This is a genomic window from Stenotrophomonas sp. SMYL11 (genome assembly GCF_036320005.1).
GTDB classification, from domain to species: domain Bacteria; phylum Pseudomonadota; class Gammaproteobacteria; order Xanthomonadales; family Xanthomonadaceae; genus Stenotrophomonas; species Stenotrophomonas maltophilia_A.
Genome location: NZ_JAWIRS010000002.1, coordinates 402,375 through 458,890 on the forward strand (window position 1 = coordinate 402,375; position 56,516 = coordinate 458,890).

General features: G+C 66.9%; 53 protein-coding genes (1 of these 53 only partly in view). 27 read left to right on the top strand and 26 right to left on the bottom strand.

Annotated features, from left to right (window positions below; translation table 11 throughout):
- Positions 1–114 precede the first annotated feature (114 nt).
- From V3B46_RS05790 to V3B46_RS05800, 3 genes are all read right to left on the bottom strand, one after another.
- Positions 115–1,359 carry a DUF819 family protein gene (locus V3B46_RS05790; RefSeq protein WP_329891353.1) on the bottom strand — a complete coding sequence of 415 codons (1,245 nt, stop codon included), beginning with the start codon at positions 1,357–1,359 and terminating at the stop codon, positions 115–117.
- A 141-nt stretch (positions 1,360–1,500) separates the two neighbouring features.
- Positions 1,501–3,579 (bottom strand): S9 family peptidase, encoded by a 2,079-nt coding sequence (locus V3B46_RS05795; protein ID WP_329891354.1) that lies wholly within the window; start codon positions 3,577–3,579, stop codon positions 1,501–1,503.
- Between the two features lie 219 nt (positions 3,580–3,798).
- Positions 3,799–5,763: an OPT family oligopeptide transporter gene (locus tag V3B46_RS05800; RefSeq protein ID WP_329891355.1), complete on the bottom strand. Its 1,965-nt coding sequence runs from the start codon at positions 5,761–5,763 to the stop codon at positions 3,799–3,801.
- Positions 5,764–5,962: 199 nt separating this feature from the next.
- Here V3B46_RS05800 and V3B46_RS05805 point away from each other — a divergent pair, with 199 nt between their 5' ends.
- On the top strand, positions 5,963–7,111 hold the full coding sequence (locus V3B46_RS05805) for an acetyltransferase domain-containing protein (protein ID WP_329891356.1): 1,149 nt from the start codon (positions 5,963–5,965) through the stop codon (positions 7,109–7,111).
- Between the two features lie 123 nt (positions 7,112–7,234).
- The gene (locus V3B46_RS05810) at positions 7,235–8,989 is read left to right on the top strand and encodes a peptide MFS transporter (RefSeq protein ID WP_329891357.1); all 1,755 of its coding nucleotides are present in this window, start codon (positions 7,235–7,237) and stop codon (positions 8,987–8,989) included.
- A 58-nt stretch (positions 8,990–9,047) separates the two neighbouring features.
- Here V3B46_RS05810 and V3B46_RS05815 read toward each other — a convergent pair whose 3' ends face one another.
- Complete coding sequence (locus V3B46_RS05815; RefSeq protein ID WP_329891359.1) at positions 9,048–11,030, bottom strand: alpha/beta hydrolase family protein; 1,983 nt, start codon at positions 11,028–11,030, stop codon at positions 9,048–9,050.
- A 167-nt stretch (positions 11,031–11,197) separates the two neighbouring features.
- Positions 11,198–11,833, bottom strand: coding sequence for a LysE/ArgO family amino acid transporter (locus tag V3B46_RS05820; RefSeq protein ID WP_005408523.1), 636 nt, complete (start codon positions 11,831–11,833; stop codon positions 11,198–11,200).
- Positions 11,834–11,971: 138 nt separating this feature from the next.
- On the opposite strand from V3B46_RS05820, the gene V3B46_RS05825 reads away from it, so the two are divergent.
- The 13 genes from V3B46_RS05825 (at position 11,972) to V3B46_RS05885 (ending at position 26,405) form a co-directional block, all read left to right on the top strand.
- Positions 11,972–12,877, top strand: a complete 906-nt coding sequence (locus tag V3B46_RS05825) for a LysR family transcriptional regulator ArgP (RefSeq protein ID WP_329891360.1) — start codon at positions 11,972–11,974, stop codon at positions 12,875–12,877.
- Between the two features lie 170 nt (positions 12,878–13,047).
- On the top strand, positions 13,048–13,494 hold the full coding sequence (locus V3B46_RS05830) for a GNAT family N-acetyltransferase (protein ID WP_329891361.1): 447 nt from the start codon (positions 13,048–13,050) through the stop codon (positions 13,492–13,494).
- A 183-nt stretch (positions 13,495–13,677) separates the two neighbouring features.
- A complete protein-coding gene (gene mqo / locus V3B46_RS05835; protein WP_154262741.1) occupies positions 13,678–15,378 on the top strand; it encodes a malate dehydrogenase (quinone) in 1,701 nt (566 codons plus the stop codon).
- 268 nt (positions 15,379–15,646) lie between these two features.
- Positions 15,647–17,839, top strand: a complete 2,193-nt coding sequence (locus V3B46_RS05840) for a TonB-dependent siderophore receptor (protein WP_329891362.1) — start codon at positions 15,647–15,649, stop codon at positions 17,837–17,839.
- Between the two features lie 190 nt (positions 17,840–18,029).
- Entirely contained in the window at positions 18,030–19,673 is a 1,644-nt protein-coding gene (gene mdcA / locus V3B46_RS05845) for a malonate decarboxylase subunit alpha (RefSeq protein WP_329891363.1), read from the top strand.
- Between the two features lie 10 nt (positions 19,674–19,683).
- On the top strand, positions 19,684–20,001 hold the full coding sequence (mdcC, locus tag V3B46_RS05850; protein WP_154262737.1) for a malonate decarboxylase acyl carrier protein: 318 nt from the start codon (positions 19,684–19,686) through the stop codon (positions 19,999–20,001).
- A complete protein-coding gene (locus V3B46_RS05855; RefSeq protein ID WP_329891364.1) occupies positions 20,001–20,909 on the top strand; it encodes a biotin-independent malonate decarboxylase subunit beta in 909 nt (302 codons plus the stop codon). The genes mdcC and V3B46_RS05855 overlap by 1 nt, the downstream gene beginning before the upstream one ends.
- A 2-nt stretch (positions 20,910–20,911) precedes the next feature.
- Positions 20,912–21,616 carry a biotin-independent malonate decarboxylase subunit gamma gene (mdcE, locus tag V3B46_RS05860; protein ID WP_329891485.1) on the top strand — a complete coding sequence of 235 codons (705 nt, stop codon included), beginning with the start codon at positions 20,912–20,914 and terminating at the stop codon, positions 21,614–21,616.
- Positions 21,609–22,250: a malonate decarboxylase holo-[acyl-carrier-protein] synthase gene (mdcG, locus tag V3B46_RS05865; protein ID WP_329891365.1), complete on the top strand. Its 642-nt coding sequence runs from the start codon at positions 21,609–21,611 to the stop codon at positions 22,248–22,250. Before mdcE ends, mdcG begins: the two co-directional genes overlap by 8 nt.
- On the top strand, positions 22,247–23,104 hold the full coding sequence (gene mdcB, locus V3B46_RS05870; protein WP_329891366.1) for a triphosphoribosyl-dephospho-CoA synthase MdcB: 858 nt from the start codon (positions 22,247–22,249) through the stop codon (positions 23,102–23,104). Before mdcG ends, mdcB begins: the two co-directional genes overlap by 4 nt.
- Entirely contained in the window at positions 23,101–24,021 is a 921-nt protein-coding gene (gene mdcH / locus V3B46_RS05875) for a malonate decarboxylase subunit epsilon (RefSeq protein ID WP_329891367.1), read from the top strand. The genes mdcB and mdcH overlap by 4 nt, the downstream gene beginning before the upstream one ends.
- A gap of 104 nt (positions 24,022–24,125) precedes the next feature.
- A complete protein-coding gene (locus tag V3B46_RS05880; RefSeq protein WP_329891368.1) occupies positions 24,126–25,493 on the top strand; it encodes an SLC13 family permease in 1,368 nt (455 codons plus the stop codon).
- Positions 25,494–25,685: 192 nt separating this feature from the next.
- Positions 25,686–26,405 (top strand): GntR family transcriptional regulator, encoded by a 720-nt coding sequence (locus tag V3B46_RS05885; protein WP_012510388.1) that lies wholly within the window; start codon positions 25,686–25,688, stop codon positions 26,403–26,405.
- A gap of 71 nt (positions 26,406–26,476) precedes the next feature.
- Here V3B46_RS05885 and V3B46_RS05890 read toward each other — a convergent pair whose 3' ends face one another.
- Complete coding sequence (locus V3B46_RS05890; protein ID WP_329891369.1) at positions 26,477–26,809, bottom strand: hypothetical protein; 333 nt, start codon at positions 26,807–26,809, stop codon at positions 26,477–26,479.
- 153 nt (positions 26,810–26,962) lie between these two features.
- On the opposite strand from V3B46_RS05890, the gene V3B46_RS05895 reads away from it, so the two are divergent.
- Positions 26,963–27,910, top strand: coding sequence for a nucleoside hydrolase (locus V3B46_RS05895; protein ID WP_154262727.1), 948 nt, complete (start codon positions 26,963–26,965; stop codon positions 27,908–27,910).
- A 4-nt stretch (positions 27,911–27,914) separates the two neighbouring features.
- On the opposite strand, the gene V3B46_RS05900 is transcribed toward V3B46_RS05895, so the two are convergent.
- From V3B46_RS05900 to V3B46_RS05920, 5 genes are all read right to left on the bottom strand, one after another.
- Positions 27,915–29,174, bottom strand: coding sequence for an MFS transporter (locus tag V3B46_RS05900; RefSeq protein WP_154264923.1), 1,260 nt, complete (start codon positions 29,172–29,174; stop codon positions 27,915–27,917).
- Positions 29,175–29,344: 170 nt separating this feature from the next.
- A complete protein-coding gene (locus V3B46_RS05905) occupies positions 29,345–30,658 on the bottom strand; it encodes an ATP-binding protein (RefSeq protein WP_329891370.1) in 1,314 nt (437 codons plus the stop codon).
- On the bottom strand, positions 30,655–31,395 hold the full coding sequence (locus V3B46_RS05910) for a response regulator (RefSeq protein WP_049443785.1): 741 nt from the start codon (positions 31,393–31,395) through the stop codon (positions 30,655–30,657). Before V3B46_RS05910 ends, V3B46_RS05905 begins: the two co-directional genes overlap by 4 nt.
- Before the next feature lie 57 nt (positions 31,396–31,452).
- Positions 31,453–31,998 carry a redoxin family protein gene (locus V3B46_RS05915; protein ID WP_329891371.1) on the bottom strand — a complete coding sequence of 182 codons (546 nt, stop codon included), beginning with the start codon at positions 31,996–31,998 and terminating at the stop codon, positions 31,453–31,455.
- A gap of 3 nt (positions 31,999–32,001) precedes the next feature.
- Positions 32,002–32,802, bottom strand: coding sequence for an alpha/beta fold hydrolase (locus tag V3B46_RS05920; RefSeq protein ID WP_329891372.1), 801 nt, complete (start codon positions 32,800–32,802; stop codon positions 32,002–32,004).
- A gap of 342 nt (positions 32,803–33,144) precedes the next feature.
- Between V3B46_RS05920 and V3B46_RS05925 the strand changes: the two genes are divergently transcribed.
- From V3B46_RS05925 to V3B46_RS05945, 5 genes are all read left to right on the top strand, one after another.
- Positions 33,145–33,789 (top strand): HvfX family Cu-binding RiPP maturation protein, encoded by a 645-nt coding sequence (locus V3B46_RS05925; protein ID WP_329891373.1) that lies wholly within the window; start codon positions 33,145–33,147, stop codon positions 33,787–33,789.
- Positions 33,790–33,882: 93 nt separating this feature from the next.
- On the top strand, positions 33,883–34,359 hold the full coding sequence (locus V3B46_RS05930; protein ID WP_329891374.1) for an HvfA family oxazolone/thioamide-modified RiPP metallophore: 477 nt from the start codon (positions 33,883–33,885) through the stop codon (positions 34,357–34,359).
- A 56-nt stretch (positions 34,360–34,415) separates the two neighbouring features.
- On the top strand, positions 34,416–35,261 hold the full coding sequence (locus tag V3B46_RS05935; protein WP_329891375.1) for an HvfB family MNIO-type RiPP peptide maturase: 846 nt from the start codon (positions 34,416–34,418) through the stop codon (positions 35,259–35,261).
- Complete coding sequence (locus V3B46_RS05940) at positions 35,254–35,988, top strand: HvfC family RiPP maturation protein (protein WP_329891376.1); 735 nt, start codon at positions 35,254–35,256, stop codon at positions 35,986–35,988. The genes V3B46_RS05935 and V3B46_RS05940 overlap by 8 nt, the downstream gene beginning before the upstream one ends.
- A gap of 84 nt (positions 35,989–36,072) precedes the next feature.
- Entirely contained in the window at positions 36,073–36,711 is a 639-nt protein-coding gene (locus tag V3B46_RS05945; protein ID WP_329891377.1) for a ferric reductase-like transmembrane domain-containing protein, read from the top strand.
- An 18-nt stretch (positions 36,712–36,729) separates the two neighbouring features.
- Here the strand turns inward: V3B46_RS05945 and V3B46_RS05950 are convergent, their stop codons facing one another.
- From V3B46_RS05950 to V3B46_RS05995, 10 genes are all read right to left on the bottom strand, one after another.
- Positions 36,730–37,113, bottom strand: coding sequence for a hypothetical protein (locus tag V3B46_RS05950; protein ID WP_329891378.1), 384 nt, complete (start codon positions 37,111–37,113; stop codon positions 36,730–36,732).
- Positions 37,114–37,207: 94 nt separating this feature from the next.
- Positions 37,208–38,344 carry a metallophosphoesterase gene (locus V3B46_RS05955; protein WP_329891379.1) on the bottom strand — a complete coding sequence of 379 codons (1,137 nt, stop codon included), beginning with the start codon at positions 38,342–38,344 and terminating at the stop codon, positions 37,208–37,210.
- A 132-nt stretch (positions 38,345–38,476) separates the two neighbouring features.
- Positions 38,477–40,015 carry a TerC family protein gene (locus V3B46_RS05960; protein WP_329891380.1) on the bottom strand — a complete coding sequence of 513 codons (1,539 nt, stop codon included), beginning with the start codon at positions 40,013–40,015 and terminating at the stop codon, positions 38,477–38,479.
- Between the two features lie 42 nt (positions 40,016–40,057).
- Complete coding sequence (locus V3B46_RS05965) at positions 40,058–40,282, bottom strand: helix-turn-helix domain-containing protein (protein ID WP_329891381.1); 225 nt, start codon at positions 40,280–40,282, stop codon at positions 40,058–40,060.
- A complete protein-coding gene (locus V3B46_RS05970; protein WP_329891486.1) occupies positions 40,282–40,749 on the bottom strand; it encodes a DUF2975 domain-containing protein in 468 nt (155 codons plus the stop codon). Before V3B46_RS05970 ends, V3B46_RS05965 begins: the two co-directional genes overlap by 1 nt.
- A gap of 183 nt (positions 40,750–40,932) precedes the next feature.
- The gene (locus V3B46_RS05975; protein ID WP_329891382.1) at positions 40,933–41,514 is read right to left on the bottom strand and encodes an NMCC_0638 family (lipo)protein; all 582 of its coding nucleotides are present in this window, start codon (positions 41,512–41,514) and stop codon (positions 40,933–40,935) included.
- Between the two features lie 95 nt (positions 41,515–41,609).
- Entirely contained in the window at positions 41,610–42,041 is a 432-nt protein-coding gene (locus V3B46_RS05980) for a pyridoxamine 5'-phosphate oxidase family protein (RefSeq protein ID WP_154262712.1), read from the bottom strand.
- Positions 42,042–42,278: 237 nt separating this feature from the next.
- Positions 42,279–44,021 carry a GGDEF domain-containing protein gene (locus V3B46_RS05985; protein ID WP_329891383.1) on the bottom strand — a complete coding sequence of 581 codons (1,743 nt, stop codon included), beginning with the start codon at positions 44,019–44,021 and terminating at the stop codon, positions 42,279–42,281.
- Between the two features lie 162 nt (positions 44,022–44,183).
- The gene (locus tag V3B46_RS05990) at positions 44,184–45,209 is read right to left on the bottom strand and encodes an AI-2E family transporter (RefSeq protein ID WP_106467348.1); all 1,026 of its coding nucleotides are present in this window, start codon (positions 45,207–45,209) and stop codon (positions 44,184–44,186) included.
- A gap of 135 nt (positions 45,210–45,344) precedes the next feature.
- Positions 45,345–46,193 carry an isocitrate lyase/PEP mutase family protein gene (locus V3B46_RS05995; protein WP_329891384.1) on the bottom strand — a complete coding sequence of 283 codons (849 nt, stop codon included), beginning with the start codon at positions 46,191–46,193 and terminating at the stop codon, positions 45,345–45,347.
- A 108-nt stretch (positions 46,194–46,301) separates the two neighbouring features.
- Between V3B46_RS05995 and V3B46_RS06000 the strand changes: the two genes are divergently transcribed.
- On the top strand, positions 46,302–47,198 hold the full coding sequence (locus V3B46_RS06000; protein ID WP_329891385.1) for a LysR family transcriptional regulator: 897 nt from the start codon (positions 46,302–46,304) through the stop codon (positions 47,196–47,198).
- On the opposite strand, the gene V3B46_RS06005 is transcribed toward V3B46_RS06000, so the two are convergent.
- Both V3B46_RS06005 and V3B46_RS06010 read right to left on the bottom strand, forming a co-directional pair.
- Entirely contained in the window at positions 47,186–48,238 is a 1,053-nt protein-coding gene (locus tag V3B46_RS06005) for a sensor domain-containing diguanylate cyclase (RefSeq protein WP_154262710.1), read from the bottom strand. The two genes, V3B46_RS06000 and V3B46_RS06005, sit on opposite strands and share 13 nt — an antisense overlap.
- 104 nt (positions 48,239–48,342) lie before the next feature.
- Positions 48,343–49,350, bottom strand: a complete 1,008-nt coding sequence (locus V3B46_RS06010; protein WP_049422751.1) for a LacI family DNA-binding transcriptional regulator — start codon at positions 49,348–49,350, stop codon at positions 48,343–48,345.
- Between the two features lie 95 nt (positions 49,351–49,445).
- On the opposite strand from V3B46_RS06010, the gene V3B46_RS06015 reads away from it, so the two are divergent.
- From V3B46_RS06015 to V3B46_RS06035, 5 genes are read left to right on the top strand one after another with little or no spacing between them, the layout of a single operon-like run.
- Complete coding sequence (locus V3B46_RS06015; RefSeq protein ID WP_329891386.1) at positions 49,446–50,498, top strand: sugar phosphate isomerase/epimerase family protein; 1,053 nt, start codon at positions 49,446–49,448, stop codon at positions 50,496–50,498.
- A gap of 27 nt (positions 50,499–50,525) precedes the next feature.
- On the top strand, positions 50,526–51,743 hold the full coding sequence (locus V3B46_RS06020) for a nucleoside permease (RefSeq protein ID WP_329891387.1): 1,218 nt from the start codon (positions 50,526–50,528) through the stop codon (positions 51,741–51,743).
- A gap of 12 nt (positions 51,744–51,755) precedes the next feature.
- Positions 51,756–52,880, top strand: a complete 1,125-nt coding sequence (locus V3B46_RS06025) for a Gfo/Idh/MocA family protein (RefSeq protein ID WP_154262704.1) — start codon at positions 51,756–51,758, stop codon at positions 52,878–52,880.
- Positions 52,881–52,899: 19 nt separating this feature from the next.
- Positions 52,900–53,763 carry a sugar phosphate isomerase/epimerase family protein gene (locus V3B46_RS06030; RefSeq protein WP_329891388.1) on the top strand — a complete coding sequence of 288 codons (864 nt, stop codon included), beginning with the start codon at positions 52,900–52,902 and terminating at the stop codon, positions 53,761–53,763.
- Between the two features lie 18 nt (positions 53,764–53,781).
- Complete coding sequence (locus tag V3B46_RS06035; protein WP_154262701.1) at positions 53,782–54,078, top strand: c-type cytochrome; 297 nt, start codon at positions 53,782–53,784, stop codon at positions 54,076–54,078.
- A gap of 30 nt (positions 54,079–54,108) precedes the next feature.
- Here the strand turns inward: V3B46_RS06035 and V3B46_RS06040 are convergent, their stop codons facing one another.
- The 3 genes in view from V3B46_RS06040 to V3B46_RS06050 are tightly spaced (at most 14 nt apart) and all read right to left on the bottom strand, a layout consistent with a single transcriptional unit that may run on beyond the window.
- Positions 54,109–54,852: a 3-keto-disaccharide hydrolase gene (locus tag V3B46_RS06040; protein WP_329891389.1), complete on the bottom strand. Its 744-nt coding sequence runs from the start codon at positions 54,850–54,852 to the stop codon at positions 54,109–54,111.
- Positions 54,853–54,866: 14 nt separating this feature from the next.
- A complete protein-coding gene (locus V3B46_RS06045) occupies positions 54,867–55,442 on the bottom strand; it encodes a gluconate 2-dehydrogenase subunit 3 family protein (RefSeq protein ID WP_329891390.1) in 576 nt (191 codons plus the stop codon).
- Positions 55,442–56,516, bottom strand: partial view of a GMC family oxidoreductase gene (locus V3B46_RS06050; protein ID WP_329891391.1) — the 3' portion only. It continues 611 nt past the right edge of the window; only the last 1,075 of its 1,686 coding nucleotides appear in the window; the start codon falls outside the window, past its right edge; the stop codon is at positions 55,442–55,444. Before V3B46_RS06050 ends, V3B46_RS06045 begins: the two co-directional genes overlap by 1 nt.

A 56,516-nucleotide genomic window follows, 5' to 3' on the forward strand; every position in this document is an offset into this window, starting at 1 on the left:
TCGCCCGGGGTTGTGGGGTGGGCTTACCGCATGGGTCGGGCCGCCCGCTGGCCGGCAACCCGATGATGCTTCACGGGTTCACGAGGCTGCCGGCCAGCGGCCGGCACTCCCCCGTCAGCCCTGCCCTGCCAGCGCGCGCAGGGTAATGCCGACGATGTAGGCCAGGTAGGTGCCGGTGGCGTAGCCCATCGTGCCCAGCAACACGCCCACCGGCGCCAGGGCCGGATGGAACGCTGCAGCCACCACCGGCGCCGAAGCCGGGCCACCGATGTTCGACTGCGAACCGATCGCGAAATAGAAGAACGGCACCTTCAGCAGCTTGCCCAGGCACCACAGCAGCACGATGTGCACGGCAATCCAGATCAGGCCGAGCAGGAACAGCCACGGGCGGTCCAGCAGCGCCAGCAGATCCATCTGCATGCCGATGCAGGCAATCAGGAAGTACAGCAGCAGCGAACCCAGCCGCGAGGCGCCCGCACCTTCCAGCGTGCGTGCACCGGTGAAGCTCAGGCTCAGGCCCAGCGTGGTCGACAGCACCACCACCCACACGAACGGCGCATCCAGGCTGAACTGCGAGGCCCAGCTGACATTGGCCTTGAACCATGCCGCCAGCGGCGCACCGATTGCGTGTGACAGACCCACGCCGCCGAAGGCCACCGCCACGATCAGCATCAGGTCGGTGAGGCTGGGAACGCGCTCGTGCTCGGCCTGGAAGCGCGCGATGCGCTCCTTCAGCTCATCGATGGCCGACGTGTCGGCACCGCTGCGCGCGTCGATCTTCGCTGCGCGCCCGGCCAGGAAGATCAGCGCGGCCATCCACACGTAACCGACACCGACATCGACCACCGCGAACTGGCCGAACGTGGTGGCGTTGACGTCGAACACTTCGCGCATCGCCAACATGTTTGCCCCGCCACCGATCCAGCTGCCGGCCAGTGCGGCCATGCCGGCCCAGGTGTCACCGGCCACGGTTTCCGGATGCAGCGCGCGCATCACCAGGAAAGCCACCACCGCACCCAGCATGATGCTGGCGGACGCACCCAGGTACATCAGCACCAGCTTCGGGCCGAGCCGCAGGATGCCTTTGATGTCCACCGCCAGGGTCAGCAGGATCAACGCTGCCGGCAGCAGGATGTCGCGTGCGATCGGGTTGTAGAGCTTGGTGTTCTGGCCGTCGATCAGGCCGACGGTGTTGTAGATGCCGGGAATCAGGTAGCACAGCAGCAGTGCCGGCACGAAGGTGTAGAAGCGCTTCCACAGGCCCTGTTCGCGCGAGGCGGTCCAGAACACGGTGCCCAGGGTGGCGGCGATCAAACCGAAGACGACGATGTCGTTCTGGATCAGGGCGGTCGAGGGCATGCAGGCGCTCTGGGTAGAGCCGGCCGCTGGCCGGCTGCTGTTGGCGGCAGATCAGGAAGGTGTGCCGACCAACGGTCGGCACCCACCGGTAAAGCAGATGGTGAAACAAAAGCGCCGCCCCGAAGGGCGGCGCCGCAGTCATCAGTTGCCGATGTGCTGCTTCAGCCACGCATTGACGGTGTCATGCCACAGGATGCTGTTGTTCGGCTTCAGCACCCAGTGGTTTTCATCCGGGAAGTACAGGAACTTCGATTCGATGCCCTGGCGCTGGGCGGCGGTGAACGCGGCCAGTCCCTGCTCGACCGGGATGCGGAAGTCCTGCTGGCCATGGATGACCAGGATCGGCTTCTTCCAGTCCGCCACGTGGTTGACCGGGTTGAACTTCTCGTAGTTCGCGGCCTTCTGGTACGGCGTGCCGCCCTGCTCCCACTCGGTGAACCACAGTTCTTCGGTGGCGTAACCCATCATGCGCTGGTCGAACACGCCGTCATGGTTGACCAGGCACTTGAATGGGCCGTTCCAGTTGCCGGCGATCCAGTTGACCATGAAGCCGCCGTAGCTGGCGCCCAGCGCACAGGCCTTGTCACCGTTGAGGAAGGAATACTTCTTCAGCGCCGCATCCCAGCCCTTCTGCAGGTCTTCCAGCGGGCGGTCGCCCCAGTGCTGGCTGATCGCATCGGTGAAGGCCTGGCCATAGCCGGTGGAGCCGTGGAAGTCGATCATCACCACGGCGTAGCCCTGGCCCGCATAGGTCTGCGGATTCCAACGGTAGCTCCAGCCATTGCCGAAGCTGCCCTGCGGGCCGCCGTGGATCAGGAACGCGACCGGGTACGACTTGCCTTCCTGGTAGTTGTGCGGCTTGACCACATAGCCGTGCACGGTGTCGTTGTTCCAGCCCTTGAACTCGAACTGTTCGTAGTCACCGAAGCTGACGTCCTTCAGCACGTCGCCAGCGGCCGGGGTCAGCGCGCGCAGCTCGCCGATGGCTTCGCCGGCGGCCGGCAGCAGGCCGACCAGCACCTGGTCGTTGCTCTTCAGGCTGTTGCGGGTGATCGCCACGCTGTTGCCGGCCACGTCCACCGAGGTCACGCTGCCGTCGCCGATCAGCTTGGTGGCCTTGCCGCTGGCCACGTCGATCTGGAACAGCGGGTGCTCGCCGAGGTCATCGGCGGTGGTGTAGATGCTGGCGCCGTCGGCGGACAGGCTGATGCCGCCAGCCGAGCGATCCCACTGCGGCGCGATCTCACGGCTCTTGCCGCTGGCCAGGTCCATCGCCATCAGGCCGAAGCGGTCGGCTTCGAAGCCCGGGCGCTTCATCGCACGGTAGAACAGGGTCTTGCCGTCGGCACTGAACACCGGGCCGGCATCCCAGGCCGGATTGGAGGCGGTCAGGTTGACCGGCGCCTGCTTGCCCGCAGCGTCGAAGCGGTACAGGTCGAAGTTGGTCGACCACGGCTCCTGCTTGCCGGCCACGCGGATGCTGGCCACCACGCTGGCGCCATCCGGCGACCACGCGAAATCGTCATTGCCACCGAACGGCTTGGACGGTGCATCGCCGTCGATGATCGCGCTCAGCGCCGAGGCGCCCTTCACCGCGCCGGCCTTGGCTGCCGGCAGCGGTGCCACGAACAGGGTGTTGCGGCGGCCGTCGTTCCAGGTATCCCAGTGGCGCACGAACAGCGAATCCCACACCTGGCCGCTGGCCTTGGCGTCCTTCTTTTCCTTCAGCTTCTTCTCGGTGCATGCCAGGTCCGAGGCACAGGCCTGGAACACGCCGGCACTGAACAGCACGCGGTCGTCCTGCGGTGACACGTGGTAGCTGTCAACGTCCACCGGGAAGTCGGTCAGCTGACGCGGGGTGCCGCCGTTGATCGGCTGCGCGTAAAGCTGCTGGCTGCCGTTCCTGGCGCTGAGGAAGTAGACGGTCTGGCCATCGGCCGACAGCGAAGCGGAATTGACGTTCCAGCCGGCCGGGGTGATCTGCTTGGGCGGTGCCGCATCGCGGGTGCGCAGGTTGCGCGCGAACAGCGCGGTGGAGGCCTTCAGGTTGGCGTCCACGCTGCGCTTGGCGAACACCACAGTGCCACCGTCCGCGGCCAGTACCGGCGCGGAGACGCGGTCCATGGCCACCATGTCGCGGACTTCCAGGCCACGGGCAGCGGCAACGCTGGGCAGGGCGGCCAGCAGGCTCAGTGGCAGCAGGGCATGACGCAGTTTCATCGGGGTCTCCGCACGACGGCAAAAATCCGATGGTAGGCCCGCGCGGCCGGGGCTGCCAAGGCCATCGGTCATGGCTGCCCGCGGCGCGCAGCCCCGTCGCCAGAAAAAGCAAACCGCGCCGTAGCGCGGTTTGCGGTGCCGGCCGCCAACCGGCAACCGGCAGCCAGGGGTATCACGGGATTCCGGGATTGCCGGCCAGCGGCCGGCACTACCCGCCCCTTACGCCTTGGTGTATTTGCCGGTGCGGTAGATCAGCCAGCCCACCAGGAACAGCACGGCCAGGCCGATCCACTGCGCGCCCGGCAGGTGGAACGGCACGGCCAGCACGTCGGCGCGGCTGCTGGCCACGATCGGAATCGCGATGGCGATGCCCATCAGCGCTTCGCCGGTGATCAGGCCGGCGGCGAACAGCACGCCCGGCTTGTGCACGCGGTCGCGGCCTTCTTCGTCATCGGCGCGCACCTTGTGGAAGCGCTCGACCAGGTGAGCGATCAGGCCGCCGAGGAAGATCGGCACCATCAATTCCAGCGGCAGGTAGATGCCGATGGCGGCGGCCAGCACCGGCACGCGGAAACGCGAGTTGCGCGACTTCAGCCAGCTGTCGAAGGCGATGATGACCGCACCGACCACGGCACCGATGCCGATGAAGGTCCACGGCAGTTCGCCACCGAACAGGCCCTTGGCCACCGACGCCATCAGGTTCGCCTGCGGGGCGGCCAGCGCGTTCGGGTGCAGCTCGGACTTCACGCCGATGCCGTAGGCCGTGGCCAGCAGGTTCAGCACCGGGGCCATGATCAGCGCGCACGAGAACGCACCGATGCCGAGCATCAGCTGCTGCTTCCACGGGGTGGCACCGACGATGTAGCCGGCCTTCAGATCCTGCAGGTTGTCACCACCGACCGCCGCGGCGCAGCACACCACCGCACCGATCATGATCGCCGCCACCGCGCCCAGCGGCGCACCGCCGGCACCGACCGGCTTGAGGCCATCGGCGCCCAGCAGCACCACCAGCACGGCCGAGGCGAACAGGATGGTGGAGATGGTGATGCCCGACACCGGGTTGTTGGACGAACCGATCAAGCCGGCCAGGTAGGCCGAGACCGACACGAACAGGAAGCCGGCAACGATCATGATGATGGTCATCGGGATCGACACGTGCCACTGGCCGACGATGGCCTGGTACAGGGCCAGCAGCGGCAGCACGAAGACCACCAGGGCCACCAGCATCCACTTCATCGGCAGGTCGCGCTCGGTGTGCGCCAGCACCGGGCCACCGCTCTTGCGGGCAGCGGCAAAGCCGCTCTTGACGCCATTGAGCAGCGACTTGCGCAGCGAGATCAGGGTCCAGATGCCGCCGATCAGCATCGCGCCGACACCCAGGTAACGCATCTTCGCGCCCCAGATGGCGAACGCCGCTTCGGTGGACGAGGCGGTGGCGATCGAGGCGGCCAGCGCCGGATCGGTGTTCATGAAGAACGCCTGGTAGATCGGGATGGCGATGTGCCAGGTCAGGATCGAGCCGGACACGACCACGATCCCGACGTTGAGGCCGACGATGTAGCCCACGCCCAGCAGCGCCGGTGACAGGTTGGTGCCGATGAAGGCGGTGACCTTGGAACTGCCGACATAGGCCGAGGTGGCCCAGGCATCGGGAATCAGGCGCATGCCGCTTTCCGCGGCCAGCTTGACGAAGGCACCGATGACTGCCGACAGGCCGAGGATCTTCAGGCCCGGGCCCGGGTTCTCACCGGCCTTGAGCACTTCGGCCGCGGCCTTGCCTTCCGGGAACGGAAGCGGGTCTTCAACGATCATCGAACGGCGCAGCGGCACCGAGAACAGCACGCCCAGCAGGCCGCCCAGGCCCGCGATGCCCAGCACCCACCAGTACTTGAAGTCCGGCCAGTAGCCCATGATCACCAGCGCGGGGATGGTGAAGATCACACCGGCGGCGATGGACGAACCGGCCGAGGCGCCGGTCTGCACGATGTTGTTTTCGAGGATGGAACCACCTCCCAGCAGGCGCAGCACGCCCATGGAAATGACCGCGGCGGGAATGGCGGTGGCGATGGTCAGGCCTGCGAACAGACCGAGGTAGGCGTTGGCCGCTGACAGCACCACCGCCAGCACGATGGCCAGGGCCACTGCGCGGAAGGTGAGCTGCTTGGGCGCAGCGTCGTGGTTCATGGAAGCCCCTGCTGGCAAAAAATCCCTGCCACGCTAGCGTTCAGGGCAGATCAAGTCCAGCGTGCCAAAGGATGGGGCGTGTGCTGCAGCGCAATGGGCCAGTGCGTGGACCGGCAATCGACCGACCCGGCAAAGTCCGGCTGGGCGCACAGCAAATGATATGTTATATCTTAATACTACCTTGCTGTTACTGCATCGCATGCCCCCTTCCCCCTCCCCTCGCCTGGCCTCCATCGACCAGCTGCGCGGCACCGTGATGCTGTTGATGTTGCTGGACCACGTGCGCGAGACCTTCTTCCTGCAGCATCAGGTAAGCGACCCGATGGACGCATCGACGGTCTCCCCTGCGCTGTTTGCCTGCCGTCTGCTGGCCCACCTGTGCGCACCCGTGTTCGTCCTGTTGACCGGGCTTTCGGCCTGGCTGTACGGCCAGCGCCAGGCCGATCCGCGCCGGGCCACGGCCGCGTTCCTGCTCAAGCGCGGGCTGTTCCTGGTCGTGCTGGAACTGACCCTGGTGAATTTCGCCTGGACCTTCCAGCTGCCGCCGGAAACGCTGTACCTGCAGGTGATCTGGGCCATCGGGCTGAGCATGATCGCGCTGGCCGGCCTTCTGTGGCTGCCGCGCCCGGCCCTGCTGGTGCTGGCAGTCGCGGTGGTGGCCGGGCACAACCTGTTGGATGGCGTGCGAGTGGAAGGCCACGGCCTGCTGGCGATGCTTTGGAAAGTGCTGCACCAGCGCGACTGGATCGAGGCCGGCGCGCTGCGCCTGCGCACTTCCTACCCGGTGCTGCCGTGGATCGGCGTGATCGCGCTGGGCTACCTGATGGGGCCGTGGTTCACCCGCGGCCGCGACCCGGCGCAACGCCAGCGCTGGCTGCTGTGGGCAGGCGTCGGCGCGCTGGCCCTGTTCGCGCTGCTGCGGTTCGCCAATCAGTATGGGGATGCACCGTGGCAGTACCAGACCAGCGCGCTGCGAACCTGGATGAGCGTGTTCAACATCACCAAGTACCCGCCGTCGCTGCAGTTCCTGCTGTTGACCTTGGGCGTGGGACTGGTGCTGCTGCGCCTGTACGAGTGGCCGCCGGTGGCACGTGCGCTGCGGCCGTTGGCCGACATTGGTGCAGCACCGATGTTCTTCTACCTGCTGCACCTGTATGTGCTGAAGGGGCTGTACCTGGGCGCACTGGCGATCTGGGGGCCGACCCACGGCGGCCTGTATGCGCTGGATTCGGTCAGCGGCCTGCTGCTGGTGGCCTGCGCACTCGCAGTGGTGCTGTATCCGCCGACGCGGGCGTTCGCGCGGTTCAAGGCACGAAGGCGCGATCTGGCGTGGCTGCGGTACCTGTAGGCCATCAATCGGGCGGCCATCCACGCATGGCATGGATCTACTACTGGAAGCTGGCACGGCGCTACCGGGCGCGCCCGCCGCTGCAGGCCTATAATCGCGCCCTTTCCGCTGTCCCCGCCGTCGATGACCGTTGCCGCTCCTGCTTCCGACGATTTCCTGGGCCATCCCAAGGGCGTCTACGTCTGCTTCTTCACCGAAATGTGGGAGCGCTTCTCCTTCTATGGCATGAAGGCGCTGCTGCTGCTGTACCTGACCAAGTACCACCTGTTCGGCGACAAGGCCGGCCTGGACCTGCTCGGTGCCTATGGCGGCCTGGTGTACTGCATCCCGGTGTTCGGTGGCATGCTGGCCGACCGCTGGCTGGGCATGCGCCGGGCGGTGCTGTTCGGCGGCATCCTGCTGGTGCTCGGCCACCTCGGCATGGCCTTCGAAGGCCACGCCGCGTATCGGGTGAACGGCGAAGTGGTGCGCGACACCTCGGCACTGGCGGTGACCTACCTGTCGCTGGCGCTGATCATCATGGGCGTGGGCTTCCTGAAGCCGAACATCTCCACCATCGTCGGCAAGCTCTACCCGCAGGACGACCCGCGCCGCGATTCGGGTTTCTCGCTGTTCTACGCCGGCATCAACCTGGGTGCGCTGTTCTCGTCGCTGGTATGCGGCTTCCTCGGCGAGGCCTATGGCTGGAAGTACGGTTTCGGTGCGGCCGGCATCGGCATGCTGGCCGGCCTGGCGATGTTCCTGTGGGGCCAGAAGTACCTGCAGGGCCACGCCGAGCCGCCACAACCGGCCGCGCTGAAGCAGAAGGTGCTGGGCCTGCCCCGCGAATGGCTCATCTATCTGTGCGCGGTGCTCGGTGTGCTGCCGGTCGCATGGCTGATGTGGGCGGCCGGCAACGGCGCGTTCGCGCTGGGCGGTGAAATCAGCCTGGCACTGATGCTGATGCTGGTGGTGCTGGGCGGCGTGCTGGTCTGGTTCGCCTGGTTCACTGGCAGCAAGTGCACGCCGGTGCAGCGCCAGCAGATGATCGCGCTGATGGTGCTGATCTTCATGGCGCTGGTGTTCTTCACGATGTACGAGCAGTCGTATGGCTCCTGGGTGACCTTCACCGACCGCCTGCTGACCAAGGACATCGTGCCCTCGCTGGTGATCACCGGCGGTACGCCGCTGCCGTGGTCGATCATCTCGCTGCTGCTGGCACCGCTGGGCTTCGTGGTCAGCGCGCGGCTGTCCGAGCGCCGCCCGGGTTCGGCTGCGCCACGCACGTTCTTCGCCGCCATCGTCGTGCTGATGCTGGTGCTGCTGGTGCGCGACTGCCTGGTGATTCCGCAGACCGCCGGCTCGCTCACTTACCTGGGCGGGTTGTTCCTGGTGCTGCTGGCACCGGCCTTCGCCGCGCTGTGGACGTGGATGGACCGCCGCGGCTGGGAACCGGGCAAGCCGGTCAAATCGGCCTGGGGTCTGGTGATCGGCGCGCTGTCGTTCGTGCCGCTGGCATTGGCCGCACAGCAGGTAGGCGCCACCGGCGAGATGGCCAGCGTGTGGTGGCTGGTGCTGGCCTACTTCCTGCTGGCCAGCGGTGAGATGTGCCTGTCGCCGGTCGGCCTGTCGGCGGTGACCCAGCTCGCCGTGCCACGGGTGATGAGCCTGATGATGGGCACCTGGTTCCTGGCAACCGCATTCTCGGAGACGCTGGCCGCGCTGTTCGGCAAGCTGGCCGCGATCGAGGTGCCGGAAGGCGAATCGCTGGACATGGTGGCCGCGGCCGGTGCCTATGCGCACCTTTTCTGGCTGCTGATGTGGATCGGCCTGGGCTGTGCGCTGGCCGCCTTCATCGCCGCGCCGTTGCTGAAGAAGATGATGCACGGGGTCAAGTAAGCCCGATGCAGGCGAACTCCGGGGGCGGCGGATCGGTCATCCACCGCCCCCGGCTTGTTCAGGGCGCGCTGCTCTTCTCCGCAGGCGCGGCCTGCCCGGCCACCTGCCCCCCCAGGCTGCGCGAGAGGAAAGCCAGCAACCTGCTGTAGTACGCACGTTGGTTGGCAGGGGAATAGAAGCCATGCCCTTCATTCTTGACGTACAGGGTTTCCACCGGCGAGCCGGCCTTCTTCAACGCAGCTTCCATGCGTTCGCTGTGCACGATCGGCGCACGTTGATCCTGGCCACCCGCGGCCAGGAATACCGGCACCCGCACCTGCGCGGCCAGATTCACCGGGGAATGCTCTGCCAGATCCTTGGGCGATCCCAGCCAGTTACGCAGGTAGGCCAGGCCTGACTCATCGCTCTGGATGTCTCCGCGGGCGTACATCAACGGCAGGTCGTAGATGCCGACGTAGCCGGCCGCGCACTGGTAGAGACCCGGTTCGCGCACCGCCCCCATCATCGCCGCATAGGCACCGTAACTGGCTCCATAGATGCAGATGCGGTTCTTGTCGGCCACGCCCTGTTCGATCGCCCAGCGCGTGGCATCGGTGACGTCATCCTGCATCGACAGCCCCCATTGCTTTCGCGCGGCCTGCATGTGGGCCCGGCCATAGCCGGAAGAGCCGCGGAAATTCACCTGCAGTACCGCGTAACCTGCCGCCGCCAGCATCTGTGTCTCGGTGTCATAGGTGCCCTGGTCGGCAACACCGATCGGACCTCCGTGCGGCACCACCACCATCGGCAGCGCACGGGCCTCGCGGCCATGCGGAACGGTAAGGAAGCCATGCAGCGGACGCCCATCACGCGCCGTCAGGCTGATCGGACGCACCTCCGCCGCCAGCGCGGGGTCGATCCAGTCGCTGCGGCTGATCAGGTGCCGTGCACTCTTGCCAACCGTGTCATAGAGATAGAAATCGCCCGGATTGCTGCCTGACCAGGTTTCCACCAGCACCGTCTTGCCATCGCGCGTGCTGGAGGTGATGTAGACCGCTCCGCCCAGGCCGGCTTCGAGGCTGCGGTAAAGGCGAGCGTCGTCCGAGGCGTCATCGAAGAATGCCGTTCGCGGCGCACTGCCAAGGAACAGGGCCCCGACCGGCACGCGGCTGCCGGGGCGCCGGATGATGCGCGCCGGGTCGGCGCTCCCATCGCGCAGCACGGTGCGTCGTTCATTGCTCTGGGGGTCCCAGCTGACAATGGCATCAGGTCCGTCTGCCTGCTCGACCTGCAGGTACGCCAGGCGACCATCGGCCGAGAAGCCGAGCGGCGCCTCGATGCGCTTGCTCAGGGATTCATCATTGAGCAGGATCCAGTCGCTGTTGCTGCCCGTGCGGTAGTAGAGCTTCTGCGTGCCATCGGTAACGACAGCGCGTGCGAAACGCACCTCGCCCTGCTCATCGGTCGTGAAGTCCGCATCGGGAATGGGAGCGCGCGCCACGGCGTTGCGGCGACCGGTGATCACATCCATGCGCTCGACCTGAGCATGTGAACTGCCGACCAGCGGGATCACCGTCACCAGCGCGTTGCGGTCATCGTCCTTGAGCTCATCACTGAGGTAGGCGGCCACCAGGCCTGCCGGCTTGACCTTGATGTTGGTGCCCAGGCTCTGGTCGGCAACCCGGTACCCCACCAGCAGCTCGCCGCCCTTGCCGTTGGCATTGATACCGAACAGTTCGCCGGTCGGCGTCGGCCGGTCCAGCACGCCGAACTTCTGTGCCATGCCCACAAGCAGCCGCTCGTTGCTGACCCAGTCGAAGGTGTGGGCGTGATCGTTGCGGGGCGGGCGGAAGCTGCCGACCATCTTCATGTCGGCAATGCGGTAGATCGCCAATGCGGTTCCCGCCTCCAGCGGAACCGTCGCGGCGATGTACTCGCCCCCCGGTGAAATCTTGATGTCGGTAAACGACTCCTGCCGCAGATAGCGATCCAGGTCCAGCGCTGCGGCCGATGCCCCACCCACAACCGCGCCCAACAGTACAGCCAGCACAATCCTGCGCATCCTTCCCCCATGGAAAACCGGACACCCTGTCCGGATGCACGATTCTAGGCACGTGACCGTTTGCCGCGCCACATCGGCAGAAAAAACGACGGCACCGTTGCCGGTGCCGTCGTTACCACTACCTTGGAGAGAGAGTCAGGACGTGGGTTCGGGGGGCGTGCGCCGGGTCAATGGACCCCGCGCACCGCCAACGTGAGGGCCAGGATGCTGAGGATCACGGCAATGGTGCCGTCGAGCACGCGCCAGGTGCTGGGCTTGGTGAACAGCGGCGCCAGCAGGCGTGCGCCCAGGCCCTGCGCGGTCAGCCACAGGCAGCTGGCAGTCACCACACCGGCGGCGAAGGCCATGCGGGCGTTGCCGAAGTTCTCGGCGATCGAGCCGATCACCATCATGTCCAGCCAGAAGTGCGGGTTGATCAGCGAGAAGCCGACCGCAGCCATCAGCACCGCGCGGCGGCTGCCGTCGTCGCTGTCAGCTTCGCCCATCCCGCCGCCACCGGCGATCGCACGGCGTGCCGACTTCATGGCGTACCAGGCCAGGAACGCGACACCGGTCCACAGCACGGCGGTGGTCAGCCACGGCAGCGCCGAAGTGAGCGTGCGCAGGCCGGCCACGCTGGCAAAGATGAAGATCGCATCGATGGCCGCACAGGTGGCAACCACCGGCACGATGTGCTTGCGCAGGATGCCCTGGCGCAGAATGAAGGCGCTCTGGGCCCCAACCACGGCGAACAGGCCGATGCCGGTAGCTGCACCAGAGAACCAGGCACCGAGGCCGGTGCTGGCGGAGATGACCGAGAACATGGGATTCACTGCCTTTGCTTGCTTGGGGGGACGGTGCCTCGCGAAGGCGGACAGCACCGGAACGGGCGCCATTGTCGCGCCGCAACATGAAAAAGACGAGCTAAACTTCCTAAACCAACATTAGCGGAACTTAATTCGATGCGTATCGACCATGCCCAGCTGCGCGCCCTCGCCGCAGTCATCCGCGAGGGCAGCTTCGACCGCGCCGCGCAGTCGCTGAATGTCACGCCCTCGGCCATCTCGCAGCGGGTCAAGGCACTGGAGGATCGGGTAGGTCGCCTGCTGGTCAAGCGCGGCACCCCGGCCACCGCCACCGCCGAGGGCCAGGTGCTGGTGCAGCTGGCCGAGCAGACCGCCCTGCTCGAGCACGACGCGCTGCACCGGATGGGCCTGGCCGACGAGGACCTGCCGCAGGCCAGCATCCCGGTGGCGGTGAACCATGACAGCCTGGAAACCTGGTTCCCGCAGGCCGCCGCGCAGTTCGCGCAGAGCACCGGCACCACCCTGGACCTGCGCGTGGAGGACCAGGACCACACCGTCGAACTGCTGCGCCAGGGCACCGTGCTGGGCGCAGTGACCACACTGGACGAGCCGGTGCAGGGCTGCCAGATCCACGCGCTGGGCAGCATCCGCTACGCCGCCACCTGTACCCCCGAATTCCGCGAACGCCATTTTGCCAAGGGCGTGACCGCGCAGGCGCTGGCGCAGGCCCCGGTGCTGGTGTTCAACCGCAAGGACGAAATGCAGTCGCGCTTCGCCCGGCGCATGGCCGGCGACGACCTGCCCAGCACCGCGCCGACCTGGTGGATTCCCTCCACCCGCGCCTTCGTGCAGGCCAATCTGGGCGGCATGGGCTGGACCATGAACCCCCTGCCCCTGGTCAAACGGCATCTGGACGCCGGGCGACTGGTCTACGTTCGCCAGCGCGCGTGGGAGGACGTGCCGCTGTACTGGCAGCACTGGAAGGGCGACGTGCAGACCATGGCCCTGCTGACCCGCGCAGTGCTGGACGCCTCCTCCGCGCTGGTGCGGCGCAAGCGCTGAAAAAGGGGACGGAGGGGATTAAGTCGTATTTGCCCTGTATGACGTATGGGCCTTAAACGACTTAATCCCCTCCGTCCCCTTTTTGCTCCATCCAATCTCCACGAAGTCTCCACACCGGGTCCATGCGTGATGCGGATACTGGCCGGCCGATAACTGCAAGGATGCCCTGCATGCCTGTATTCGTCCGCGATGCGCGCCCCGAAGATGCCGCCGCCTGCATCGACCTGCGCGGGCGCACCCGCGAGAACGCCTTCAGTGCCGCGCAGTTGGCGGAGCTGGGCATCACGCCGGAAAGCTGGGCGGCCGGCATCGCCCAGGGCGATTCGATCGGCCGCGTCGCCTGGGAAGGGGAGCGCATGGCCGGCTACTGCTTCGCTGACCGCGACAGTGGGGAGGTGCTGGTGCTGGCCCTGCTGCCGGAGTACGAGGGCCATGGCATCGGCCGCCAGCTGCTGCAGGAAGTGGTCAGCCTGACCCGCGATGCCGGCCATACCCGGCTGTTCCTGGCCTGCTCGGCCGACCCGCGTTCGCGCTCGCATGGCTTCTACCGGCGCCTGGGCTGGCGCCCGACCGGCGAGATCGATGAGGCCGGTGACGAGATTCTTGAGCTGGTCTGAGCCGGGCGTGGCCCGGCGCTTCGCCTGGCGGGGCCGCGAAACGTCGGATGCTGCGTTGCATCAAAAACGGACCGGATCCGGTTAGAATCGCGGATGGATGGCGCAAGGCGTTGTTTCTTCACGCCCTTTCCCTGCCCCACGCGCATCCTGACCCCTTCCCCTCCGCCAACGATCCCGCCCCCCATGAAGAAATTTGGCAAGGCCCTGCTCGCCCTGCTCGTGCTGCTGTTGCTGGCCGCCGCGCTGTTCCTGTACTGGCCGCTGACCCAGCGCTCGGTGCCCGCCGCCAGCAACGACAAGCCCGTCGACGTTGTGCTGGTCGGCGCCGGCATCATGAGCATCACCCTGGCCACCTACCTGCAGGAACTGCAGCCGGACTGGAACATCCAGGTCTACGAACGCCTCGACGGCGTCGCCGGTGAAAGCTCCGACGGCTGGAACAACGCCGGCACGGGCCACTCGGCCTTCGCCGAACTGAACTACACCCCGGAACTGCCCGACGGCAGCATCGAGACCAAGCGCGCGGTCGGCATCGCCGAATCGTTCGAGGTCTCACGCCAGTTCTGGTCGCACCAGGTGAAGGAAGGCCGCCTGAGCCAACCCAGCGACTTCATCAACCCGACCCCGCACATGAGCTTCGTCTGGGGCGATGACAACATCGCCTACCTGCACAAGCGCCAGCAGGCCCTGGTGAAGAATCCGCTGTTCTACGGCATGCAGTACTCCGAAGATCCGGCACAGATCAAGCAGTGGGCACCGCTGCTGATGGAAGGCCGCGACCCGAAGCAGAAGGTCGCCGCGACCTGGATGCCGCTGGGCACCGACGTCAACTTCGGTGTGATCACCCGCCAGCTGACCACCGGCCTGCAGCGCAGCCCGAACTTCAGCCTGCACCTCAACCACGAAGTGAGCGCACTGCGGCAGAACGCTGACAAGAGCTGGAACGTGACGGTGAAGGACCTCAAGGCCGGAACCGAGTCCACCACCCACGCCCGCTTCGTGTTCATCGGTGCCGGTGGCGCCGCGCTGAAGCTGCTGCAGATGTCCGGCATTCCGGAATCGAAGGACTACGCCGGCTTCCCGGTCGGTGGTCAGTTCCTCGCCTTCCAGGGCCAGGACGTGACCTCGCGCCACGGTGTGAAGGCCTACGGCATGGCCGAAACCGGTTCGCCGCCGATGTCGGTGCCGCACCTGGACGCGCGCAAGCTGGACGGCAAGCCGGTGGTCCTGTTCGGGCCGTTCGCGCTGTACAGCACCAAGTTCCTCAAGCACGGCTCGTGGTGGGACCTGTACTCGTCGGTGAACCACAACAACGTCGGCCCGATGCTGGAAGTGGGCAAGGACAACCTGGACCTGGTGCAGTACCTGATGGGCCAGGCACGCTTGAACGATGCCGACCGCCAGGCCGAACTGGTCAAGTACTTCCCCAATGCCAAGCCGGGCGACTGGAAGCTGGTCACCGCCGGCCAGCGCGTGCAGATCATCAAGCGTGATCCGCTGAAGGGCCCGGTGCTGCAGTTCGGTACCGAGATCGTGACCGACAAGGACCACACCATCGCCGCCCTGCTAGGCGCCTCGCCGGGTGCATCGACCTCGCCGCCGATCATGCTGGACCTGATGGCCAAGGCGTTCCCGGACCAGATGAAGGCTGGCTGGGAAACCCGCCTGCGCGAGATCGTGCCGTCGTACGGGCGCAAGCTCAACGACAACGCCGCGCTGGTCAACGAGATCCGCACGCTGACCAGCCAGACCCTGCGCCTGCCGTACCTGGAGGTGCCGGTGGACGCCAATGCGGCGGCTCCGGCCCCGGCGGTAGTGCCGGCAGCAGTTCCGGCGCCGGCCAAGGAAAAGCGCAACGCCAACGAGGAACTGCAGGCGCTGTAAGCCTGGCAGATTCCCTGCAGCAGACACGGACGGCCACCTTAGGGTGGCCGTTCGCGTTTGGGCCGCTCCCTGCTGCAGAAAGCGATGCCCGGTGCCGGGAATCCCATGCACAATGACGCGAATTGTAATGTTGTTAAGAATTATTTACATTTGCGTCCTGCGCAGTGACCGCGCTCCTCCCAGACGGACCTGATGTGCCCGAAGCCGCCGCCCCGGGTGCTGGACGCCTGTTGCCGCCCCCTTCCCGTCTCCGAGCTTCGAACCCACCATGTCCCTGCCCCTCCGTAACCGCCTGCCCCGCCGTGCGCTGCTGCCGGCTGCCCTGCTTTCGTCGCTGTCCCTGCTGGCCGCATCCAGTGCGTTCGCTGCGGCCGATGGCGCCGCAGATGCCAAGACCCTGGACCGGGTCAGCGTGCGCGCCGAAAAATCCGCGCCACCGGCCAGCACCACCCGCCTGCCGATAACCCTGCAGGAAACCCCGCAGTCGGCCACTGCGATCAGCCTGAAGCGCCTGCAGGACGAATCGCTGTTCAGCATCAACGACGTGATGCGCAACGTCACCGGCGTCAGCGTGTCCTTCTATGACACCCAGCGCCCGCTGTACTACGCACGCGGCTTCGCCATCACTGACTTCCAGGTCGACGGCATCCCGACCTACAGCGGTTCGACCAACCAGGAATACGACACCGCCTTCTACGACCGCATCGAAGTGATCCGCGGTGCCAACGGCCTGCTCAGCGGCGCCGGCGTGCCGTCGGCCACGGTGAATCTGCTGCGCAAGCGCCCGGGCAAGGAGTTCGATGCCTCGTTCGCGGTCAGCGCCGGCAGCTGGGACTATCGGCGCATGGAGGCGGACGTGACCGCGCCGCTGACCGATGACGGCCGCTTCCGCAGCCGCGTGGTCGCCGCCTACACCGATCGTGGCCTGTATTACGACCGCTACGACGAGAACAAGATGGCCGGCATGGCGGTGCTGGAAGGCGACGTCACCGACAGCACGACGATCACCCTCGGTTACCAGAGCCAGGACAACAACCCCACCGGTTCGACCTGGGGCACCGTGCCGTTCTTCGACAACCAGGGCAATTTCGCGCACCTGCCGCGCTCGACCAACCTGTCGCCGAAGTGGAGCTACTGGAAGCGCGAGAGCAACACTGCCTTCGCCAACCTGGAGCAGCGCTTCGGCGACAACTGGCTGTTGAAGATCAACACCGCCTACACCCGCGGCAACGTGCAGAACGTGCGCCTGTACGGCACCGGCAACCCGGACCCGGTGACCGGCTCGGGCATCTTCCTGCGTGCGGCCGCCGGTGATTCGAAGGACACCCGGCGCAACGTCGATGCCTACCTGACCGGCAGCTTCGATCTGTTCGGCCGTGACCACGACGTGACCCTCGGCGCCCAGTGGTCGGACCTGGAAGGCACCACCAACACCCTGGCGCTGAACTTCCCGAACGATTGGGCACGCTGCGGCGGCGAACGCTGCTACTACATTCCCAACGTGTACAGCTGGAACGGCGACATCTCCGAGGTCACGTACCGCCGGACCGGCGCGCGCCGCGTGGCCAAGACCACGCAGAGTGGCGTCTACCTGGCCACCCGCCTGCGCCTGGCCGATCCGCTGTCGCTGATTGCCGGCGCGCGCCTGAGCCGCTGGGAAACCCTCAGCCGCTCCTACAACGCCGCAGGCGCCTATACCGGCACCAGCGGTGCATACAAGGTGAGTGATGAAGTCACCCCGTACGTGGGCCTGGTCTACGACATCACGCCGAACGTCTCGGCGTATGCCAGCTACACCGAGATCTTCAACCCGCAGAACTTCAAGGACCGCAACGAGAACCTGCTGGCGCCGGTACAGGGCTCGAACCTGGAAGCGGGCATCAAGACGCAGTGGTTCGATGGCCGCCTGACCGCCAATGCCGCCGTGTTCGAAGCCAAGCAGGACAACTACGCGGTGCGTGACATGGGCGTGCCGGAGGGGTCGCTGAGCGATGGCACCTCCGCCTACGTCGGCGTCAACGGCACCAAGGCGCGCGGCTGGGAAATGGACGTCAACGGCGAGATCCTGCCGGGCTGGACGGTCAATGCCGGCTACACCCACGTCAAGGTCACCCGCGCCGCCACCGATCTGCTGTACGCCAACCCGCCGAAGGATCTCTTGCAGCTCAACACCCAGCTGCAGCTGCGCGGTGCGCTGGAACGCCTGAGCGTTGGCGGTGGCGTGCAGTGGCAGAGCAAGGTGCAGGGCTACAACATCGCCTACCCGCTGGGCGGCACGGTGACGGTGAACCAGCCGGCCTACATGCTGGTGCAGTTCAACGCCAACTACCGCATCAGCGACAACTGGACGGCAACCCTGAGCGTGCGCAACGCACTGGACAAGACCTACTGGGCGAATCTGGACTACAACAACTACGGCGAACCGCGCTTCGTGTCGGCCAGCCTGCGCTGGAAGTTCTGAGGGGCCCGCGAACCGGTGGGTGCCCGGTGGGTGCCGACCGTTGGTCGGCACGCCCTCCGCCACGACCCACCGTCGTGGCCTACCTGAATGGGCCCGCCTCCGCGCGGGCCCTTCTTTTTGCTGCAGTGCGGGTTGCGTGCCTGCCTGTAATTATGCCGTAATTACATCGACACCAATCGGAAGCCGGTCGATGAACCCGAGCTGGGATACGTTGGAACGCAGCCGCCAGGCCCGCCTGGAACGTGCCGCGCCGTGGGCCCAGGGACGTGAGGTCGCCGCCACCGACGTGGGCGAGCTGCTGCACGCACTGCTGGAACCAGGCGACAAGGTCTGCCTGGAGGGCAACAACCAGAAGCAGGCCGATTTTCTCGCCCAGGCCCTGGCCGACCTTGACCCGGCCCGGGTGCACGACCTGCACATGGTGCAGTCGGTGCTGTCCCTGCCCTCGCACCTGGATGTGTTCGAGCGTGGCATCGCCTCGAAGCTCGACTTCTCGTTCTCCGGCCCGCAGTCCGTACGACTGGCCAACCTGGTGGCCGAAGGGCGCATCCAGATCGGTGCCATCCACACCTACCTGGAACTGTTCGGCCGCTACTTCATCGACCTTACGCCCCGCGTAGCGCTGGTCGCCGCGCAGGCAGCCGACCGCCACGGCAACCTCTATACCGGCCCCAACACCGAAGACACGCCGGTCATCGTCGAAGCGACCGCGTTCGGTGGCGGCATCGTCATCGCCCAGGTCAACGAGATCGTCGACACCCTCCCCCGCGTCGACATTCCGGCTGACTGGGTCAACTTCGTGGTGCAGGCGCCGAAGCCGAACCATATCGAACCGCTGTTCACCCGCGACCCGGCGCAGATCTCCGAGATCCAGGTGCTGATGGCGATGATGGCGATCAAGGGCATCTACGCCGAGTACGGCGTGAACCGCCTCAACCATGGCATCGGCTTCGACACCGCGGCCATCGAGCTGCTGCTGCCGACCTACGCCGAATCGCTCGGGCTGAAGGGAAAGATCTGCCAGCACTGGGCGCTCAATCCACACCCCGCACTGATTCCGGCGATTGAATCGGGCTTCGTCAAATCGGTGCATTCGTTCGGTTCCGAACTGGGCATGGAGAAGTACATCGCCGCACGCAGCGATGTCTTCTTCACCGGCGCCGATGGCTCGATGCGCTCCAACCGCGCGTTCTCGCAGACCGCGGGCCTGTATGCGTGTGACATGTTCATCGGCTCCACCCTGCAGATCGACCTGCAGGGCAACAGCTCCACTGCCACCCGCGACCGCATTGCCGGCTTTGGTGGCGCACCGAACATGGGTTCGGATGCACGCGGCCGCCGCCATGCCAGCGACGCCTGGATCAAGGCCGGCCGGCAGGCCGCGCGACCGGGCGAGATGCCGCGCGGGCGCAAGCTGGTGGTGCAGATGGTGGAAACCTTCCGCGAACACATGGCGCCGGCCTTCGTTGAACGTCTGGATGCCTGGGAACTGGCCGAGCGCGCTGGCATGCCGCTGCCTCCGGTGATGATCTACGGCGACGACGTCAGCCATGTGCTGACCGAGGAAGGCATCGCCAACCTGCTGCTGTGCCGCACCCCTGAAGAACGCGAACAGGCGATCCGAGGCGTGTCCGGCTATACCGCCGTGGGCATGGGGCGCGACCGCGCGATGGTGGAGAACCTGCGCGACCGCGGCGTGATCCGCCGTCCCGATGACCTCGGCATCTCCGTGCGCGATGCCAGCCGTGACCTGCTTGCGGCGCGTTCGGTGAAGGACCTGGTGCGCTGGTCCGGCGGCCTGTACGACCCGCCCAAGCGCTTCCGCAACTGGTAAGGGGCTGAGCATGGAAACCCTCGACTATCGATTCGAAGGACACACGGCGGTGCAGTTTCCGCGCGATGCAGTGCTGGTCGGCGTACTGGCCTCGGGCAACCTGGAAATCCTGCTGGAACCGGCGGCACTCGATGGCGCGATGACGGTGCGCATCATCACCGCCGCGCAGGGCTTTGGCCGCGTCTGGGAGGCGGTGATCGGTGATTTCGCCCGGCGCCATCCGCTGCGCGATGTACGCATCTCGATCAACGATGCCGGTGCGACCCCGGCGGTGGTCAGCCTGCGCCTGGACCAGGCCGTGGAAACCCTGCTTGCTGGAGATCCATGATGAACCGGACGCGGCGCCACAGTTACTACGAAGCCGATGCGCGCGAGCGCATCGCCGGCCTGGCCGACGCCGGCTCGTTCCGCGAATTCCTCGGCCCGGCGCGGCGGATGATGAGCCCGCACCTGGCACAGCTCGACCAGCCCGCGGCGTTCGACGACGGCATCGTTGTCGGCGAAGCCACACTGCGCGGCCGACGCGTGCTGCTGGCCGCACAACAGGGTGAATTCATGGGCGGCGGCGTGGGCGAAGTGCACGGTGCCAAACTGACCGGGCTGCTGCGCCGTGCAGCGGAAACCCGACCTGACGGTGTGCTGCTGCTGCTCGATACCGGCGGTGTGCGCCTGCACGAAGCCAATGCAGGCCTCATCGCCATTTCCGAGATCATGCGCGCCACCCTGGACGCGCGTGCAGCGGGGGTGCCGGTGATCGCGCTGATCGGCAGCGGCAATGGCGCCTTCGGCGGCATGGGCATCGTCGCCCGCTGCTGCAGCACCGTGGTCATGTCCGAGGAAGGCCGGCTGTCACTGTCCGGGCCGGAAGTAATCGAGACCGTGCGTGGTGTGGAAGAGTTCGATTCCCGCGATCGTGCGCTGGTCTGGCGCGTAACGGGAGGCAAGCACCGCTACCTGATCGACCAGGCACAGGTGCTGGTGCCTGATGCCATCGAGGCCTTCGCGCAGGCTGCCAGCAATGCGCTGCAGCCTGATACCAGCAGCACCGATCCAGATACTGCACTGGCCGCGCTGCAGGAACGCCACGCGGCACTGAAGGCGCGCGTGCAGGCCTGGGGCGATTGCCGCGATGGCCTGGAGATCTGGGCACGGCTGGGCATCACTGCCCCCGAGCGACTGCCGCTGCTCGACACCGATGAGTTCCTCATCGCCACCGCCGACCGGAGCCTGCCATGAGCATGCCGCTGCAGCCCCTGCTCGATGCCCTGTTCCCGCATGGGCATGCCATTGCCGTGAACGATTCGGTGCTGACCGGCAGCGCCACCACCGGGGATGGCGAGGTGACCGTGATCGGTACCGCCGACAAACTCGAAGTCGGCGTGGACCACGCATTGGCACTGGCCGAAACCGTGCTTGCCAGCACCGCCGCGCATCCCCAGCGACCGATCGTGATGCTGGTGGACACTGCCGGCCAGCGCCTGGCGCGGCGCGACGAACTGCTTGGCATCAACGGCTGTTTCGCGCATCTGGCACAGACGCTGGATCTCGCGCGTCGACGTGGCGCGCGGCTTGTCACGCTGGTCTATGGTGAATCCGTCAGTGGCGGCTTCCTCTCATTCGGCCTGATGGCCGACCACATCCACGCCCTGCCCGATGCGCAGGTGCGGGTGATGGACCTGCGCGCGATGGCACGGGTGACCAAGCAACCGCTGGAGAAACTGCAGGCACTCAGCCAGACCTCGCCGGTGTTCGCGCCGGGCGTGGAGAACTACGTGGCGATGGGCGCGGTGGAATCGCTGTGGGAGGGCGATCTTTCCCAGCACCTGCTGCAGGCGCTGCGCATGCCCGCCGAAGGCGACCTGCGTGCCGCACGCGGCGCACAGCGCGGCGGTCGTGCCCTGGCGGCAGGCGTTTCATCTGCGGTGGCCCACGGCGATGCCTGAGCGGCCCGCCCGCCACACGCTGGCCTGGCTGTCGGCCGATGCCGACTGGCGGGCTGACGTGACTGCACAGGAACCACGCCTGGCAGCGTGGTTCGCGCAGGGCCTGCCGGCCATGGTGGCGCGTTGCGCGGCGGACGACCCCGACCCGCGGCTGCGCCTGGGGGTACCGCTACCGCCAAGCGAAGGCAAGCAACGGCTGGCGCTGCGCGTGGCCCTGCAGGACGTCCAGCAGCTGCAGCTTCCGCCTGCCTTGGATGACGTTCTCGCCGGCGGCGTTCCGGCGGATTGGCAGGCGGCGTTGCAGGCAATGCTGCGGCTTGCACCGGCCCGCGTGTTCGGCGCCTTCGCATGGCAGCACCTCACCGGCCTGCCCTATGTGCACCCGCGCTCGGACATCGACCTGCTGTGGCAGGTAGATGACGCGCGCCAGGCCGACCTGCTGGTCGAACGCCTGCAGCACTGGGAAAGCGCCTACGGGCATCGCGTGGATGGTGAACTGGGCCTGGTGGATGGTGGCGCGGTGAACTGGCGCGAATACGCCGGTCGCAGCCGCGAAGTACTGGTCAAACGCATTGATGGTGCCGCTCTGGAACTGCGCGAGGCCTTGTTCAACACCACTGGAGTTGTCGCATGAACGCTGTCGTGCAGCGCGTCGCCCGGTCCACTTCGGCGGTGGACAGCGCGCGCCTGGGGCGCCTTGCCATCGCCAGCCTGCACGCCGAACTGGCCCTTGCCCCCAAGCCGGGACTGGTTACACCGTTCGATCGCGGCAGCCACCACGACATGGATGCCGGCACCTTCCTGCGCAGCCTGTTCGCGCTGCGCCACTATTTCATCGCCGTGGCCGACGCCGGTGCCAGCGCAGCGCCGTTCCAGACGCTGCGGCGGCATGGCATCGCCGCCGAGATATCGATGCTGCACGCCACTGCGGGCATCAACACCCATCGCGGTGCGATCTTCAGCCTTGGCCTGCTGGTGGCCGCGTCCGCTGCCTGCTGGGGCCGCGCGGGCCGTGTCGCCGCAGCCGAGCAGGTCTGCCAGGAAGTGCGCCGTTGGGCGGCCGAGCTCGCCGACGCACCTCTGGATGCGAACAGCCCTGGCCAGCGCGCGCGTGCACGGCACGGCGTGCAAGGTGTGCGCGAACAAGCGGCCGCCGGCTACCCGCTGCTGCGCGAAGTGGCACTGCCTGCCCTGCGCCACGCACTGGCCAGCGGCCTGCCACGCGAGGCCGCGATGTGCCAGACCCTGATGCAGCTGATCGCGTGCACGGATGACCTCAACCTGCTGCACCGTGGCGGCGCCGACGGCCTGCGCTGGGCCCAGCGGCAGGCACGCACCTTCCTGGACGCCGGCGGCACCTTCGCGCCGGACTGGCAGGCACATCTGCGCCGCATCGGTGACGGCTTCGTCATGCGCCGGCTGAGCCCGGGCGGCAGCGCAGACCTGTTGGCCTGCAGCGTGTTCCTGCTGCAGCAGGAGCAGGCATGAGCCTGGCCCTGCTCTGCCCTGGCCAAGGCGCGCAGCACGCGGCGATGTTCGATCGCGTGCGCGATCTTCCGGCCGCACGCCACACCCTCGATGTGGCCAGCACAGTGCTCGGCCGCGATGTATTCGCCGCTGCGGCGGCCGACGACCGCTTCGACAATGTGCAGGCGCAACCACTGCTGTGCGCAGCAAGCCTGGCGCACTGGCAGGGCCTGCGCGAGGTGTTGCCAACGCCGACGGTGATCGCGGGTTACAGCATCGGCGAGCTGGCCGCACATGCCATCGCCGGCGGCGTCGATGCGGCCGCCTGCCTTGCCCTGGCTGCGCAGCGCGCGCAGTTGATGGACAGCGCCAGCCCCGCCGATGCAGGCCTGCAGGCAGTGCTTGGCCTGGAACGCCATGTACTGCAACCGCTGTGTGATCAGCACGGAGCGCACGTGGCCATCGCCAACGGGCAGGACCATTTCATCGTGGGCGGCACGTACGCCTCATTGCAGCGGCTGGCCGATGCCGCGCGGCCGCAGGGTGCGGACATCCGTCCACTGCCGGTGCACGTGCCTGCACACACACCGTTGCTGGCGGCGGCGGTCGCGCCGTTCGCTGCCGCACTCGACGCCTCGCCACTGCAGGCGGCACGCCTGCCGCTGCTGGCCGGCATCGATGCGCGACCGGTGCGGGATCGCGCCACGGCGGTCCACACGCTGTCGGCGCAGCTCGCGCAGACCATCGAATGGGCGCAGGTGATGCGCCAGGCCTTCGAGCGTGGCGCGCGGGTGTTCCTGCAGCTGGGCCCGGGCAACGCATTGGCGCGCATGGTCGCGCCGGCCTATCCGTGTTGCGAAGTACGCGCGGTGGAGGAGTTCCAGAGCCTTGAAGGCGCCGCGGCGTGGGTCCGCAGCGCGCTGGAGCGGCTGCAGTAACGGGTTCGAGCAGTACGTATCACGCAACACGCAGTACGTCGCCTTACCCCGGGATGGCGGGTCTCCATCCGCGCTGTACGTGAGTCACGTGTCTGGGAGGGCGCATGAGTCCACAAATCGCAACGATCATCGGTCTGGTGATCATGTTCATCGTCGCCACCGCGATGCCGATCAACATGGGCGCCGTCGCCTTCGCGCTGGCCTTCATCATCGGCGGGCTGTGGGTCGACATGGGCGGCAAGGAGGTCCTGGCCGGCTTTCCCGGCGATCTGTTCCTGACCCTGGTCGGCATTACCTATCTGTTCGCCATCGCGCAGAAGAACGGCACCATCGACCTGCTGGTGCACTGGGCAGTGAAAGCCGTGCGCGGCCATATCGTGGCCATTCCGTGGGTGATGTTCGTCATCACCGCGGTCCTCACTGCGTTCGGTGCACTGGGCCCAGCGGCGGTCGCGATCATCGGCCCGGTCGCGCTGCGCTTTGCCAAGCAGTACAACATCAATCCACTGATGATGGGCCTGCTGGTCATCCATGGTGCGCAGGCGGGCGGCTTCTCACCCATCAGCGTGTACGGCAGCATCACCAATGGCGTGGTGCAGAAGGCCGGGCTGGAAGTGACCGAGATGGCGGTGTTCCTGACCAGTCTGGGCTTCAACTTCATGATGGCGACGATCTGCTTCTTCGCCTTTGGTGGCATCGCCCTGCTGCGTCGCGGTTCGATCACCGAGGCTGGAACGCTCGGCAATGCCGAGCTGGCGATGGCCGGTGGCCCGCAGGCGTCGTCGCGCCAGTTCGCGATCGAAGGCCATGGTGCGCTGGTCGCGGCCGGCGGTGGCACGCTCAGCAATGATCCGGCGGCACTGGATGCGGTGAGCCTGACCCGCGAGCGGTTGTTCACCCTGATCGGCCTGCTCGGCCTGGGCGTGGCCGCGCTGATCTACAACCTCAACGTCGGCCTGGTCTCGATCACCGTGGCTGTCGCGCTGGCACTGCTGTCGCCACAAAGCCAGAAGGGTGCGGTCGATGGCATCAGCTGGTCCACCGTGCTGCTGATCTGCGGCGTGGTGACCTACATCGGCGTGCTTGAACATGCCGGCGCGGTGGACTTCATCGGCCACGGCGTCTCCAGCATCGGCATCCCGCTGCTGGGCGCCCTGCTGGTCTGCTATGTCGGCGGCATCGTGTCTGCATTCGCCTCCTCGGCGGCGGTGCTGGGCGCGACGATTCCATTGGCGGTGCCGTTCCTGATGCAGGGCCACCTGGGTGCGGCCGGCGTGATCTGCGCGCTGGCGGTGTCGTCCACCATCGTCGATGTCAGCCCGTTCTCGACCAATGGCGCACTGGTGGTGGCCTCGGCCGCGAAGGAAGAACGCGAGACCCTGTTCCGCCGCTTCCTGGTGTACAGCGGCCTGGTGGTGGCCCTGGGGCCGTTGCTGGCCTGGCTGGTGTTCGTGGTACCAGGCTGGATGTAATCACCCAACGGTAGTGCCGGCCGCGGGGCGGGCCCCGCAGAGAGGCCAACCCCCAAACAAGGGTGGGCGGGCCCGGGCGGGAGGTAATCACCCACCGGTAGTGCCGGCCGCTGGCCGGCACTCTCATGAAGCCATCCAGCAATCATGGGTTGCCGGCCAGCGGCCGGCACTACCTGGCGGTACACTTCCTCCATGGCCATTGCCCCTGCCCCGCGGTCACCGAAGAAGCGCGCACCTCTGTACGAAGAGGTGGCCGAACACGTGCGCGAGCGCATCTACGATTACCGGCTGCCGCCGGGAGAATGGATCGACGAGCCCGCGCTGTGCGAAGAACTGGGCATCAGCCGCACGCCGCTGCGCGAGGCGCTGAAGCTGCTGGCTGCCGAAGGCCTGGTGCAGATCGATGCCGGTCGTGGCAGCCGGGTCACGCGACTCACTCTGGAAGACCTCAACCAGCTGTTCCCGGTGATGGCGATGCTGGAAGGCCGCTGCGCGCATGAGGCGGTGAAGCACATCGACGATGCCGGCGTGCAGCAGCTCGAAGACCTGCATGCGGCGATGGAAGCAGCGGCGGCCGAGGGCAACATCGCCGAGTACTACCGCAACAACTACCTGATCCACGAAACCGTGCAGCATTACGCGGGCAACCCGTGGTTGATCCGCATCACCCACGACCTGCACCGCATCCTGAAGATGCATCGTGGCCGTCAGCTGCTGACCCCGGGTCGCACCGCGCAGTCGCTGGCCGAACACCGCGAGCTGATGGAATGCTTCCGCCGCCGCGACGCGCAGGCTGCCGAACGCACCATGGAACGCCATCTGCTGAGCCAGGGCCAGGCACTGGCCGCGTATGTGGCGGCGGGCGGGCTGTTGAACGTGCCGGCGCCGTTGCCGACCGAAGGCGGCGGCTGAGCTGTTGGGGTTGCCGGCCAGCGGCCGGCACTACCAGGACGTGACCTTGGCCGGCACCCTGGGACGTCTCATCAATCGCCGCCACCGCAGCTGCCGCCGTCACCCCCACCACCATCACTGCTGCAGTCGGAGCTGCTGTGGTTGTGCTGGCTGTAGTTGTCGCCGGAATACCCGCCCGAATAGTCGTAGGCGCCGCCGAGACCGTTGTCCCCCCGGCTTCCCGAGCCATCGGCCGTGGCCACCGCCATGCACAGGATCGCACCGACCAGCGGCAGCAGCCAGATCAGCAGCACCTGCACCGTCCGGCCGCGCGCCGACAGGCCATCACGCCTGACGATCACCACGGTAGCCACCACGTTCAGGCCCAGCACCAGCAGGACCAGCAGAAGGGCAACGATCAGCATTCGGCGACTCCGTGCCTGGACTGGGGGGGCATTATGGCCTGCCACCCAGGCAATGGCCCTGCCTGTCATGAAGATGGGACAATGTAGGGCGCGCCGCCCTGCCCCGTGGCCGCCGGCGCCCCCCGCACCACACGGAAGAAGAAGAACAACAACATGCTGAAAGTCATTTTCGATACCGACCCGGGCGTCGACGACGCCCTGGCCCTGCTGTACCTGCACAAGCACGCCCAGATCGACCTGATCGGCGTCACCACCACCTTCGGCAACGCCTCGGTGGAGTCGACCACGCACAATGCGCTGTACCTGAAGCAGGCTTGGGGCTTTGCCGCTCCGGTCGCGCGCGGTGCCGGTGGCCCGCTGCAGCCGGAAGCCACCCCGGAAGCCTGGCCGGTACACATCCATGGCCACAACGGCCTGGGCAACCACCCGGTACCGGCCAGCCTGGACGTGGCCGCCGATGGGCGCCCGGCCCATCAGCTGATCATCGACCTGGTCCGCGCCCATCCGGGCGAGGTGACCCTGGTCGCGGTCGGCCGCATGACCAACCTGGCCCTGGCCCTGCAGCAGGCGCCGGACATCGCCGGCCTGGTGCGCGGCGTGGTGATCATGGGCGGCGCCTTCCACGTCAACGGCAACATCACCCCGGCCGCCGAGGCCAATATCTGGGGCGATGCCGAAGCGGCCGACGTGGTGTTCACCGCCAGTTGGCCGGTCACCGCCATAGGCCTGGACGTGACCACCCGCGTGGAAATGGACCGTGACGGTCTGGACAAGCTGGCGGCGATCGGCGGTGCCGACGCCGAGCTGGTCCGTGCGCTGTCGCAGGACTACGTGGACTTCTACCTGCAGGCCGGTCACAAGGGCATGGTCGTGCATGACTGCTGCGCCTGCATCGCGCTGACCCGCCCGGAGCTGTTCCAGTTCGAGCGCGCCAGCGTGCGCGTGGCCACCGACGGCGTCGCCCGCGGCATGACCATTCCCAAGCCGGAAGGCCTGGCGTTCGGCCCCAGCGTGTGGGACGGCCACGTGGTGCAGTCGATTGCCATCGGCGTGGATGCGGCCGCGGTACTGGCCGACATCGAGCAGACCCTGAAGGTCTGACCGTCTAGCGCGTGGCCCTGCCCGGGACCGTCTCGGGCAGGGTCCACAGCACCGGCAGCACCAGCACCGCCACCAGCGCGATCATCGCGCCCGGCGCCGCTGCCCAGCCACTGCGCTCCACCCACCATTGCGCCAGCCATGGCGTTGCCCCGCCGAAGAAGGCGGTGGCCATGGTCACCCCCAGTGCCAGCCCGCTGACCCGGCCCTCGCCGGGGAATTGTTCGGCGGTGGCCGGCGCCGCCACCGCGCTCACGCCACCGGCCACGCAGGCCAGCAGCACCGCCGCCAGCGCGATGCCCAGCGCAGTCGCCTCCGCCATCCACGCGAACAGAGACAGCGGCAGCAGCGCTGCCAGCACGGTCAGGCCCAACAACACCGGCCGTCGTCCAACGCGGTCGGACAAGGCACCACACAGCGGCGTGATCGCGATGACCGCCACTGCCGCAATCGTCGACAGCCACAGTGCATCACCTTCGTCATGCCCCTGCGCATGCAGGAATGCCGGCACATAGGTGATGCCGACGTAATAAGTGATCGAGCCCAGCGCCGAGATCGCGAAGGTGCGTGCCACCGCCAGCGGATGGTTGCGCAGTACGTGGCGAAGCGGTGTAGCCGGAATGCTGCCCTCGCGGCGCTGCCGCTCGAACTCCGGCGACTCGTGCATGCCCGAGCGCGCGACCAGGATCACCAGTGCCAGTGCCGCACCGACGAAGAACGGAATACGCCAGCCCCAGCTGTCCAGCTGCGCGGTGGGCAGCAGCGCAACCGTAAGCGCCGAGATCGCCACCGCCAGCAGCGCCCCCACTTCACTGGCCGCCGATGCCAGCGAGGTCACCAGGCCGCGTCGCCGCACCGGCGCGCTTTCCAGCAGATACGCCACCACCCCGGTGTACTCACCGCCCACCGAAAACGCCATCACGCAGCGCAGTACCAGCAGCAGCACGCCTGCCGTGGTACCTGCGGTGGCCGCTGTCGGCAGCAGTGCGGTGGCCAGCATCGCCGCTGCCATCAAGGCCATCGATGCCAGCAGCATCCAGCGCCGGCCGAGGCGATCACCGAGGTGGCCGAAACACAGCGCGCCGAGCGGGCGCATCAGATAGGACACCGCGAAGCCCGCGAGCGTAACCAGCATCGCCTGCTCGCCGCCGCCGAAGAACACCCGCGACAACACCGTGGCGAAGTACAGATACAAGGTGAAGTCGTACCATTCCACCACCGTGGACAGGCCCGCCACCCACATCGAGCGCTGCCGCGCCGCGGTCATTTCATTCATGGCCGGAGGGTGTCACGCGCGGGGTGATGGCGCGGTGCACCTGCAGCCGGGATCGGATCCCGCTCCCGCAGGGAATGGGCTCTGACCCCAAGCAGGCGGTTGCGGGGTCAAAGCCCTTTGCCTTTGGCAAAGGGATCCGACCCCACCTGCTGCCCCAACCATCAGCCCGGCAGCTGCAGTAGCGCCTGGAGCCCACCGCCCTCGCGGTTGCGCAGCTGCAGCGAACCGCCCAGCGACTGCGCCAGCTGCACCGCGATGGACAGGCCCAGGCCGGTGCCGCCGGTATCGCGGTTGCGCGAGCTTTCCAGCCGATGGAACGGCGCCAGCACCGCCTGCAGCTGGTGCTCGGGAATGCCCGGGCCACGATCGGAAACGCTGATCCATACCCTGCCGGCCTCATCGCGGCCCGCCCCGATCTCAGCGGCACCGGCGTAGCGCAATGCGTTGTCGACCAGGTTGCCGACCACCCGTCGCAGCGGCTGCGGCCAGGTCTGCACGATCAGTCCAGCGGGCGCACCGCCACTGACCGGCTTGCCCATGTCCTCGTAGTCGCCGACCACACTGGCCAGGAACGCACCCAGGTCCATCGCCACCGGCGCACCACTGGCGACGTGGCTGCTGCGCGCATAGGCCACACCCTCTCGCACCAGTTGCCCAAGGTGTTCGAGATCGGCCATCAGCCGCTGCTGGGTGCTGTCTTCAGGCAGCGTCTCCACCCGCAGCTTCATGCGTGTGATGGGGGTCTGCAGATCGTGCGAGATCGCTGCAAGGATCTGCAGGCGCTCACTGACATGGCCACGAATGCGTGCCTGCAGCGCGTTGAGTGCGGCCGCCGCACCGCCCACTTCTACAGGGCCATCTTCAGGCAGTGCCGGTCCGTCGTTGCCCGGCTGCAGCTGTTCCACCGCATGCGACAGCCGCTGCAACGGGCGCATGGCCAGGCGCACTGCCAGCCATGCGCACACCAGCAGCAGCGCCAGCTGCACAAGCAGTACGGCGGGCAGCCAGCGTGCCAGCGGCAGGCCCGACGGGGTGACTTCAATGGTCAACGGCGTGCCGTCGTGCAGGCGCAGTTCCACCTCGAACCGCTCCGGCAGGCGAGCCACCTGGCGCGCCTGCAAGAGATAGCGGTGCTGCAGGCTGTCGTCGATGATCGCAGTGACCTGGCGTGCACGATCGGTCTGCAGCCCGGGCCCGGCCGTAGCCGGGCGCAACAGGTAGCGGTAGGTGCGCCGCTCCAGCCGCGGCCCCCAGGCATCGCGCTGCTCTGCGGGCAGGTGCTCCAGCAGCGCGACACTTACTGCCACGTCTTCATCCAGGTTGCGCAGCATCATGCTGCGGGTGGATTGGTAGCGTTCGAAGAACAGCAGGCCGAAGGACAGCGCGTGGGCCAGCGCCAGTCCGCCCAGCAGCACCAGCAGCAGCCGCGCCGACAGCGTGCGCGGCCAGCGTGGACGGCGTGCGCCGGTGTTCATTCGTCCGGCCCCAGCAACTGCACCGGCACGCTGAACACATAGCCTTCGCTGCGCACGGTCTTGATGTAGGTCGGCTCGCGTGCGTCGTCACCCAGGCGCTGCCGCACGCGGCTGACCAGCAGGTCGATCGAGCGGTCGAACAGTTCGGCATCGCGGCCCTGGGTGAGGCTGAGCAGCTGGTCACGGCTGAGCACGCGATTGGCATGATCGAGGAACACGCGCAACAGGCGGAACTCGGCACCACTGAGCGGATACGCGGTGTCCTGCGCATCCAGCAGATGGCGTGCGGTGGTATCCAGGCGCCAGGCACCGAAGGCCAGTTGGCGACCGGCTTCGCTCACCTGCAGGTTCGGCGGCAGCATCCGGGTGCGACGGATCACCGCATTGATGCGTGCCAGCAGTTCGCGGGAAGAGAACGGCTTGGTCACGTAGTCGTCGGCGCCCATTTCCAGGCCGATGATGCGGTCGGTCTCGTCGTCGCGTGCGGTCAGCAGCACCACCGGCACCGCACGATGCTTGCCGGCACGCAGGTTGCGGCACAGGCTCAGGCCGTCTTCGCCCGGCATCATCACGTCCAGCACCACCAGGTCCACCGCGTGGGTATCCATCAGTGCGCGCATGGCCCGGCCACCGTCGGCCTGGCTCACGCGCAGGCCGTTGCGTTGCAGGTAGTCGGCCAGCATCTGGCGGATCTCACTGTCATCGTCGACGACAAGGATGTGCGGTACAGGATTCATTGCGTTCTCGATGAAGGCAGGGGGCAGCGCCGCGCGGCGCGGCCATGGTAGCGCGGCTCAGGGGCTGGCCAGCAGGCGCTGGATCTCGCTTTCGGTACGTGCGTAGTCGCCCTCACCGTAATGGCGATAGACCACCCGCCCCTGCCGGTCGAGCAGGTACAGTGCCGGCCAGAAGCGATTGCCCCAGGCGTTCCAGATCCGGAACTGGTTGTCCTGCACCACCGGCCAGGTGATGTCCAAGCGGCCGATGGCCCTGCGCACGTTGCCGGGCACGCCCTCATAGGCGAACTCCGGCGTATGCACGCCGATCACCTGCAGGCCCTGCGACGCGTAGCGTGCATGCCACTGGTGAACATACGGCGCTACATTGAGGCAGTTGCTGCATGTGTAGGTCCAGAACTCGACCAGTACCACCTGCCCCCGCAACTGCTTCAGTGTCACCGGTGGGCTGTTGTGCCAGGGCCCGCCACCGCCGAACCCCGCCTTCGGTGCTGCGTCGAGCGGCTGCGCGCCGGCCTCGGCACCGGGCCATGCCAGCAGCAACACCGCTCCACCCAGCAGGCCCAGCAGCAGGGGCAGTGCATACCCTCGTAGTGCGGCCATCGCTCAGCCCCCCTGCTCGGCCAGCGGCAGTTCGGCCGGCTTCACGCCTGCCGCCTCCAGGATGCTGTCGGCCACCTGCGCCGGATGCGAAAGCAGCGACACGTGGCTGCTGCCGATCGACTGCAGCTGTGCGCCGATGCGGCGTGCGGTGGCGGCCTGCAGCTGCGGCGACAGCATTCGATCGTCACGGCTGAGCACGTACCAGCTTGGCTTGCTGCGCCATGCCGCAACGTTCACCACCTCGCCCAGCGCGCTGGCCTTCAACGGGACCTGCGTGCTGTACAGCAGTGCGGCCGACTTCTTCATCACGTCCGGCGCGAAGTCCTGGGCGATGGCATCAGCGGGCAACGTCAGGTAGCCATCCCTTTCCTGCAGTCGGGCCAGGCCCGGACCGACCGGGAAACCTTCGCCCTGTTGCGCCGAAGACTGCCCTGCATCCGGTGCGAAGGCCGCCACGTACACCAGCGCCTGCACCTTCGGGTCATCGCCCGTCTCGGTGATGACCGTACCGCCCCAGCTGTGGCCGACCAGCACCACCCTGCCGGGCGCGGCGGCAATGGCGCGACGGGTGGCGGCGACGTCGTCGGCCAACGAGGTGAGCGGATTCTGCACGGCCACCACCGGCAGCTTCCAGTCATGCAGGGTGCTGATGACCCTGTTCCAGCTGGAGCCATCGGCGAAGGCGCCGTGCACCAGGATGACGGTGGGCGGTGCAGCGGTATCGGCCTGGGTAGCGAAGGCGAAGGAGGGGGCGGCGGCGCCGGCAAAGGCGAGAGCGGCGGCAAGCAACGAGCTACGGATCATGGGTGGCACTCCGGTGTTGGGAGTGGCCATTTCCGCTTGCCGGTGTATCGGCGCTGTTTCTCCGCGGCGCAGAGTTGTACCGGACTGTAGGGCGCAGGCGTGTTTCTACAGTGGGATACATTCGGGCGCCGCGCCCGGCCAGGCACTACCGGGTGGAAATGGTTCCCCGCGCGCGGGCGCGCAACGCCCCGATGTGCATCAACGCATCGTCTTTGTATCTGACTGTAGGAAACCTCGGCCGCGGCCACAGTCGCTGACAAAACCCCGGGCAACGGCACACGTTGCCGATACCTGCGCCGCCTGAAATGGCCTCCATCGACCACTGGCCCGCAGGACACCACCATGATCAGCACCGCCTCTTCCGTGTATACCCCCCGCCTGGACGCCGTCGGCCGCTGGCTCTCGCCCTTGGCGCTGCGCGCCCTGCTGGCCTGGGAGTTCTTTGAATCCGGTCGCGAAAAGCTGGGTGGCCAGAACTGGTTCGCCGATCTGGAAGGCCGCTTCCCGTTCCCGTTCTCCACTCTGCCCGCGTCGCTGAACTGGCAGCTGGCCACCTGGCTGGAACTGGTGGGTGCAGTGATGCTGCTGCTCGGCCTGGCCACGCGCTCGGTGGCCTACGTCTTCTGGGTATTGACGGTGGTCGCCATCGCCGCCGTGCACTGGCCCGACCAATGGAATGGCCTGGGCGAACTCTGGCAGGGCTATGCAATCACCGACCAGGGCTACGGCAACTTCAAGCTGCCGCTGCTGTTCCTGGCCATGCTGCTGCCACTGATCCTCAACGGCGGTGGCGCACTCAGCGTGGACCGACTGCTGGCCGGCTCGCGACACGCCCCCGTCGGCGATGACGGCCTGGGCTGGGGCGTCAGCCTGATCGCCCTGCTGCTGCCGGTTGCCGCGCTGCTGCCCGGCATCGGCTTCGGCGGTGCCCTGCTCGGCGGTGTGCTGCTGCTGGGCCATCTGCTGCGTCGTCGCCGCAGCGCCTGATCTGATCTGCCTTTTCCCACGCGCCTCTTTCCGTCGCCTCTTCGGCGGCGTCCATCCCGCACGCCCCGCGTGCTTTCGCAAGGAGTCATCACCATGTCCGTCTCGACCAAGACCACCCTCTCCTCCCGCCTGCCGCGCGTCGGTGCCATCGGCATCGCCCTGGCCGGTGGCCTGCTGCTGGCCGGCCAGGCCGCGGCGATCCAGCCGCTGGCGATCAGCGCGGTGGCCATGAGCGCTGCCGCCGAAGGCAAGTGCGGTGAAGGCAAGTGCGGGGCCAACAAGGCCACCACCGGCAAGCCCGCCGGCAAGGCCAAGGTGGCCGAGGGCCAGTGTGGCGAAGGCAAGTGCGGCGACGCCTCGTTTGCCCGCACCGATCGTGACCACGACGGCAAGGTCTCGCGTGCCGAGTTCAACGCCGTGGCCGCCAAGCGTGCCGCCGAGTTCGACCGCATCGACACCGACCACGACGGCTACATCACCGAGCAGGAAGCGCACGACTACCTGCGCAGCGTCTACACCGCCAACGGCAAGCCGATGCCGAAGGGCCTGTTCTCCCGCGTTGCCGATTGATCGACGTTCAACCGGCGCCGCCTCCGAGGCGGCGCCCTCTCCCTGGAGCATCCGCCATGTCCCTGCCCCTGCCCTCAAACGCCGCCGGTCTTGGCCTGCGCCGTGGCCTGATCGACGAACTGCTGGCCATGCCGGCCGGTGCCATCGACTTCCTCGAAGTTGCGCCCGACAACTGGATCGGCGTCGGTGGTGCACACGGTGCAGCGCTGCGCAGGTTGAGCGAACGTCACCCCCTGACCTGCCATGGCCTGTCGCTGTCGCTGGGCGGTCCTGATCCGCTGGACCGCACCCTGCTGGCACAGACGCGCGACTTCCTCGACCTGCACCAGGTGCAGCTGTACAGCGAACACCTGAGCTACTGCACTGCCGGCGGCCATGTCTACGACCTGCTGCCGCTGCCGTTCACCGACGAAGCCGTGCACCACGCCGCGGGCCGCATCCGCCAGGTGCAGGACACGCTGGGCAGGCGCATCGCGGTGGAGAACATTTCCTATTACGCGGTGCCCGATGCGGAGATGAGCGAGATCGACTTCATCAACGCCGTGCTCGCCGAAGCCGACTGCGACCTGCTGCTGGACGTCAACAACGTCTTCGTAAACGCCTGCAACAACGGTTACGACGCCTTCGAATTCCTGGCCCGCGTGCCGTCCCACCGTGTCGCCTCGCTGCACGTAGCGGGTCACTTCGATGAAGACGATGGCTTCAAGATCGATACCCACGGTGCGCCGGTGAAAGGTGTGGTCTGGGCGCTGTTACGCGCGGCTTATGCGCGGGTGGGCGTGCGCCCCACGCTGCTCGAACGCGACTTCAACTTCCCGCCCCTGGCAGAGTTGCTGGCCGAGGTCGAGCAGATCCGCCAGGCGCAGGCCGATGTGCTGCTGCCGAAGGTGGCCCATGGCTGACTCCCTGGCCACCCTGCAGCAACGCTGGGCCGATCACGTACGCGACCCGTCTATGCCCGCGCCCGATGGCATCGACGCGCGGCGGCTGGCGGTCTACCGCCGCCTCTGCATCGACAGCCTGGACAGCCTGCTGGCAGGCAGCCTGCCGCGCCTGCAGGCGCAGCTGGGCGGGGCGCGCTGGCGCAGCCTGGTCGAGCACTACTACGCACACCACGTGTGCCATACCCCGTTGTTCCCGCAGATCGCCAGCGAATTCGCAGCCTGGCTGGCGATGCAGGACGCGCTGGCACTGCCGACTTGGGCAGCGGAACTGGCGCACTACGACAGCACGCAGCAGTCGCTGCACATTGAAACGCGCGCCGCCGGGCGTTCGCTGCATCGCGTTCCGGTGGATAGTGATGTGCTGGCAGTTTCGCCGTTGGTGCGGGTGCTTGGCTACCAGTGGCCTGTGCATGAGGACCCGATGCTGGGCAATGCACCGCCCACGATGCCCACATTGCTGCTGCTACGACGCCCGGGCGATTTCAGCCTGCGGGTCGAGGAACTGTCGCCGCTGGCGTATGCGCTGCTGTTGGCCTTCGGCGATGGCGGAAACCGCGTCGATGAAGCACTGCGTGCACTGGCCGATGCCCATGGCGTGGCAACCGACGAACTGCATGCGGTTGCCTCGCCACTGCTGGGCGAGCTGTACGCGGCCGGCGTACTGGTTGTGCCGAACGACTGTTGAAGGTGCCGGCCAGTAGCCGGCACTACCGATTCCTGGGCCGACCAGCGGCCGGCGCCCCCCCACTCCCTGATTCGAGGTTTGATCATGACTGTTTCCAACACGTCCTTCCTGCACGGCTGGCGCCTGTTCGTAGCCATCGGCGTGGTCCTGATCGCGTTCGCACTGACCGCCTTCGCCCTGCATCCCGATGCAGCCGAAGGCAGCCGTGCGACGATCCGGGTCACTGCACGCACATCGTTCCTGCTGTTCCTGGCGGCGTTCACGGCATCGTCGTTCGCCAGCCTGCTGCCCGGCCCGTTCACTCGATTCCTGCTGCGCGAACGGCGCATCATCGGCCTGTCCTTCGCGTTCTCGCACCTGCTGCACGCAGTCGCCATCACCAGTTTCGGCATCCTCAACCCAGCGTTCTGGCCAGCACGCTCGGCGCTGGCCAACCTCCCGGGAACGGTGGGCTACATCGCCATCCTGGCGCTGGCCATCACCTCGCATCGGGGGCTCGCCCGGCGCATGGGACCCACGGCCTGGCGTCGCCTGCACGTGACCGGCATGTGGATCATCGCGGCGGTGTTCACCTACTCGTACTTCAAGCGCGTGCCCGGCAACTTCTGGTATGCAGTGCCGTCGGCGCTGCTGTTCACTGCCTTCGTGGTGCGCTGGATCGCCAAGCGGGCGCAGGCGCTTCGCCGAAGCGCGCATGCGCGGCCGCCGCTGCGGGCGGTCTGACCCCATCATGCTGCCCCATCAGCCGTCACGTGTGGCGCGATAGGCAGCGTAGGCATCGAGGATCTTCTGCAGCCGCGCGTGTTGCTTCGCCCCCATGGATACCCGTTGCACGCGCTTCAGCAACGTCTTCCACATGTATCCGGACCGGAAGAAATACGGCCGCACTTCAAGGAAGGTCAGCGCGACATCCAGCGTATCTGGATCATGTTCGGCCAGCCGTTTCAGCGCGTTGGCGTAGCCGCCCGGAAACGCCAGACGCGCGTAGTTCTGGTGGAATTCTGCACAGGCCGCAGCGTGCCGCTCCCGATCCTCCGGCCCACGCCAGCGCGCGCCCGCGGTATTGCGGATCACCTGGCGCAGCCGGTTGATCTCATCGGCATTGGCTCGGATCAGGCGTTCCATCGGGGCGCGGGGATGGGACATGGTTCCTTCCATGTGGTTTGTCAGGGGTCAGATCCCGTTCCCCCAAGGGAAAGGGATCTGACCCCGCCTGAGGTCACGGCGCGCGGCGCAGGGTGATCAGGGTGATTTCCGAACGCACGCCGATGCGTGCCGGGAAACCTGCCCACAGGCCTGCACCATTGCTCACGTACAGGGTCATGCCATCCACGTCGTAGCGACCGGAGACATAGCCACCGTTGGCCCGCTTCACCAGCTGGTCCATGCCGATGATCTGCCCGCCGTGGGTGTGCCCGGACAATTGCAGCTTCACGCCACGCGCGGCCGCTTCGCGTGCATTGCGCGGGCGATGATCAAGCAGGATCACGGGTGCCGTCGGATCGGCACCGGCCAGCGCGGCACCCAGGTCCGGCAGCGGCAGGCCGTAGCGTGCGGCCACCGGATCGGTGACGCCAGCGATGGTCAGCGCCGCATCACCGCGCCGCACCTGCAGGTGGCTGTTCTCCAGCACCTGCATGTGCAGCGCGCGGAACGCCTGCATCCACGACTGGTACTGCGCGTAGTACTCGTGGTTGCCGGTGATGGCGATGACGCCGTCCGGTGCATGCAGGTCAGCCAGCGGCCGCGCGTCGTCGCGGCGGGCCTCGACGCTGCCATCGATCAGGTCGCCGGTGATCACGATCAGGTCCGGCGTCAGTGCGTTGCTCTCGTCCACGACCCTGCGCACCCAGTCGCCGGTCAGCAGGCGGCTGGCATGGATGTCGGTCAGCTGCAGCACGCGATAGCCATCGAACGCGGCGGGCAAGCCGGCAATGCTCACCTCGATCTGCCTGGGCTTGGGTACCGCCATGCCTTGGCTGACGCCGTAGCCACTGACCAGCAGCGCCAGCACACCCGCCGCCGGGCGCAGCTTCGGCGCGCGCAACGCCGAAACAGCACGTGGCCTGCGCAGGATGCGCGACACCAGCAGGCCCGCGTCCAGCACCAGCAGGACCAGCGCCAGCAGCAGTACGGCAGTCGAACCCGTGGCCAACGAGGCGATGGCCAGCTTCGGAATTTCCGGCGAGGCCATCGTGCCCCAGAACATCGCGACGATGCGCAGCTGCACGGCAACGCCCACCAGCAGCAGCGACAGCACGACCTTCATCCAGACGGGCATGCGCAGTGGCCAGAACAGGCGCCAAGCCACATACAGGCCCATCAACAAACCGATCGTACTCAGCACTGCAACCATCCGGGAAAGAAAGCGGGCCCGCCATGGTGACGGTTGCGGGAGGTGTTGTGTAGAGCCGAGCCGTACCCGGCTGCTCAGGAAGCAGTCGAGCATGGCTCGACTCTACAGAGGGCCGGTCGAGCAGGCTCGACTCTACGAAAGACCGATGCGTTCAACCCGCAGGCGGGCGATGCGACGCTTTTCCATTGCCAGTACGGTGATGCGTACATCCGCAATCTCCACCGTGTCACCGATGTCCGGCAGGCGCCCCAGACGCTCCAGCACCAGACCGGAGATGGTCATGTAGCCGGCACTGCGCGGCAGCGAGACGCCGGACAGGCGCTGCAGGTCGTCCAGGGTCAGCGCGCCATCGGCTTCCCAGCAATCTTCACCCTGCGCCACCACGCCATAGCGCTCGTCCTGGGTGTCGACCAGGTCACCGGCAATGGCCGCCAGCAGATCGTTGGCGGTCACCAGGCCTTCCACACTGCCGTACTCGTCCACCGCCACCGCCAACGGCACCGGGTGCTGGCGGATCAGTTCCAGCGCCTGCAGTGCGCTGGCGCTGGACAGCACGTACTGCGGCTCGCGCAGGTTGCCCTCCAGCTGCAGCGGCCTGCCCTGCAGCAGGCCGGCCAGAAGGTCGCGGCTCTGCACCACGCCGCGCAGGCTGTCCAGGTCGCCATCACCCACCAGCAGGCGGGTGTGCGGCGATGCCACCAGGCGTGCCACCACATCCTCCTGCCCACGTGCCAGGTCGATCCACTGCACGTCGGCACGCACGGTCATCACGCTCGACACCGGGCGATCAGCCAGGCCCAGCACGCAGCGGATCATCTCGTGCTCGGCCGGTTGCAACCGCTCTTCGGCATCGACGTGTTCGTCAGCGCTTTCGTCGTCGTGGCCATTGGCCGGGCGCGCGCCCAGCATGCGCAGCACGGCGTCGGCGGTACGCTGGCGGAACGGCTGGCGGCGCTCGTTGCGCTCGCGATTGAAGCGCACCCACTGGTTGAAGGCTTCAACCAGGATCGAGAAAGCAATGGCCGCGTACAGATAACCCTTCGGGATCTTGTAGCCCAGGCCTTCGGCCACCAGGCTGAAACCGATCATCAACAGGAAGCCCAGGCACAGCACGACCACCGTGGGATGCTTGTTGACGAAGCGGGTCAGCGGCTTGCTGGCCACCAGCATCAGCGCCATCGCGATGGTCACCGCGGCGTACATCACGCCCAGGTTGTCGACCATGCCGACCGCGGTGATCACCGAGTCCAGCGAGAACACCGCGTCGAGCACCACGATCTGTGCCACCACCATCGCGAAGCTCGCGTAGACCTTCTTGCCATCCTCGTGATGCTCGCGGCCCTCCAGCCGCTCGTGCAGTTCCATCGTGCCCTTGAACAGCAGGAACAGACCACCGCCCAGCAGGATCAGGTCACGCCCGGAGAAGCTGTGGTCGAACAGCGTGAGCAGCGGCTCGGTCAACTTCATGATCCATGCCAGCGCGGCCAGCAGCACCAGCCGCATCAGTAGGGCCAGCGCCAGGCCGATCACCCGCGCGCGGTCACGCTGGTGCGGCGGCAGTTTGTCGGCAAGGATCGCGATGAACACCAGGTTGTCGATGCCGAGAACGATCTCCAGCACGACCAGGGTTGCAAGGCCCATCCATATCGAAGGGTCAGCCAACCATTCCATTTCAGGTCCGTTCCGTCAGTAGGTAAGGGAAAGGGGAAACACTCAGTCAGCGTCCTGCGCCTGCGCCGGGTCATGCCCGAGCAAGTCACCGGGCGTGCACTGCAGCTCACGGCAGATCGCATCAAGTGTGGAAAAGCGGATGGCACGCGCCTTGCCGGTTTTCAGGATCGACAGGTTGGGCAGGGTGATGTCGATGCGCCCGGCCAGCTCGGACAGGGTCATGCCCCGTTCCTGCAGCATGCGGTCCAGGGTGATGACGATCGCCATCAGATGACACCGTCGAGGTCATCGCGCATCGCCGCACCCACGGCAAACACGCGTGCCAGCACGAACAGCATCAGCACCGCGACCAGGCCGGTGATCGACATGCCGCCGCCCACCTCCATCCAGGTGAAGTCCGGGCCCATCCAGGCGGCGTAGGCGCCGATCAGGATCGACAGCACCTCCATCGACAGCATCAGCCAGGCCATGCGCTGCAGGCGCTGTGCATTGGCGTGGGTGAACGGCCGCTCGCGCGCCGCCGACTTCAGCAGCCGCAGCAGGTGGCGCAGGAACATCAGGCACAGCACCAGCAGCGCGACGATCGCGCCCAGGCCCAGGCAGAAATGCAGGAACAGGTCGCTGCCATGCACGGCAGCGGCATCAGCGTCGTGGATGATGTCGAGCAGCCAGCTGCGGTCGTGGGCGACCAGCGGCATGGCCAGCAGTGCGGCCAGGATGCCCAGCCAGCACATCGCCCGCACCGCCTGTACGGCGGCCTGGGCCAGGGTGAACAAGCCTCGCGCGGGTCTGGCGCGGGCGGGACGAAGGGTCAAGCGGCCTCCGGCATTGGGGTGGCCTCGCCGCCCCGGGTGGATTTATCGATAAACGATATATCACTTGCCGCGTGAAAAGCTGAATCGCGAGCGTGGGCCCTTTCAGCGCTCAGGCGCGCCCTGCTCCAGCATCGCTTCGCCCGGGGCCGCCGAGGCCATTGCCTGCACGCCGGCTTCGGCTGCCTGCCGCGTGACCAGGCGGAAGCGCACCTGCAGCTTGCCCTGCCCCGGCGTCGCCCAGCCGTACTGGATGGCCACCTGATCGGCCGACAGTGGCCCACGCCCTGGCAGCGACCGCACCTGCAACGGCTTCGGTACGGCCTGCACCAGCCGGGCGAATCCCTTCTGCACGACCGCCGCGTCGGCCTTTTCGGCGTAGACCGTACACGTGCCATCGTCAGCCCAGCTCACCGCATAGCGGCCACTGGCCAGAGGCACCATCCAGGCCACGCCCGATTGCCCCTGCAACAGCGTCGCGGCTTCGGCGGGCTGCAACGGCGACAGCCCATTGGATTCCATCAGCGACTGCAACCGCGCCGGGGCCCCGATGTGCTGCATGCAGGCAGTATCGAACAGCTCGCTGAAGGGATCCTGCGCAGAGGCCTTGGCCTTGGCAGTACGCGCAGGTTGCGCCACCGCCAGGGTGGGCAGCAGGGCCAAAGCCAGCCAGAACGCAGGACGCATCGGGATTCCACGCTACGGAAAACAGCAGGGAGGATGGCAAAGCCCGGGCGTGCCGCGCAACAGTCGCGATGGCCGCCGGCCTCCCTCTGCCGGGGTCAGACTGCTATTTCGCCCTGGTCCTCGCCATCCCAGTAGTGCACGCGGATGGCCCGTACGTGGATCAGTACCAGCCCCGGGGTATCTACTCCCTGTTCGAACCACCGCTCAAGATCCTTCACCCAGTGCTGTGCCATTACGCCCCTGTCCCGGATCAATGCGGCCCTGCCTTGGACGTGGACGAACAACGGTGGCCTGCCCAGCAGCGACTTGCTGCCGGAAAAACCCAGCGCGACGGCGGAGTCGGCTTCAATCTCGCGCACCATGTCAGTGTCTTCCGTGGTGAAGAACCAGCTGTCACCGTCATAGTCCACGTCACCGTTGTTGCTCATCGGACGACCCGCAATCTCTCCACCGGCGTGGGTCTGCAGCATGGTGAAATCAATGCCAGCCATTTTCTTGGCCAGTTCGGGCAGGGTGAGCTGGGTCATGACGTCGTCCTTCATTGGTTCATCGGATGGATTTCCAGCGTCTGCGCAGAGCGGTGACCGAAGCGTGGATGGGCAGTTGCGGCCTCTTCACAGAAAACGAGATAGAGCGCTTGGCGGGTGCGTGACGCGGTCCACATCCTCACACCCGGGTTAGCAACAGATGCACGTCCCATCCCGCGCCGGATGATCGCGCGTACGCTACGCCGGGTGCATGCACGCATCGGCTGACACGTACCCTCAACGCGTGATGCGACCGCCACCCGCCACCCGTACCCGATCACGCCCTTGCGCCTTGGCCTGGTACATGGCCGCATCGGCGGCACGCAGCAGGGTCCGCCAGCCCAAGGCGTCGGTAGCACCGCGGGCCACGCCGAAGCTGGCGGTCACCCGCAGCACGGTGCCGCCGGCCACCACGATGTCCAGCTGCTGCAGCGCAAGCCGCAGCGATTCGGCCAGCTGTCGGCCAGCGGCCAGGTCACCGTCGGCCAGCAGCACCAGGAACTCCTCGCCGCCGTAGCGGGCAATGCTGTCGCTGCGACGGAGATGGCGCTGCAGCAGTTGCGCTACCTGCACCAGCACTTCGTCGCCGGCATCGTGGCCATGGCCGTCGTTGATCGATTTGAAACGGTCAACGTCCAGCAGGATCACCACCGCACTGGCGCCGCCCCCGGCGTGCCGCTGCTGTATCAGCTCGTCCAGCGCACGCCGGTTCAGAAGGCCGGTCAGCTCGTCGGTACCGGCCAATTGGCGCAGCTCGCTGGTCAGCGCCGAACGCTCACGCGACTTCTCGCGCAATACCTCGATCGCATCGAACAGCCGCTGCATCTCCGCCAGTGGATGGGTGACATGCTGCTCTGGACCCGGCGCTTCAGAGGCGATCTGGATCACCTGCCGCTGTGCCTGCAGCAGCGGTCGCAGGATCTGCAGATGCGCGATGCGCAGCGCCACGCCCAGCACCAACAGGGTCCCCAACGCCGTCGCCGCCAGCACCGCCAGCCGCGTCGCCTCGCGGTTGCGGGTGTGTTCGAACCTGGCGATGGACACACTCAGGTAACCGTCACGCAGCGCCTCAAGCGACTGCAGGGTCGGCACGTAGCGCGTGGTGAACTCGGCAGCGGTCCACGGCGGCGGCAGGCCACGCCGTCCGTCGTCGATCAGCTGTTCGATCATCGGCAGTGACTCGCCGAAGAACTGCCGTCGCGCCATATCCCAATGCCAGGACAGTGTCGGATCACTGCGGAACACCGATTCGTGGCTGCCAGCCAGCCGCCACAGCTCCAGCAGGCGCCCCTCGGTCTGCAGCGCCGCGCGCACCTGTTCGTTGCGCCAGGCTCCGGGTACCGCCACCGGCGCCATCACGTTGGAGGCAAGGCGCCCGCCGTGCTCGCGCAGGTCGATCAGCACCTGGCCCTGCATGGCTGGAATCGCCGCTTCGCGGTCGGCCCGGACCAGTACGTTGATCTGTGCCGAGGTCAGCAGGTGCAGGCGGTCCACCACGGCAAACATCCCGCTGATCGCGCGCTCCACGTCTTCGACGCGTCGTGCGTCGCGCGGCTGCGCTGCCACCCGGTCAACACCCGCGCGTGCCGACTGCAGTCGACGTTGCGCGTCCGCCAGCATCCCATGCTCATCCACCACGGCCGGATCGGCCGTGAACACGGCATCCAGTTGCTGCAGCGCGGTGTCTACACGCCTGCGCACCACGGCCAGCTGCAGCACAAGCCGCGCATGCTCCCTGGCATCGGCCGGGTCGGCACCGAGCAGGCTGTTGGCCGGGCCGCGTTCAGCCGAGACCAGGTTGGCCAAGTCAAAGGTCTGGCGCAGCTGGCGCAGGCTCACCAGGTTGTCCTCGGCAGCGCTGTAGCGCAGCGTGCCCTGGACCAGCGCGATGGCCATCAACGGCAGCGTACAGACCACGAACAACCCGCCCAGGATCCAGACCCAGGTCCGCAATCCGATGGGCGATGCCTTGCCGGCCATGCAAATTTCCCCTGAAGTGCGGATCACTGTAGCCGCCGGCCCCGGCAGCGCCAAGCCAGTGTCGCGCGAACCGTGACCATCGGTATACCGCAGCCACCGCGAACGCGCCGGCAAGGTCTCAGCCCGCGCCGGGCTGGGGCGAATGCGTCACACCCTGCCGTACTAGATCCAGCGCTGGTCGACCAGTTCGCGCTTCACGTAGGCGTAGAACACCGGCGCCGCCACCAAGCCGGGCAGGCCGAACGCCGCCTCCATCACCAGCATCGCCAGTAGCAGCTCCCAGGCGCGGGCCTGGATTTCGCCCCCGACGATGCGGGCGTTGAGGAAGTACTCCAGCTTGTGGATCACGATCAGGTACAGCAGCGCCGCCACCGCCACATAGAACGAAACCGACAGCGCGACGATGGTGATGATGGTGTTGGAGATGATGTTGCCCACCACCGGCAGCAGGCCGGCGATGAAGGTGATCAGCACCAGGGTCTTGGACAGTGGCAGGTGCACGCCGAACAGCGGCAGCACGCCCAGCAGGAAGATGGCGGTGAACACGGTGTTGAGCAGGGATATCTTCACCTGCGCGAACACCACCTGGCGGAACGCGGTGGCCAGCCGGCTGGTGCGCCCTATCAGCTCCTGCGCCAGCGGCCCCATCTGCGGCAGCGGCAATTCGTCATACAGCGCGATCATCGCGCCCAGCACCATGCCGATCAGTACGCGTACGCCCACCTGCACCACCGACGTGCCGGCCACGCCCAGCTGGCGCTGGTGCTCGGCGGCCCAGTCATTCAGCGCCGCGCGCAGCGCCGGCATGTCCTCGGGGATGTACGGCTGCAGCAGCGCCGGCACCTGGTGCCGCGACGAATTGAGGATCTCCATCAGCCGCGCCAGCAATGCGTCAGGCCCACCGGTCTCGTTGCGGAAAAATGACGCCACGCCGATCCCGGCCAGTACCAGCGCACTGATGATCACCGCTGACAGCACGATCACCGCGATCGCCCGCGCCCGGCCTGGCGGCAGCCTGCCCTCCACGGTGGAGGCCAGCAGGTGGGTCAGCTGGAACACCAGCAGGCCCGACAGCAGGGTTACCACCAGGCCCAGCTTCAGCGCCAGCCACATGCCCAGCAGCATCATCAGCCAGGCCGCGATCCTCGGGACGGGGGGCTTGGGCTGGGCAACGAGGGCGTCTTGCATGGGCGGCACGTCCGGGCAGGGTGGCCCATGGTAGAGGATTGGCGGCGATGATTCCGGGAGCAGGATGAACAGGCAACACACGCGGATTCCGCCGCCCCGTCCCCGTCCATCGGCACGTCCGCAATCACGCCCGGATCACACCCGGTCCAGCGCCAGATACCGCGCCGTGCGCACGATCGTCTCACGCTCGCCGAAGCTGGCCAGCTCGCCGGCAACACGCCCGCTGTCGCCAGTCGCTGCGATCTCCTGCAGGGTGCGCTGCATGGCCCGGATTGCAGCGCGCTGCAGGTCCGAGGGAATGATCACCAGCCGGTAATCGAGTTCGGCCAGCCGCGCCACCGGCACCAGCGGCGTCTTGCCGCTGTGGAACATGTTGATCAGCTTCGGCCCGGGAACCTGCTGCGAAATCACCTCGATCTGCTCCAGGGTTTCCGGTGCCTCGATGAAGATCATGTCCGCGCCCGCATCCACATAGGCCTGCGCCCGTTCGATCGCAGCATCCAGGCCTTCGCAGGCGATGGCATCTGTACGCGCGATGATCATCAACTCCGGGTCAATCCGCGACTGGCAGGCGACGCGGATCTTCGTGCACATCTCGCCCGCGTCGACCAGCGTCTTGTCATCCAGGTGTCCACAGCGCTTGGGGAAGGCCTGGTCCTCGATATGCAGGGCGGCAACCCCTGCCCTTTCGAACGCGCGCACCGTGCGTTCAACATTAGAGGTGCCGCCGAAGCCGGTGTCAGCGTCGGCGATCACCGGCAGATCGCATGCATCGACAATCCGCTCAACCTGCGCAAGCACTTCGCTGAGGCCGAGCAGGCCGATGTCCGGCACGCCGGCCGAACGCGCGAAGGCGCCGCCGCTGGCATACACCGCATCGAAGCCGGCCAGCTCCACCAGGCGTGCCGACAATCCATCGAATGCACCTGGCGCAATCACGCTGCCCTGTCGGAGCAGATCGCGCAGCCGACGTGTCTTTTTCATGTGGTCTCCCTTGTAGTTGGACATCTGCCGTGGGATACCGATGATGTTGCCGCCACCGGCGACCGTCCAATACCGTGTTCGTACAGCACCAGAACGTTTGAGGTTCCAATGGAACTGCGGCACCTGCGCTACTTCGTCATGACTGCCCAGCTGCAGAGCTTCACCAAGGCCGCCGAGGCCCTGCATATCGCCCAGCCGCCGCTCGGGCAGCAGATCCGCGCCCTGGAGGAAGAGATCGGCACACCGCTGTTCCACCGGCAGGGACGCGGCATCGTGCTCAGCGATGCTGGGCGGGTATTCTGGAAAGCTGCGGAGGACATCCTCGCGCGCGTCGACCAGGCCAAGGAGGAGGCGTTGCGCGCCGCACGCGGCGAGGTCGGCACGTTGACATTGGGGCTGACCGAATCGGCGACCTACAACGAGGCGGTCACCGCGCTGATGCGCAGCTTCCAGCGGGCGCATCCGGCAGTGCAGGTGCAGCTGGTCGAAGATGGCAGTGAATCCCTGGTCCGGCGCCTCGATGATGGCGAACTCGATGCAGTGATCGTGCGCCCGCCGTTTTCCAATACCGGTGAACGGATGACACAGCAACTCAGTGCCGAGCCACTGGTCGCAGTACTGCCGGCCGATCACCCGTTGGCGTGCCGGACGAACATCGCGCTGGCCGAGCTGCGCGGCGAGCGCTTCATCCTGTTCTCGCGGAAATCGGGTCAGGGCCTGAGTGCAGACGTCGTCGCTGCCTGCCGCAGCCAGGGCTTTGCGCCCACCATCCAGCAGGAAGCGCCGCAGGTGGCTTCAGCGATCAACCTTGCCGCTGCCGGCCTGGGCGTCGCCATCGTGCCGGCCTCGATGCAGAGCATGCACCGCAGCGGCCTTGCTTTTGTTGCGCTGGAACTGGGCATGCCGACCACCACGCTGCAGTTGGCGGTGCGCTGCAAGCCTCCGGCAACGGCCGCCCAGCTGCTGGCCTGCGCCAGAGACGTGTCAACACCTCATTCGCCATAGCTGGCGGTGTTCTTGCCCTGGCGCTTGGCGTGGTACAGCGCGCGGTCGGCCAGTGCCAGCCAGTCTTCGACGCTGCCACCGCGCGGCGTCGCCGCGATTCCGATGCTGACGCTGAACTCGATGCCCGGGGTTGCCTGCCGTGCTGCCTCCAGAAGTTGCAGCCGAACCCGCTCTGCCACATGCATCGCATCGATGGGCGCACAGTCCCGCAGCAGCACGACGAACTCGTCACCTCCCAGCCGCGCAGGGGTATCGCCAGGCCGGGCGAAGGCGCGCAACGTGGACGCGATATGGCGCAGCACTTCGTCCCCGGCGCGATGACCGTGCGAGTCATTGATGCGCTTGAAGTCATCCACATCAAGCATCAGCAGGCAGGCCAAACCACCCTGCCCCTGCGCCTTGTCCAGTGCCTGCTGCGCACGGACGATAAGGAAGCCACGGTTGGCCAGTTCCACCAACGGATCCATCCGGCTCAACCGCTGCAGCTGCCGGTTCTGCGATTTGACCCGCCGCGCCAGCTGCCAGCTGAGGATGCTGAGGCCGATGCCGTAGACGAACAGGAACGGCACGCTGAGCACGATCGTGCGCTGCGATGACACCGGCTGGTAAGGAAACCCGAGCCCCCACCAGGTGAGCGCGAACCCCACTACCAGTGCCAGTGTGGCCCGTACCGCCAGCTTCACCCCACCGGCGGCGATCTTGTCGGCGACCAGCAGCGCGGCGAACAGCGCACTGGGTACCACGCTGAGCCCCATGAAGGCGATCCAGCCACCTCCAAAGAAGGAATCAACCACCATGCAACGGAACTGGACCACCGCAGGCTGCCGTGAGCGCTGGGTCAGCACCAGCGCGAGCGCCGGCCAGGCCAGCGCGTTGAGCAGCAGCAACACCCAGGCCCACAGGCCGTCCTGACGTTCAAGAATGATCGAGGCGATGGGAATCGCGCCCAGGCCATTGCCCACGAAGCGCATCCAGCCGATGCGACGTGCCGCGCCGATGCCTTCGACCGCGACTTCCGTCGAGTCCGTCAAGAACGGCATTGCCGACCCCCTTGCGCGATCGCACGCCCTTGCCGGGCGGCCTGTGGTGAGTCTGACAGCTCTGCGTCAATTCGGGATCAAGGATTCACGGCGGCCCCCCTGCCTCACCCACGCCTGGGTGGCGCCGTTGAACCCCGCAGCATCAGGCTGAAATCCAGCGTCTGCTGCAGCGGCACATCCATGTGCTCGATGATGGCAAGCAGCAGGTTGACCGCGCGCTCACCGATCTCCCGCATCGGTTGCCGGATGGTGGTCAACGGCGGCGTGAGGTAGCGGGAAGATGCCAGATCATCGAAGCCGACGATGGACAGGTCCTCCGGCACGCGGATGCCCAGATCGCGGCAGGCCGCCAGGGTGCCCAGCGCCATCTGATCGCTGAAACAGAAGATCGCCGTTGGCGCAGACATGCCGTCCAGCAGCGCCATGGCAGCCGCATGGCCGGATTCCACCGAAAAGTCACCCGGCACGATGTTCAGCTGGCGCAGGCGTCCACGCGCCTTGCCAGCCGCCCGCACCCCTTCCAGCCGTTGCTGGTGCAGCGGATTGTCTGGCGGTCCGCCGACCACGGCGATCCGCTCGTGTCCCAGCCCATACAGATGTTCCATCACCACGCGCGCGGCCGCGGCGTTGTCGATATGGACGCTGGGAATGCCCAGTGCGGGGTCGAACTCGCAGCCGTTGATCACCGGCGCGGCGGCACCGCGCTGCTGGACGATCTCGCGCGCCGTGGGCGGCAGGCGGTGCCCCAGCACGATCATGCCGTCGGCCTCGTTGCGCCGGAGCATCTGCGCATAGCGCTCCTCGCGGTCGGGTTGATGCTGGGTATCGCCGAGCAGAACCGCATAGCCGACCGCCTGTGCGGCGTCCTCCGCCCCCTGCAGGATCTGCGCGAAGAATGGATTGGCGATGTCCGGGACGGTAACCAGGATCTTGCCGCTGCGCTGGGTCTTGAGCGTGCGGGCCACCGTGTTGGGCACATAGCCCAGTGCGGCGGCGGCCTGCTCGATGCGCGCGCGCGTGGCCGGCAGCACTTTGTCCGGCCGGGAAAGCGCCCGCGACACCGTGCCTGCCGAGACGCCGACGTGCTTCGCGATGTCGTAGATGGTGGCCATGGCGTTAGTTCTCCTGTCTGCTGTGCAGTGCACAACAGGTCCTGCGTGAGCCCCTGCTAGGATAATGCAATCGATTGCATCGAGGGCGAATCACGTTGAAGACGCTCAAGGGTCCAGCGCTGTTCCTGGCGCAGTTCATCGGCGACACAGCTCCTTTTGATCGGCTGGACACGCTGGCCGGATGGGCCGCGGGTCTGGGCTATTCTGGCGTACAAGTCCCCACCAGCGCGCCCCACCTGTTCGATCTGGCCGAGGCCGCGCGCAGCCAGGCGTACTGCGACGACATCGCCGGCATGCTGGCCGGTCATGGCGTGCAGATCACCGAGCTGTCCACCCATCTGCAGGGGCAGCTGGTCGCGGTGCATCCGGCCTACGACAGCCTGTTCGACGGTTTCGCGCCGGCAGACAAGCGCGGCGATCCGGCTACCCGCCAGGCCTGGGCAGTCGAGCAGCTTCTGCTGGCCGCCAAAGCCAGCCAGCGCCTGGGGCTGACCGCGCATGCCACGTTCTCCGGCGCATTGGCCTGGCCCTATTTCTATCCGTGGCCGCAGCGTCCACCGGGACTGGTGGAAGAAGCCTTCGCCGAACTCGGCCGCCGCTGGCGCCCGATCCTGGATGCGTTCGACGCCTGCGGCGTGGACCTGTGCTTCGAGATCCACCCCGGCGAGGACCTGCACGACGGCGCGACCTTCGAGCGCTTCCTCGACGTGGTGGACCATCACCCCCGCGCCAAGATCCTGTACGACCCCAGCCACCTGCTGCTGCAGCAGATGGACTACCTGGGCTTCATCGACCGCTACCACGCGCGCATCGGCATCTTCCACGTCAAGGACGCGGAGTATCGCGCCAGCGCGAGCAGCGGCGTCTATGGCGGCTACCAGGACTGGATCGATCGCCCGGGCCGGTTCCGTTCGCCCGGTGACGGCCAGATCGACTTCAAGGCGATCTTCTCCAAGTTCGCCCAGTACGACTTCCCCGGATGGGCGGTACTGGAATGGGAGTGCTGCCTGAAGCACCCGGAGGACGGCGCACGCGAAGGTGCCGCCTTCATCCGCGACCACATCATCCGGGTGACCGAGCGCGCCTTCGATGACTTTGCCGACAGTGGCACGGACGCCGCATCACTGCACCACATGCTGGGAATCTGAGCCATTACCGCCCCGGGAGGGCAAGCCATGTCGCACGCAATGTCGCGCCTGGGCGCGATGATGTTTCTGCAGTTCTTCATCTGGGGAGCGTGGTTCGTGACCCTCGGGACGTACCTGGTACAGGGCCCGCTGCAGGCCAGCGCCAGCCAGGTCGCCACCGCTTTCCTCAGCCAGTCCATCGGCGCCATCGTCGCGCCGTTCCTGGTCGGCCTGATCGCTGATCGCTACTTCGCCGCGCAGCGCATCCTCGCGGTGCTGCACCTGGCCGGCGCGGTACTGATGTGGCTGGCGTCCACCGCCACCAGCTTCAGTGTGTTCTCGGCCTGCGTGATGGGCTACATGCTGCTGTTCATGCCCACGCTGGCGCTGGCCAACAGCGTGGCGATGCGGCACATGCAGTCGCCCGAGAAACAGTTTCCGTTGGTACGCGTGGCCGGCAGCATCGGCTGGATCGTCGCAGGCGTGCTGATCGGCTGGCTGGGCTGGGAGCAGGCCCATCGGCTTGAACTGACCTTCCGGATGGCAGCGTTGGCATCGCTGGTGCTGGGCCTGTACGCGTTCACCCTGCCGCACACGCCGCCGCTGGCACAGCAGCGCGACGCTGGGCTGGGACAGATCCTGGGGCTGGACTCGCTGCGGCTGCTGAAGTCGCGCGCCTACCTGGTGTTCTTCCTGGCCTCCATCGCCATCTGCATCCCGCTGTCGTTCTACTACAACTTCACCAATCCGTATCTCAACGACCTGGGCGTGCGCGGCGCCGCAGGCCTGCAGTCACTGGGCCAGGTTTCCGAGGTGCTGCTAATGCTGGCCATGCCGTTCCTGTTCGTGCGGCTGGGGGTGAAGACCATGCTTGCGGTCGGCATGGCGGCGTGGGTGGTGCGCTACGTCCTGTTCGCCTTCGGCGATGCGGGCAGCGGCTTCTCGCTGCTGGTGATCGGCATCGTGCTGCACGGCATCTGCTATGACTTCTTCTTCGTCACCGGCCAGATCTACACCGATGCGCATGCCGGCCCCGCCGTGCGCAGCAGCGCGCAGGGCTTCATCACCCTGGCCACCTACGGCGTGGGCATGCTGATCGGCACCTTCCTGTCCGGCGCGGTGGTGGAGCACTTCACTACCGAGGCCGGCCCTGACTGGCAGCAGATCTGGCTGTTCCCGGCCGGCGTCGCGCTGGTGGTGCTGATCGCCTTCCTGCTGCTGTTCCGCGACCGGCCCGCCGTGGCCGCCGCATCTTCCACACCCTGAGGATTCGAGCCGATGCCAACGCTTGGAATCGCCATCATCGGCGCCGGCATGATCGGCGCCGTGCACCGCCGTGCGGCCTTGCTCGCCGGTGCCGAGGTACGCGGTGTCGCCGCTTCGTCAGCGCAGCGCGCGCGTGAGATGGCGCAGCTGTGGAATGTTCCGCGCGCCTATCGGGATATCGAAGAGGTGATCGCTGATCCGCAGGTGCAGGTCGTGCACGTCTGCACGCCCAACCATCTGCACCGCGCGATGGCGCAGGCCGCGCTGGAAGCCGGCAAGCACGTGATCTGCGAGAAACCGCTGGCAACAACGCTGGACGATGCTCAGGCGCTGGCGACGCTGGCCGCAACGACCGGATTGGTTGCCACGGTGCCCTTCGTCTACCGCTACCACCCGGTGGTGCGAGAGGCACGCGCACGCATCGCCGAAGGCGATCTGGGGCCGCTGCACCTGATCCACGGCAGCTACCTGCAGGACTGGCTGCTGGATCCGGCCAGCAACAACTGGCGCGTGGACCCGGCATTGGGCGGCGCATCGCGCGTGTTCGCCGACATCGGTTCGCACTGGTGCGACCTGGTGGAATGGGTCAGCGGCGAGCGCTTCACCGAAGTCAGCGCGGCGTTCTCCACGGTCATCGCCGAGCGCGGCGCCGTCAGCGGGCAGAGCTTCAGTACGCCAACCGCAGCCAGCGCAATGCAGGCGGTAACGAGCGAGGACGTAGCGGCGGCGATGTTCAGGACCGGCGCCGGTACGCTGGCATCTCTGACGGTCAGCCAGGTCTCGGCCGGACGCCACAACCGCCTCTGGTTCGAGATCGACGGTGCCAAGGCCAGTGTGGCCTTCAACCAGGAGGACGCCGAGCACCTGTGGGTCGGCCTGCCCGACCAGCGCGAGGAGATCTTCGTGCGCGGACCGGGCGCCGGCGGTGCCGAACAGCGCCGGCTGTCGGTGTTGCCGGCCGGCCACGCGCAGGGCTACGCCCAGTGCTTCGAAGCGTTTGTCGCCGACACCTATCGCGCCATCGAGGGCGAGCGGCCGCAGGGCCTGCCCACCTTCGAGGACGGGCTGCGCTCGGCGCAGATCGTCGATCGTGTCATTGCATCGGCCAGGTCGCGTGCCTGGACTGTCATCGGTTGAAACCCGGGAGGATCTGTTGATGAAAGCCCTTGTCCATGGAACTGCAAGCCTCATTCTGCTGCTCGCTGCCCTGCCCGCTTTCGCAGTCGAAGCCGTCAGCACGCAGAAGCCGATCGCGGTACAGATGTACACCCTGCGCGATGCCGGGTCGCTCGAGCAGCAGCTGAAGATTGTCCACGACGCAGGCGTGCACGCAGTGGAGACGGTCGGTACGCAGAACACCAGCGCCGCCGAGCTCAAGCAGCTGCTGGACCGGTATTCGATCAAGGCGGTTTCGTCGCACGTGCCACTGGCCGAGCTGCGCAATGATCTGGACGGCGTAGTGGCGTTCAACCGGTCGATAGGCAACACGACGCTGGTGGTGCCGTACCTGGACAAGAAGGATCGTCCGAGCGATGCCGCCGGCTGGACCGCCCTGGGCCAGGAACTGGGCCGCATCGCAAAGCAGGTGCGCGGCAAGGGCATGCGCCTGGCCTACCACAACCACGATTTCGAGCTGGTCGACTTCGACGGCAGGACCGGACTGGAGCTGCTGTTCGCCGCCGCCGGTCCAGACCTGCAGACCGAGCTGGACCTGGCCTGGGTCGCGCGTGCAGGCCTGGACCCGGCAGTGATGCTGGCAAAGTTCCGCGGCCACGTATTCGCGGTGCACGCCAAGGACAATGCACCGAAGGGCCAGGCCCAGGACGAAGGCGGATTCGCCGCTGTGGGCCAGGGCGTGCTGGACTGGAACGCGATCCTGCCTGCTGCGGCAGCCGCCGGCGTGCATTGGTACATCATCGAGCACGACCAGCCACGCGATCCGGCCAGGATCATCCAGGCCGGTGCGGACTATCTGCGTGAACACCTGACCACCAACGTGCCCGCCCGTGCGCGGCGCTGACGCATCAAGGAGCCCCACATGAAAATGATCCTGGCAATGACGGTGGCCCTGGGCGGCATGAGCGCTGCGACAGCCGCCTGGTGCAAGGACGATCCGGCCGCCGGTGCAAAGCTCTACACCGCGAACTGCGTGGCCTGCCACGGCGCCGATCGTGCGGGCATGCCGGGCGCGTTCCCGGCGCTCACCGACATCGGCAAGCGCATGGCACCCGCACAGATCAAGGAAAAGATCAGCAAGGGCGGTGGGCTGATGCCGCCCTTCTCCCAGCTGTCGCAGCAGGAAATCGATGACATCGCCAGCTACCTGGCGAAGTGAGCGGCCGGCGACCACGCCGGCCGCGTGCCACTATAGCTCGCGCACCCAGATATTGCGGTAGCTGACCCTGGAGTCGTGTTCCTGCAGATAGAGCGGCGCACACGCATGCGGCGAGTACGAAGGCGCGCCGATGTACTCGGTCTTGCCCGCCAGCACGGTATCGTCCTGCACCAGCACGCCGTTGTGCAGCACGGTGATGCGCGCGGGCGACGTCAGACCGCCGCCCGCCGAAAAGCGCGGTGCCTTCCAGATGATGTCGTAGGCCTGCCACTGGCCCGGTGCGCGCGAGGCATTCACCCGCGGCATGGCCTGCTTGTAGATGGAGCCCGCCTGGCCGTTGGCATAGGTCGGGTTGTTGTAGCTGTCCAGCACCTGCAGCTCGTACAGCTCCTGCAGGAAAATGCCGCTGTTGCCGCGGTTCTGTCCGTCGAAGCCCTGCGTGTCGGTAGGCGTGCGCCACTCGACATGCAGCTGGACGTCGCAGAAACGTTGCCTGGTGCGAATGCCCTTGCTGCCGGGCACGACGGTCATGGCGCCATCGGCAACCTTCCAGGGCACGCGTCCGCCCTGCTCCGACTCCCACGCGGAGACATCCTTGCCATCGAACAGCACGATTGCGTCGGACGGGGCCTTGCCTGGCGGCGTAGCCACGGTCGCAGGTACCGGCGTCCACGCCTCGGTCTTCTTCGGATCGCGCGCGGCGTCGGCACCGTTCTGCGCGAACACAGGTGTGGCGGCCAGCACGGTGACCGCGATCAGCAGCGGCTTGATCATCCTGTTGCGCTCCATCAGCTGGTCCCCCAGGCGGGCGTGCCGGGAACATAGGCAAGATCACCGTCGTAGCGCCCCGGCACGGCGACGTACTGCAGCACCCCGGTGGCGCCGACCTTGGAGGTGAAGAAGCCGAAGATGGCCAGCTGCTTGAGCATCGTGAAGTAGTGCGGCATCGCCTCGCCCTCTTCAGGCGTGCCGGTTTCGGTCACATCGGCAGGGCGTGCCTTGGCTTCTGCATCGAGCGTGCGCAGCAATTCGGTTCGGGCTTCCGGCGTAAGCGATACGAAACGGCCACCCGCCCGTTTGTCGATATCGGTCAGCCCTGCGCGGAAGGCCGCCTGCTGCCGGGCGGTGTAGCAGTCACTGACGAACGTCGCCATGAACAGGCCGGCGCCGGCATCCTTCGCCCCTGGCGTCCGGGTCCGCGGCAGGATGGTCTCGGCAATCTCGTCCAGCGTGGCGACGTCGGCATCGGAGAAATGAATCTTGGTGGCGCCCGCCGGTGCCTGACCCTGCACAAGGGCAGGCAACCCGACCATGGCCGCACCGGTGGCGGCGACGATCATCTTCAGCAGTTCGCGGCGATCCATCAGAGGTTCCCCGCTTTCAGTTCGCGTACCGCGTGGTCGGCCGCGCGCGCGGTCAGCGCCATGTAGGTCAACGAAGGATTCACGCAGGCGCTGGAGGTCATGCAGGCCCCGTCGGTCACATAGACGTTGGGTGCATCCCATACCTGGTTGTGCTGGTTCAGCACCGAGCTCTTCCGATCACGCCCCATGCGCGCGGTCCCCATTTCGTGGATGCCCTTGCCCGGGGCGTAATCGTTGTCGTGCATCTTCACGTCCTTGACGCCGGCCGCCTCCAGCATCTCGGCGGCATCGGCGGCCATGTCCTTGCGCATCGCCAGTTCGTTGGCGCGCATGGCAACGTCCATCGCCAGCACCGGCAGACCCCACTTGTCCTTGCGGTCGCGGTCCAAGCGGATCGTGTTGTCGTGGTGCGGCAGCATTTCACCGAAGCCGGTCATGCCGATACGCCAGTCACCGGGCACGGTCAGCGCCTCCTTCAGGTCGGCACCGATGTTCAGCTCGGCGATCTCGCGCGACCAGCCGGTGCGGCTGGCGCCGCCCTGGTAGCCGAACCCGCGCAGGTAGCCGCGCTTGTCGGCCGCGACGTTGCGGAAACGCGGAATGTAGAAGCCGCAGGGACGGCGGCCGAAGTAATACTTGTCTTCGTAACCCTCGACCCGGCCCGAGGCGCCCGCTCCGAAATGATGGTCCATCACGTTGTGCCCGAGCTCGCCCGACGATGAGCCCAACCCGCCCTCCCACACATCGGTGGCCGAGTTCATCAGCAACCAGGTCGAGTTGAAGGACGACGCGTTGAGGAAGATGACCTTGGCCGTGTACTGGTAGGTCTGTCCGGTCTCCGCGTCGATGACCTCCACGCCGCGCGCGCGCTTGCGGTCCTTGTCGTAGAGCACTTCCTTGACGATCGAGAACGGCCGCAGGGTCAGGTTGCCGGTTTTCATCGCCGCTGGCAGCGTCGCCGCCTGGGTCGAGAAGTAGGCGCCGAAGGGACAGCCCAGGATGCATTTGTTGCGGTACTGGCAGTTGACGCGGCCCTGCTCGGGCATCGGCTTGGTGATGTTGGCAGTGCGCGAG

Bases quoted from the DNA above. Each gene is read 5' to 3' on its own strand.
- V3B46_RS05970 (WP_329891486.1), bottom strand. From the start codon at position 40,749: ATGTGCTGGCTGGGCATCCTGGCCGCACTGCTGGCCATGCCGCTGGTC.
- V3B46_RS05905 (WP_329891370.1), bottom strand. From the start codon at position 30,658: ATGAACACCGGCGCACGCCGTCCACGCTGGCCGCGCACGCTGTCGGCG.
- V3B46_RS05990 (WP_106467348.1), bottom strand. From the start codon at position 45,209: ATGCAAGACGCCCTCGTTGCCCAGCCCAAGCCCCCCGTCCCGAGGATC.
- V3B46_RS05895 (WP_154262727.1), top strand. From the start codon at position 26,963: ATGCTGAAAGTCATTTTCGATACCGACCCGGGCGTCGACGACGCCCTG.
- V3B46_RS05810 (WP_329891357.1), top strand. From the start codon at position 7,235: ATGACCGTTGCCGCTCCTGCTTCCGACGATTTCCTGGGCCATCCCAAG.
- V3B46_RS05980 (WP_154262712.1), bottom strand. From the start codon at position 42,041: ATGACCCAGCTCACCCTGCCCGAACTGGCCAAGAAAATGGCTGGCATT.
- V3B46_RS05930 (WP_329891374.1), top strand. From the start codon at position 33,883: ATGTCCGTCTCGACCAAGACCACCCTCTCCTCCCGCCTGCCGCGCGTC.
- V3B46_RS05900 (WP_154264923.1), bottom strand. From the start codon at position 29,174: ATGACCGCGGCGCGGCAGCGCTCGATGTGGGTGGCGGGCCTGTCCACG.
- V3B46_RS06020 (WP_329891387.1), top strand. From the start codon at position 50,526: ATGTCGCACGCAATGTCGCGCCTGGGCGCGATGATGTTTCTGCAGTTC.
- V3B46_RS05945 (WP_329891377.1), top strand. From the start codon at position 36,073: ATGACTGTTTCCAACACGTCCTTCCTGCACGGCTGGCGCCTGTTCGTA.
- V3B46_RS06045 (WP_329891390.1), bottom strand. From the start codon at position 55,442: ATGGATCGCCGCGAACTGCTGAAGATGATCGTCGCCGCCACCGGTGCG.
- V3B46_RS05910 (WP_049443785.1), bottom strand. From the start codon at position 31,395: ATGAATCCTGTACCGCACATCCTTGTCGTCGACGATGACAGTGAGATC.
- V3B46_RS05940 (WP_329891376.1), top strand. From the start codon at position 35,254: ATGGCTGACTCCCTGGCCACCCTGCAGCAACGCTGGGCCGATCACGTA.
- V3B46_RS05805 (WP_329891356.1), top strand. From the start codon at position 5,963: ATGCCCCCTTCCCCCTCCCCTCGCCTGGCCTCCATCGACCAGCTGCGC.
- V3B46_RS05955 (WP_329891379.1), bottom strand. From the start codon at position 38,344: ATGGTTGCAGTGCTGAGTACGATCGGTTTGTTGATGGGCCTGTATGTG.
- mdcE (WP_329891485.1), top strand. From the start codon at position 20,912: ATGCCGCTGCAGCCCCTGCTCGATGCCCTGTTCCCGCATGGGCATGCC.
- V3B46_RS05880 (WP_329891368.1), top strand. From the start codon at position 24,126: ATGAGTCCACAAATCGCAACGATCATCGGTCTGGTGATCATGTTCATC.
- V3B46_RS05975 (WP_329891382.1), bottom strand. From the start codon at position 41,514: ATGCGTCCTGCGTTCTGGCTGGCTTTGGCCCTGCTGCCCACCCTGGCG.
- V3B46_RS06035 (WP_154262701.1), top strand. From the start codon at position 53,782: ATGAAAATGATCCTGGCAATGACGGTGGCCCTGGGCGGCATGAGCGCT.
- V3B46_RS05995 (WP_329891384.1), bottom strand. From the start codon at position 46,193: ATGAAAAAGACACGTCGGCTGCGCGATCTGCTCCGACAGGGCAGCGTG.
- V3B46_RS06010 (WP_049422751.1), bottom strand. From the start codon at position 49,350: ATGGCCACCATCTACGACATCGCGAAGCACGTCGGCGTCTCGGCAGGC.
- mqo (WP_154262741.1), top strand. From the start codon at position 13,678: ATGAAGAAATTTGGCAAGGCCCTGCTCGCCCTGCTCGTGCTGCTGTTG.
- V3B46_RS05925 (WP_329891373.1), top strand. From the start codon at position 33,145: ATGATCAGCACCGCCTCTTCCGTGTATACCCCCCGCCTGGACGCCGTC.
- V3B46_RS05795 (WP_329891354.1), bottom strand. From the start codon at position 3,579: ATGAAACTGCGTCATGCCCTGCTGCCACTGAGCCTGCTGGCCGCCCTG.
- V3B46_RS05890 (WP_329891369.1), bottom strand. From the start codon at position 26,809: ATGCTGATCGTTGCCCTTCTGCTGGTCCTGCTGGTGCTGGGCCTGAAC.
- V3B46_RS05855 (WP_329891364.1), top strand. From the start codon at position 20,001: ATGAACCGGACGCGGCGCCACAGTTACTACGAAGCCGATGCGCGCGAG.
- V3B46_RS05800 (WP_329891355.1), bottom strand. From the start codon at position 5,763: ATGAACCACGACGCTGCGCCCAAGCAGCTCACCTTCCGCGCAGTGGCC.
- V3B46_RS06005 (WP_154262710.1), bottom strand. From the start codon at position 48,238: ATGCCGTTCTTGACGGACTCGACGGAAGTCGCGGTCGAAGGCATCGGC.
- V3B46_RS05935 (WP_329891375.1), top strand. From the start codon at position 34,416: ATGTCCCTGCCCCTGCCCTCAAACGCCGCCGGTCTTGGCCTGCGCCGT.
- mdcA (WP_329891363.1), top strand. From the start codon at position 18,030: ATGAACCCGAGCTGGGATACGTTGGAACGCAGCCGCCAGGCCCGCCTG.
- V3B46_RS05965 (WP_329891381.1), bottom strand. From the start codon at position 40,282: ATGGCGATCGTCATCACCCTGGACCGCATGCTGCAGGAACGGGGCATG.
- V3B46_RS05885 (WP_012510388.1), top strand. From the start codon at position 25,686: ATGGCCATTGCCCCTGCCCCGCGGTCACCGAAGAAGCGCGCACCTCTG.
- V3B46_RS06040 (WP_329891389.1), bottom strand. From the start codon at position 54,852: ATGATCAAGCCGCTGCTGATCGCGGTCACCGTGCTGGCCGCCACACCT.
- V3B46_RS06030 (WP_329891388.1), top strand. From the start codon at position 52,900: ATGAAAGCCCTTGTCCATGGAACTGCAAGCCTCATTCTGCTGCTCGCT.
- V3B46_RS06000 (WP_329891385.1), top strand. From the start codon at position 46,302: ATGGAACTGCGGCACCTGCGCTACTTCGTCATGACTGCCCAGCTGCAG.
- mdcB (WP_329891366.1), top strand. From the start codon at position 22,247: ATGAACGCTGTCGTGCAGCGCGTCGCCCGGTCCACTTCGGCGGTGGAC.
- V3B46_RS05915 (WP_329891371.1), bottom strand. From the start codon at position 31,998: ATGGCCGCACTACGAGGGTATGCACTGCCCCTGCTGCTGGGCCTGCTG.
- mdcH (WP_329891367.1), top strand. From the start codon at position 23,101: ATGAGCCTGGCCCTGCTCTGCCCTGGCCAAGGCGCGCAGCACGCGGCG.
- V3B46_RS05920 (WP_329891372.1), bottom strand. From the start codon at position 32,802: ATGATCCGTAGCTCGTTGCTTGCCGCCGCTCTCGCCTTTGCCGGCGCC.
- V3B46_RS05960 (WP_329891380.1), bottom strand. From the start codon at position 40,015: ATGGAATGGTTGGCTGACCCTTCGATATGGATGGGCCTTGCAACCCTG.
- V3B46_RS06025 (WP_154262704.1), top strand. From the start codon at position 51,756: ATGCCAACGCTTGGAATCGCCATCATCGGCGCCGGCATGATCGGCGCC.
- V3B46_RS05815 (WP_329891359.1), bottom strand. From the start codon at position 11,030: ATGCGCAGGATTGTGCTGGCTGTACTGTTGGGCGCGGTTGTGGGTGGG.
- V3B46_RS05985 (WP_329891383.1), bottom strand. From the start codon at position 44,021: ATGGCCGGCAAGGCATCGCCCATCGGATTGCGGACCTGGGTCTGGATC.
- V3B46_RS05825 (WP_329891360.1), top strand. From the start codon at position 11,972: ATGCGTATCGACCATGCCCAGCTGCGCGCCCTCGCCGCAGTCATCCGC.
- V3B46_RS05820 (WP_005408523.1), bottom strand. From the start codon at position 11,833: ATGTTCTCGGTCATCTCCGCCAGCACCGGCCTCGGTGCCTGGTTCTCT.
- V3B46_RS05950 (WP_329891378.1), bottom strand. From the start codon at position 37,113: ATGGAACGCCTGATCCGAGCCAATGCCGATGAGATCAACCGGCTGCGC.
- V3B46_RS05830 (WP_329891361.1), top strand. From the start codon at position 13,048: ATGCCTGTATTCGTCCGCGATGCGCGCCCCGAAGATGCCGCCGCCTGC.
- mdcC (WP_154262737.1), top strand. From the start codon at position 19,684: ATGGAAACCCTCGACTATCGATTCGAAGGACACACGGCGGTGCAGTTT.
- V3B46_RS05790 (WP_329891353.1), bottom strand. From the start codon at position 1,359: ATGCCCTCGACCGCCCTGATCCAGAACGACATCGTCGTCTTCGGTTTG.
- mdcG (WP_329891365.1), top strand. From the start codon at position 21,609: ATGCCTGAGCGGCCCGCCCGCCACACGCTGGCCTGGCTGTCGGCCGAT.
- V3B46_RS05840 (WP_329891362.1), top strand. From the start codon at position 15,647: ATGTCCCTGCCCCTCCGTAACCGCCTGCCCCGCCGTGCGCTGCTGCCG.